General features: G+C 70.2%; 49 protein-coding genes, 1 rRNA gene and 1 riboswitch (1 of these 51 only partly in view). Of the genes, 24 read left to right on the top strand and 26 right to left on the bottom strand.

Annotated features, from left to right (window positions below):
* Positions 1-87, top strand: a 5S ribosomal RNA gene (gene rrf, locus B0I32_RS46040); the annotation flags it as partial.
* Between the two features lie 3321 nt (positions 88-3408).
* Here rrf and B0I32_RS46050 read toward each other — a convergent pair.
* Positions 3409-4173: a PhzF family phenazine biosynthesis protein gene (locus B0I32_RS46050; protein ID WP_106250554.1), complete on the bottom strand. Its 765-nt coding sequence runs from the start codon at positions 4171-4173 to the stop codon at positions 3409-3411.
* Between the two features lie 168 nt (positions 4174-4341).
* Here B0I32_RS46050 and B0I32_RS46055 point away from each other — a divergent pair, with 168 nt between their 5' ends.
* Positions 4342-4725, top strand: a complete 384-nt coding sequence (locus B0I32_RS46055; RefSeq protein ID WP_043633494.1) for a cell division protein SepF — start codon at positions 4342-4344, stop codon at positions 4723-4725.
* 343 nt (positions 4726-5068) lie between these two features.
* Here B0I32_RS46055 and B0I32_RS46060 read toward each other — a convergent pair whose 3' ends face one another.
* The 5 genes from B0I32_RS46060 to B0I32_RS46080 all read right to left on the bottom strand — a co-directional run bounded on the left by B0I32_RS46060 (position 5069) and on the right by B0I32_RS46080 (position 12498).
* On the bottom strand, positions 5069-6403 hold the full coding sequence (locus B0I32_RS46060) for a hypothetical protein (protein WP_245956533.1): 1335 nt from the start codon (positions 6401-6403) through the stop codon (positions 5069-5071).
* A gap of 120 nt (positions 6404-6523) precedes the next feature.
* Positions 6524-8251, bottom strand: a complete 1728-nt coding sequence (gene argS, locus B0I32_RS46065; RefSeq protein ID WP_106250558.1) for an arginine--tRNA ligase — start codon at positions 8249-8251, stop codon at positions 6524-6526.
* Complete coding sequence (locus tag B0I32_RS46070; RefSeq protein ID WP_106250560.1) at positions 8248-10659, bottom strand: HAD-IC family P-type ATPase; 2412 nt, start codon at positions 10657-10659, stop codon at positions 8248-8250. Before B0I32_RS46070 ends, argS begins: the two co-directional genes overlap by 4 nt.
* A gap of 42 nt (positions 10660-10701) precedes the next feature.
* The gene (plsX, locus tag B0I32_RS46075) at positions 10702-11721 is read right to left on the bottom strand and encodes a phosphate acyltransferase PlsX (RefSeq protein ID WP_281262669.1); all 1020 of its coding nucleotides are present in this window, start codon (positions 11719-11721) and stop codon (positions 10702-10704) included.
* Between the two features lie 219 nt (positions 11722-11940).
* Entirely contained in the window at positions 11941-12498 is a 558-nt protein-coding gene (locus B0I32_RS46080; protein WP_106250562.1) for a DUF1707 SHOCT-like domain-containing protein, read from the bottom strand.
* Positions 12499-12675: 177 nt separating this feature from the next.
* Between B0I32_RS46080 and B0I32_RS46085 the strand changes: the two genes are divergently transcribed.
* Complete coding sequence (locus tag B0I32_RS46085; protein WP_106250564.1) at positions 12676-13992, top strand: KamA family radical SAM protein; 1317 nt, start codon at positions 12676-12678, stop codon at positions 13990-13992.
* Between the two features lie 423 nt (positions 13993-14415).
* Positions 14416-15354: a hypothetical protein gene (locus B0I32_RS46090; protein ID WP_106250565.1), complete on the top strand. Its 939-nt coding sequence runs from the start codon at positions 14416-14418 to the stop codon at positions 15352-15354.
* A 539-nt stretch (positions 15355-15893) separates the two neighbouring features.
* Here B0I32_RS46090 and B0I32_RS58365 read toward each other — a convergent pair.
* Positions 15894-16049, bottom strand: coding sequence for a hypothetical protein (locus tag B0I32_RS58365; protein WP_181308554.1), 156 nt, complete (start codon positions 16047-16049; stop codon positions 15894-15896).
* A 165-nt stretch (positions 16050-16214) separates the two neighbouring features.
* Positions 16215-16823: a TetR/AcrR family transcriptional regulator gene (locus tag B0I32_RS46095; RefSeq protein ID WP_181308525.1), complete on the bottom strand. Its 609-nt coding sequence runs from the start codon at positions 16821-16823 to the stop codon at positions 16215-16217.
* A 46-nt stretch (positions 16824-16869) separates the two neighbouring features.
* Between B0I32_RS46095 and B0I32_RS46100 the strand changes: the two genes are divergently transcribed.
* Positions 16870-18105 carry a glycosyltransferase gene (locus B0I32_RS46100; RefSeq protein ID WP_106250569.1) on the top strand — a complete coding sequence of 412 codons (1236 nt, stop codon included), beginning with the start codon at positions 16870-16872 and terminating at the stop codon, positions 18103-18105.
* Positions 18106-18201: 96 nt separating this feature from the next.
* Here the strand turns inward: B0I32_RS46100 and B0I32_RS46105 are convergent, their stop codons facing one another.
* Together B0I32_RS46105 and B0I32_RS46110 are read right to left on the bottom strand one after the other, a co-directional pair.
* Positions 18202-19068, bottom strand: coding sequence for an ABC transporter ATP-binding protein (locus tag B0I32_RS46105; RefSeq protein WP_181308528.1), 867 nt, complete (start codon positions 19066-19068; stop codon positions 18202-18204).
* Positions 19061-19996 (bottom strand): ABC transporter permease, encoded by a 936-nt coding sequence (locus tag B0I32_RS46110; RefSeq protein WP_106250570.1) that lies wholly within the window; start codon positions 19994-19996, stop codon positions 19061-19063. The genes B0I32_RS46105 and B0I32_RS46110 overlap by 8 nt, the downstream gene beginning before the upstream one ends.
* 472 nt (positions 19997-20468) lie before the next feature.
* Here B0I32_RS46110 and B0I32_RS46115 point away from each other — a divergent pair, with 472 nt between their 5' ends.
* The 5 genes from B0I32_RS46115 (at position 20469) to B0I32_RS46135 (ending at position 26205) form a co-directional block, all read left to right on the top strand.
* The gene (locus B0I32_RS46115; protein WP_106250572.1) at positions 20469-22106 is read left to right on the top strand and encodes a peptide ABC transporter substrate-binding protein; all 1638 of its coding nucleotides are present in this window, start codon (positions 20469-20471) and stop codon (positions 22104-22106) included.
* A gap of 129 nt (positions 22107-22235) precedes the next feature.
* Positions 22236-23180 (top strand): ABC transporter permease, encoded by a 945-nt coding sequence (locus B0I32_RS46120; RefSeq protein WP_106250573.1) that lies wholly within the window; start codon positions 22236-22238, stop codon positions 23178-23180.
* Positions 23173-24153, top strand: coding sequence for an ABC transporter permease (locus B0I32_RS46125; protein WP_245956535.1), 981 nt, complete (start codon positions 23173-23175; stop codon positions 24151-24153). The genes B0I32_RS46120 and B0I32_RS46125 overlap by 8 nt, the downstream gene beginning before the upstream one ends.
* A 14-nt stretch (positions 24154-24167) precedes the next feature.
* A complete protein-coding gene (locus tag B0I32_RS46130) occupies positions 24168-25205 on the top strand; it encodes an ABC transporter ATP-binding protein (protein WP_181308530.1) in 1038 nt (345 codons plus the stop codon).
* Complete coding sequence (locus B0I32_RS46135; protein WP_106250578.1) at positions 25189-26205, top strand: ABC transporter ATP-binding protein; 1017 nt, start codon at positions 25189-25191, stop codon at positions 26203-26205. Before B0I32_RS46130 ends, B0I32_RS46135 begins: the two co-directional genes overlap by 17 nt.
* 171 nt (positions 26206-26376) lie before the next feature.
* On the opposite strand, the gene B0I32_RS46140 is transcribed toward B0I32_RS46135, so the two are convergent.
* From B0I32_RS46140 to B0I32_RS46160, 5 genes are all read right to left on the bottom strand, one after another.
* The gene (locus tag B0I32_RS46140; protein ID WP_245956537.1) at positions 26377-27561 is read right to left on the bottom strand and encodes a lipid-transfer protein; all 1185 of its coding nucleotides are present in this window, start codon (positions 27559-27561) and stop codon (positions 26377-26379) included.
* 67 nt (positions 27562-27628) lie between these two features.
* On the bottom strand, positions 27629-28033 hold the full coding sequence (locus tag B0I32_RS46145) for a Zn-ribbon domain-containing OB-fold protein (protein WP_106250580.1): 405 nt from the start codon (positions 28031-28033) through the stop codon (positions 27629-27631).
* 25 nt (positions 28034-28058) lie between these two features.
* Positions 28059-29405: a S8 family serine peptidase gene (locus B0I32_RS46150; RefSeq protein WP_219912353.1), complete on the bottom strand. Its 1347-nt coding sequence runs from the start codon at positions 29403-29405 to the stop codon at positions 28059-28061.
* Positions 29402-30262, bottom strand: a complete 861-nt coding sequence (locus B0I32_RS46155; RefSeq protein ID WP_146178558.1) for a hypothetical protein — start codon at positions 30260-30262, stop codon at positions 29402-29404. Before B0I32_RS46155 ends, B0I32_RS46150 begins: the two co-directional genes overlap by 4 nt.
* Positions 30263-30389: 127 nt before the next feature.
* A complete protein-coding gene (locus B0I32_RS46160; RefSeq protein ID WP_106250583.1) occupies positions 30390-31196 on the bottom strand; it encodes an SAM hydrolase/SAM-dependent halogenase family protein in 807 nt (268 codons plus the stop codon).
* A 138-nt stretch (positions 31197-31334) separates the two neighbouring features.
* Between B0I32_RS46160 and B0I32_RS46165 the strand changes: the two genes are divergently transcribed.
* Genes B0I32_RS46165 through B0I32_RS46175 form a run of 3 tightly spaced genes read left to right on the top strand, consistent with a single transcriptional unit; the run spans position 31335 to position 33091 of the window.
* Positions 31335-31634 (top strand): DUF3263 domain-containing protein, encoded by a 300-nt coding sequence (locus tag B0I32_RS46165; RefSeq protein WP_106250585.1) that lies wholly within the window; start codon positions 31335-31337, stop codon positions 31632-31634.
* Positions 31635-31655: 21 nt separating this feature from the next.
* Positions 31656-32444, top strand: coding sequence for a trehalose-phosphatase (gene otsB, locus B0I32_RS46170; RefSeq protein WP_245956540.1), 789 nt, complete (start codon positions 31656-31658; stop codon positions 32442-32444).
* Positions 32445-32479: 35 nt separating this feature from the next.
* Positions 32480-33091, top strand: coding sequence for a hypothetical protein (locus B0I32_RS46175; RefSeq protein WP_106250586.1), 612 nt, complete (start codon positions 32480-32482; stop codon positions 33089-33091).
* Here the strand turns inward: B0I32_RS46175 and B0I32_RS46180 are convergent.
* Entirely contained in the window at positions 33069-34310 is a 1242-nt protein-coding gene (locus B0I32_RS46180) for an MFS transporter (RefSeq protein WP_245956559.1), read from the bottom strand. The two genes, B0I32_RS46175 and B0I32_RS46180, sit on opposite strands and share 23 nt — an antisense overlap.
* Before the next feature lie 116 nt (positions 34311-34426).
* Positions 34427-35857 (bottom strand): alpha,alpha-trehalose-phosphate synthase (UDP-forming), encoded by a 1431-nt coding sequence (locus B0I32_RS46185; RefSeq protein ID WP_407674813.1) that lies wholly within the window; start codon positions 35855-35857, stop codon positions 34427-34429.
* Between the two features lie 206 nt (positions 35858-36063).
* On the opposite strand from B0I32_RS46185, the gene B0I32_RS46190 reads away from it, so the two are divergent.
* From B0I32_RS46190 to B0I32_RS46215, 6 genes are all read left to right on the top strand, one after another.
* Positions 36064-36519 carry an RNA polymerase sigma factor gene (locus B0I32_RS46190; protein WP_245956561.1) on the top strand — a complete coding sequence of 152 codons (456 nt, stop codon included), beginning with the start codon at positions 36064-36066 and terminating at the stop codon, positions 36517-36519.
* A gap of 79 nt (positions 36520-36598) precedes the next feature.
* A riboswitch (SAM riboswitch) is annotated at positions 36599-36740 on the top strand.
* Between the two features lie 13 nt (positions 36741-36753).
* Positions 36754-37986 carry a threonine synthase gene (thrC, locus tag B0I32_RS46195; RefSeq protein WP_106250592.1) on the top strand — a complete coding sequence of 411 codons (1233 nt, stop codon included), beginning with the start codon at positions 36754-36756 and terminating at the stop codon, positions 37984-37986.
* A gap of 24 nt (positions 37987-38010) precedes the next feature.
* Positions 38011-38286 (top strand): MoaD/ThiS family protein, encoded by a 276-nt coding sequence (locus B0I32_RS46200; protein ID WP_043633550.1) that lies wholly within the window; start codon positions 38011-38013, stop codon positions 38284-38286.
* A gap of 248 nt (positions 38287-38534) precedes the next feature.
* Positions 38535-38735: a cold-shock protein gene (locus B0I32_RS46205; protein ID WP_106250594.1), complete on the top strand. Its 201-nt coding sequence runs from the start codon at positions 38535-38537 to the stop codon at positions 38733-38735.
* 330 nt (positions 38736-39065) lie between these two features.
* A complete protein-coding gene (gene groL, locus B0I32_RS46210) occupies positions 39066-40694 on the top strand; it encodes a chaperonin GroEL (protein ID WP_106250596.1) in 1629 nt (542 codons plus the stop codon).
* Positions 40695-40843: 149 nt separating this feature from the next.
* Positions 40844-41080: a hypothetical protein gene (locus tag B0I32_RS46215; RefSeq protein ID WP_106250598.1), complete on the top strand. Its 237-nt coding sequence runs from the start codon at positions 40844-40846 to the stop codon at positions 41078-41080.
* A gap of 64 nt (positions 41081-41144) precedes the next feature.
* On the opposite strand, the gene B0I32_RS46220 is transcribed toward B0I32_RS46215, so the two are convergent.
* Both B0I32_RS46220 and B0I32_RS46225 read right to left on the bottom strand, forming a co-directional pair.
* Positions 41145-41675, bottom strand: coding sequence for a YbhB/YbcL family Raf kinase inhibitor-like protein (locus tag B0I32_RS46220; RefSeq protein WP_106250599.1), 531 nt, complete (start codon positions 41673-41675; stop codon positions 41145-41147).
* Between the two features lie 63 nt (positions 41676-41738).
* The gene (locus B0I32_RS46225) at positions 41739-43772 is read right to left on the bottom strand and encodes a HelD family protein (RefSeq protein WP_106250600.1); all 2034 of its coding nucleotides are present in this window, start codon (positions 43770-43772) and stop codon (positions 41739-41741) included.
* A gap of 122 nt (positions 43773-43894) precedes the next feature.
* On the opposite strand from B0I32_RS46225, the gene B0I32_RS46230 reads away from it, so the two are divergent.
* Positions 43895-44227 carry a hypothetical protein gene (locus tag B0I32_RS46230; RefSeq protein ID WP_146178559.1) on the top strand — a complete coding sequence of 111 codons (333 nt, stop codon included), beginning with the start codon at positions 43895-43897 and terminating at the stop codon, positions 44225-44227.
* Positions 44228-44489: 262 nt separating this feature from the next.
* Here the strand turns inward: B0I32_RS46230 and B0I32_RS46235 are convergent, their stop codons facing one another.
* The 3 genes from B0I32_RS46235 to B0I32_RS46245 all read right to left on the bottom strand — a co-directional run bounded on the left by B0I32_RS46235 (position 44490) and on the right by B0I32_RS46245 (position 48261).
* Positions 44490-46142: a DNA repair helicase XPB gene (locus B0I32_RS46235; RefSeq protein WP_106250604.1), complete on the bottom strand. Its 1653-nt coding sequence runs from the start codon at positions 46140-46142 to the stop codon at positions 44490-44492.
* A 136-nt stretch (positions 46143-46278) separates the two neighbouring features.
* Positions 46279-46632, bottom strand: coding sequence for a DUF4190 domain-containing protein (locus B0I32_RS46240; RefSeq protein ID WP_106250606.1), 354 nt, complete (start codon positions 46630-46632; stop codon positions 46279-46281).
* 150 nt (positions 46633-46782) lie between these two features.
* Positions 46783-48261 carry a class I adenylate-forming enzyme family protein gene (locus B0I32_RS46245; RefSeq protein WP_245956541.1) on the bottom strand — a complete coding sequence of 493 codons (1479 nt, stop codon included), beginning with the start codon at positions 48259-48261 and terminating at the stop codon, positions 46783-46785.
* Positions 48262-48612: 351 nt separating this feature from the next.
* On the opposite strand from B0I32_RS46245, the gene B0I32_RS46250 reads away from it, so the two are divergent.
* Entirely contained in the window at positions 48613-49977 is a 1365-nt protein-coding gene (locus B0I32_RS46250) for a hypothetical protein (protein WP_146178560.1), read from the top strand.
* A 106-nt stretch (positions 49978-50083) separates the two neighbouring features.
* On the opposite strand, the gene B0I32_RS46255 is transcribed toward B0I32_RS46250, so the two are convergent.
* A complete protein-coding gene (locus tag B0I32_RS46255) occupies positions 50084-52456 on the bottom strand; it encodes a helicase C-terminal domain-containing protein (RefSeq protein ID WP_106250612.1) in 2373 nt (790 codons plus the stop codon).
* Positions 52457-52501: 45 nt separating this feature from the next.
* Here B0I32_RS46255 and B0I32_RS46260 point away from each other — a divergent pair, with 45 nt between their 5' ends.
* Positions 52502-53479 carry a hypothetical protein gene (locus B0I32_RS46260; RefSeq protein ID WP_146178561.1) on the top strand — a complete coding sequence of 326 codons (978 nt, stop codon included), beginning with the start codon at positions 52502-52504 and terminating at the stop codon, positions 53477-53479.
* Here B0I32_RS46260 and B0I32_RS46265 read toward each other — a convergent pair.
* Both B0I32_RS46265 and B0I32_RS46270 read right to left on the bottom strand, forming a co-directional pair.
* Positions 53472-54095: a TetR/AcrR family transcriptional regulator gene (locus B0I32_RS46265; RefSeq protein ID WP_106250616.1), complete on the bottom strand. Its 624-nt coding sequence runs from the start codon at positions 54093-54095 to the stop codon at positions 53472-53474. The two genes, B0I32_RS46260 and B0I32_RS46265, sit on opposite strands and share 8 nt — an antisense overlap.
* Before the next feature lie 34 nt (positions 54096-54129).
* A complete protein-coding gene (locus tag B0I32_RS46270) occupies positions 54130-54561 on the bottom strand; it encodes a hypothetical protein (RefSeq protein WP_146178562.1) in 432 nt (143 codons plus the stop codon).
* A 103-nt stretch (positions 54562-54664) separates the two neighbouring features.
* Between B0I32_RS46270 and B0I32_RS46275 the strand changes: the two genes are divergently transcribed.
* Together B0I32_RS46275 and B0I32_RS46280 are read left to right on the top strand one after the other, a co-directional pair.
* Positions 54665-55282, top strand: coding sequence for an HAD family hydrolase (locus B0I32_RS46275; protein WP_106250842.1), 618 nt, complete (start codon positions 54665-54667; stop codon positions 55280-55282).
* 92 nt (positions 55283-55374) lie between these two features.
* Complete coding sequence (locus B0I32_RS46280) at positions 55375-55770, top strand: cold-shock protein (protein ID WP_106250619.1); 396 nt, start codon at positions 55375-55377, stop codon at positions 55768-55770.
* Between the two features lie 14 nt (positions 55771-55784).
* Here B0I32_RS46280 and B0I32_RS46285 read toward each other — a convergent pair whose 3' ends face one another.
* Positions 55785-56985, bottom strand: the 3' portion of a protein-coding gene (locus B0I32_RS46285) for an MFS transporter (RefSeq protein WP_181308534.1). The gene runs 440 nt beyond the window's last position; only the last 1201 of its 1641 coding nucleotides appear in the window; its start codon lies beyond the right edge, outside the window; the stop codon is at positions 55785-55787.

A 56985-nucleotide genomic window follows, 5' to 3' on the forward strand; every position in this document is an offset into this window, starting at 1 on the left:
GGTTACATTCCGAACCCGGAAGTTAAGCTTCTCTGCGCCGATGGTACTGCACTCGGGAGGGTGTGGGAGAGTAGGTCACCGCCGGACAATCTTTCTTGGAGAGGGTTCCGACGCTTCACAGCGTCGGGGCCCTCTTCTTGCATTTCCGGACCTTTTCTGGGTGTCCTGCCGCCGTGCAGCCTTTCGGGGCAGCTTGGCGGGCTGCCGGCCTGTGAGGGCTCGGGTGGGCCTCGCCGAGGGTGTACCTGAGGACGCTCTGCTGCCAGGGCGGACCTGCTGTGAGGGGTCGTGCGGCCGACGTCGGGTCGTTACCGGATGAGCAGAGGTGTCCGCCCAAGGGATCAAAGACCAAGAAGAACTTGAACAACGGCGACCTCATGAACACCCAACCGGTGACGTGGCGATTCTCCGTCACCGATGCGCAGCAAGCGCGGTGGGAACTACTACGACCAGTAAGCTTCGGCCCTGGCTGGTCGTCGCAATGGAGCGGGCATCCGCTGGCGGGTCGCGTCGGCGCACTGCGATGGAGCAAGCACCAGCTGACCAACGGTATCCACTGGCGGGTCCGGGCCGAAGCACTGCGATAGAGCAGGCGTTAGCTGACCAACGGCATCCACTGACGAGTCCGGGTCTGGGAACCCGCCGGTGGACAGGCATCAGCCAAGAGACGGCTTCCTCTGGCGGGTCCAGGTCGCCGCACCGCGATGGAGCAAACGTCAGCCGATAGACGGCTTCTGCTGCGTGATTGGGGCGAAGCGCCGCGGTGGGGTGCGCGGCTCCTGGCATATGGTGCGCGGTCTGTGTGCTGTACGACCTGAGTGCGCCAGTCATGCCCTCGGCGTTCCCGCAGCGGGCTGTAGACCATGCGGCACTTGGCATATGAACAGCAATAGTGGCTGCCGGCCCCTGGTGCTCATCGCCGGGCAGCGCGGGGACGTGCCGGAGTTTGTCACGCTCACGGCACAGCTCAGCGCGTCGCGTCTGGGGGCGGACCGGCTCGGGGCCCGGTCTGAGGCCGTCAGCTCGGCCGGCACTTACCTGGTCGGTGGCTTGTCGGCTCTGATGCTCGCTGCTGGGCTGTGCGGGGATGCGCCGTTGGTTCCCGTCGGTCGTGGCACAACTCAGCGTGTCCAGGTCTGGGATCGGGCTGGCCGCGGTCCCAGTCCAGGGGATCGTCAGCGCCGCTGACGCGTACCCGGCCCGCGGGCTGTCGGCTCTGGTGCTTGCCGCTGGGCTGTGCGGGGATGCGCCGGAGTTGCTGCCGGTCGTGGGACGGTCTAGCGTGTCGCGTCTGAGTATCGGGCCGGCTGCGAACCTAGTCTGAGAGCGTCAGCGTGTTGGCGCGAGGCCCGGTCGGCGGGTGTGGGCCTGGTGCTTGCCGCTGGGTGGTGCGGGGACGTGCCGGTGTTTGCCACGCTCAGTGCACAGCTCAGTGTGTCGCGTCTTGAGGTAGGGCTGGCTTGGGGCCCGGTCTAAGCCTGTCAGCTCGGCTGGCACGTACCTGGTTGGCGGCTGTCGGCTCTGGTGCTCGCTGCTGGGCTGTGCGGGGATGTGCTGTTGGTTGCCGTCGGTCGTGGCGCAGCTAAGCGTGCCGTGGTCTGGGTCGAGTCGGCTGCGGGTCTGGTCCGGGATCGTCAGCGCGTTGGGGCGAGGCCCGGTCGCCGGCTGCGCGCCTGATGCTCATCGATGGGCGGTGCGGGGACTTGGCCGTTGCTGCCGTCGGTCTTAGTACAGCTCAGGGCGCCGTGTCTTGAGGTCGTGCCGACTTGGCGCCCGGGCCGGGTCGTCAGCTCGGCTGGCATGTACCTGGTCGGCGGGTGTCGTCCTGGTGCTCGCTGTTGGGCTGTGCGGGGATCGCCGGAGTTTGCTGCCGCTTGTGGGACGGCTCGGTGTGTCGCGTCTGAGTATCGGGCCGGTGCGGGGCTGGTCTGGGATCGTGAGCGCGTTTGTGCGAGGCCCGGTCGGTGGCTGTCGGCTTCGGTGCTCGCTGGCGGGCGGTGCGGGGATGTGCCGTTGCTTGCCGTCGGTCGTGGCGCCGTTCAACATGTCGCGTCTGGGGTCGAGTCGGCCGCGGGTCTTGTCCGGGAGCGTCAGTGGTGCTGGGGCGGACCCGGTCGGGACTCCAACTCGACTTGGTCGGCGGGTTCGGCTGTCGATGTCCTGGGGCAGCGGCGTGGATGACATGGCCGGTGAGGGCCTCATCGGTGTTCTCGCCGGGGCTCGACAATGAGACTCCTTTCGGGCGGTCATGCTCGCTTGCCCGTATGGGAGAGTCGCACTACAGCACATCGCAGAACATGGCGTTTACGCGGCTTCCGCTGCATGAGTCCCGAACTGGCCGATTGTCTCGCTGGCTGGCAACCGTGGAAGCAGGGGCGGTCAGGATCAGTGGGGGCGGCCCGCCATCAGCGGCGACAGTGGTAGTAGCGAGGGTGGGTGGTAGCAGCGGGGTGGTCGGCCGTTAGCGTTCGACCCGGCTGATTAGCGCAACCGTTCCGCCATGGGCTGTGTTGTGGCCTCCGAGTTCAACGGCTCCATGACCTGGTCGCCCTGCAACGACCACCTCTCCGAGACGGCTATCTACGACTTCGGGATGGTCTGAACAAACAATGGTGCTTCTGCGGTCGCTCTCCACCGGGCGTTCTGCGATGGTTCACCAGCGGATATGGTTCGACTCGCTCGGTGGTGTCCTCGTTGCGGCCGGAGCTGTTTCTGGAGAATTTCGGGATCAGTCTCGGCGTAGGGGAATATGTCGGTGGGGCCTGCCAACATGGCTTCATGATCACGTCGGTTGACGAACGCTTCTGGCTTTGTGTTTGTGTGCGCGGGTTGACTGCGCCTGGGCGGTTGGAGTGTTACGCCTCGGTGGCCTTCGGTGTGGGAGGGCTGGTGTCGGCGTTCGACGTGGAGGCCGATGCCACGGGCGTCTGCTGCGAGTCGACGTTCATCGCCGGGGCCGGTGGCAGGCGTGGCGTTGTGGGGGAGGTCGACGGGCGTCGGGTGGTTCGTGTCCGTCTGTGCGCGTCGATTGGTGGCCGGGTTTTTGGAGGTCGTGCCGCTGCCGGGGTGGGGCGGGTCGCGTCGTCGGTGGCGGGTACGCGGGGTCGCCGGCGGCAGTCGGCCAGGTTCCGAGCATGGGGTGAGGGGTGGGCAGCCGGAGGCGTTACGTGGGAGGGGTGGCGGTGGCTGGCTGGGTGGCTGGGCGCTGGCCATGTGGGGGCGGGGCTCAGGGGGTGTCTGGGGCGCGGGGATGGGATCTGGTGTGGGGTGGGTGTGGGCAGGGGGCTGTGGGTCGGGGGGCCGGGTGCTGGGGTGGGTTGGGGTTTGGGTGGTTGTGGTGAGGTTTCGGGACTACTTCGTGGTTTTGGTGGCAGAGGGACAAGTGCGAACTTCCGGGAGAGGCGAGGGTCAGAGGTGCAGCGTGCCGGACATCACGGTGACGGCGTGGCCGGCGAGGTGGACGCGGTCGCCGTCATGGCGGACGTGTACGGTGCCGCCCCGCGCCGACAGCTGGGCGCCGGTCAGGGAGGTGCGGCCGAGGCGGGCCGACCAGTACGGCGCCAGGGCGCAGTGGGCCGAGCCCGTCACCGGGTCCTCGTTGACGCCCACGTTCGGGGCGAAGAAGCGGGAGACGAAGTCGGTGTCCTCGCCGGGAGCGGTGACGATGACGCCTCTCGCGTCCACGGCGGCCAGGGCTTCGATATCGGGGCCAAGGGTGCGTACGGTTTCCGCCGAGTCCACCTCGACCAGCAGGTCGAGCGCGCTTTTTCCGACCCGCACCGGAGTGGCCCCGAGCGCTTTCTCCAGGCCGTCGGGAACGGGGACAGGGGTCACCTGCTTGGCCGGGAAATCCATTGTGATCATGCCGTCGGTGCGCCGATTCACGGTAAGGATCCCGCTCGCCGTGCTGAATTCCAGCTGTCCCGTCGCCGCACCGGTCGAATAGAGGACGTGTGCGGTCGCCAGCGTGGCATGGCCACAGAGCGTGACTTCCACCGTCGGGGTGAACCAGCGCAGCGAATCTCCGAGCAGGAAAGCGGTCTCGGAGAGGCTCATCTCGTTGGCTACGCTCTGCATCCACCGCTCAGTAACCGGAGTGTCCAGCAGGCAGACCGCCGCGGGATTACCCTTGAAAGCTGTGTCGGTGAAGGCATCGACGGTGAAGAGGAGCATGTGGCTCAGGGTATACGGGGGGCGGATATCCAGCTGCAACCAGGCTGCAAGCCGTACAAAATGGAATTAGGGCTGGGCGTGTCGCGTGGCGAATGCGGAATCGTCGGTTACCGTCCAATGTGTAGGGACGTGCCGATTACGGTGAGTTCCTGAGGAAAGGACAAGCCGATGGGGGCAGTGCGCAAGGTGGTGAGCTACCTTGGCCTGAGCGGGGTCGATCACTACGACGAGGGCTATGACGACGACGAGCACTACGAGGACGAGTACGTCCCCGCGACCGAGCGGGCCGCCCGGCGGTGGCGCGCGAACGTCGACTCGTCGCGGATCGTGATGGTCCAGCCGCTCAAGTACAACGACGCGCCGTTGATCGGTCAGCATTTCCGTGACGGGCAAACGGTGATCATGGACGTTACGGGCATGTCGATGTCCGAGGCGACGAGGATGGTCGATTTCGCCGCAGGGCTGGCTTTCGGGTGTGAGGGGCGGATCGAGCGCATCGCCGAGCGCGTCTTCCTGCTCGCGCCGGCTCACGTGGAGATCGAGACCACCTGATCGCGCATATGTAGGGAGGCTGTGCTGACCGCCAGATGATCCTCGTCTTATCCCCCTCCGCTCGTCTTCTACCTGCGGCCGGCCTCCGATCGAAGCACGTGTTCAAGGGCTGCCCGGCATAGGGCGGTTCGGCATAGTGCCGGCTGTTCGTGGGCTGAGCGGTCAGGTGCGCCGGCAACGGCCCTAGCGGGTTTGTCCGGCGGTTTGGTTCCGGCGGATTCTGGCGCGGGCCGTCCCTGTTTCGGCGGAAGCTGTTTCGGCGGGTTCCGTCTTGGCGGGGTCTGTTGGGGCGGGTGCCGGCTTGCTGGGTGTGTGGCCGGGCCGAGGACTTCGCGGGCTTACGTCAGTGGGCGGCGCGGGGGCCGCGGCGGATGAGGAGGGTGAGTTCGGCGGCGTCTTCGGCGGCCTGCTTGGCTCGGGCGTCCGACTCGCGGGCGTACGCGTGCAGCGCCCAGACGGCCCCCTCTGCCAGCTCCTTCAGCTCGTTGACCTGGGAGGCCACGTAGCGGGCGTCCGCCTCGGCGAGTTTGCGGCGCTGCCAGAGCTGCCAGGCGGCCAGGCCGATCATGGCGACGGCGGCCGCGGCGAGCAGGCGGGCGGCGAGGACCGCGCCGACGAGGCAGGCCACGCCGGCGACGGTGAGCACCACGGCGGCCCACGGGCGGCCGCGGGGCACCATGCCGTCGGTGACGATCGACTCCTCCGCCGCCGCCAGGGAATCCTGGTCGGGGCCCTCGGGGCGCAGGAGGATGCGGTGGCCGAGCAGCGGCACGGTCAGCGTTTCCGGCGGGTCGAGGCGGCTGTCGGCTTCGAGTTCTTCGGCCACGGCGCGCAGGATGGGCGCGGCGACGTGCAGGGCGATGGCCGCGAGATGCGGGTCGGCGCCGGGGCGCAGGTCGTCGAGCAGGTAGGTGCTGAGTGAGGCCATCGGCCCGGCCGGTCCGCCCAGGCCGATCAGCGAGCGCAGGACGGCCAGCGGCTCGTTCTCGGCCCAGGCGGCGGCGGGGCTGTTGGAGCTGTTGTCGAGCGGGGCGGCGGAGTCGTGTTCGGCCTGCCGGGCCGAGGTGATTTCCGCGCAGCGGCCGCGCAGCCTGGCCAGGCGGGCGGCGGCCACGGCGGGCCTGGCGAGTTCGGGGATCTCGGCCATCTCGGGGAAGTCGACCAGCGACGGCGGCACGACGACGGCGGGTTCGCCGGGCACGAGCGCCTGCACCCACTCCTGCGGGTCGGCGCGGTCCTGGATGGCCAGCGCGTCGAGTTTGCGCAGCACGAAGATCTTGCCGGCGGGGCCGTACGCCCCCCGGGCGGCGGCCAGCCAGAGCGAGCGCTGGCCGTGGGTGACGGGGCGGTCGAGGGACAGTTCGCCGAAGGCGGTGCCGAGCCAGGAGGCGTGGATGCGGCTGCCCTGCCCGGACACCGCCAGCGCCAGGCAGAGGAAGAGGGCGGTCTGTTGCTCGTCGCGGCCGGCCGCCTTGCTCAGGTGCTCCAGCGGGTCGTCGCCGGACAGGATGGCGACCAGCGCCTGGACGGCAGGGGGCAGCCAGTAGCCGGATACGTCGCGGAAGCTCGGTGCGGCAGGAGGCGCGGTGCCCTTGGCGGCGAGGTGCGCCAGCAGCGCCTCGGCATAGCGATGCAACTCGGTCGCTGCTGGGGGGCTCGCAGTCAGGTCCGTGCTCAAGGCAGAGAACTCCCCCAATTCGGCCTCAGTTCATGACCGCGTAAAGCGTAACCGCATGGGCGCGCCAACCGGGTGGAGGCGCGCCCATGACGGAACGGGAGACTTTGAGTCAACTGCCTGTTACATACGCTCGGGGACAGGGACGCCCAGAAGGTCGAGCCCGGTCTCCAGGACGCGCAACGTCAGCGCGCACAGGGCCAGCCGCTGGTCTCTCGTCTCGGGGTCGACGCCTTCCTTGACGACCGGGCACTCCTCGTAGAACGTGCTCAGCAGGCTGGCCGTCTGGAAGAGGAACGCGCACAGCCGGTGCGGCTCGGAGGCGGCGGTGACCTGGGTGACGAGCTCGCCGAAGCCCAGCAGGTGGAGGCCGAGCGCGCGTTCGGCCGGGGCGGCCAGCACGATCGGGGCGTTCGCCTCGCCCGGCTCGATGCCCGCCTTGCGGAAGATGGAGCGGATGCGGGCCGTCGCGTACTGCATGTAGGGGCCGGTGTTGCCGGTCGTGGCCACCATGCGGTCGAGGTCGAAGACGTATTCGCTGTCGTGGCTGACGGACAGGTCGGCGTATTTCACCGCGGCCATGCCGACGGCGTGGGCGATCTCCCGCTTGAGGGCCTCGTCGTAGCCGCGGTCCTCGATCAGCCGGGCGGCGCGGTCGACGGCCTCCTGGAGCAGGTCCATCAGCTTGACCGACTCGCCGGAGCGGGTCTTGAACCGCCGGCCGTCCTTGCCCAGCATCATGCCGATGCGCACGTGCTCGGCGTCGACCGTGTCGGGCAGCCAGCCGGCCAGCCGGGCCGCCGCGAACACCATCTGGAAGTGCAGCGCCTGCTCGTTGCCGACGACGTAGAGGATGCGGTCGGCCTTGAGGTCGTGCACGCGGTAGCGGATGGCCGCCAGGTCGGTGGTGGCGTAGCCGTAGCCGCCGTCGCTCTTCCTGATGATGAGCGGCAGCGGCTTGTCGTCGGAGCCGGTGAAGCCGGGCGGGAAGACGCACAGCGCGCCCTCGCTCATCTCCGCCGTGCCCGACGCCTCGAGGTCGTCGCAGGTCTTCTGGAGCATCGGGTTGTACATGCTCTCGCCGGCGATGTCGGTGTCGGTCAGCGTGACGCCGAGCAGGTCGTAGACCTTGTTGAAGAAGCGCACGGTGGCGTCCATGAACACGTGCCAGAGCCGCAGCGTGTCGGGGTCGCCCGACTGCAGGGTGGAGACCCGCGTCCGCGCGCGCGTCTTGAAGTCCTCGTCGCTGTCGAACTTGCTCCGCGCCGCCTGGTAGAACTCGGTGCCCTGGCCGGCTTCGAGCTGGGCGACCGCGGCCTGCTCGCCGATGTCGAGCAGGTGCTCGATGAGCATGCCGAACGGGGTGCCCCAGTCGCCCAGGTGGTTCTGCCTGATGACGGTGTTGCCCAGGTGCTCGTGCAGGCGGGCCAGGGAGTCGCCGACGATCGTCGTGCGCAGGTGGCCGACGTGCATCTCCTTGGCCGCGTTGGGCGCGGAGTAGTCGATCACGACGGTCTGCGACGGCGTGATCGTGCCGACGCCGAGGCGTGGGTCGGCCAGCATCCCCCGGGCCTCGGACTCGATGAAGGAGTCGGCGAGGGTGATGTTGAGGAAGCCGGGGCCGCTGACCTCGATCGTGCCGGGGAAGTCGGACAGCTCCGCCCTGATCGCCTCGGCGACCTCCCGCGGGCTCCGTCGCAGACGCTTGGCCAGGCTCATCGCGACGTTCGCCTGGAAGTCGGCGAACTGGGAGGGCCGGATCAGCGGGTCTGCGTCGGCGTGCTCCGGGCCGAACGCGCGGGCCAGCGCCTGCTGGACGCGCTCGGTGAGCACAATCTGCGGGTCGGTCATGGTCTAAGGGTACCGGCGAGCTTGACCGACACGCTTATCAGAAAAGCGGCCACGACCGAGATGCCGACGGCGATCAGATCGTTGCTCGGGTCGCCGGGTTCGAGGGCGAAGAACTCCCTGATGAAGGGCAGGGACAGGCCGACGCAGAAGAGCACCGCCATGGCCGCGACCATGGCCGCCCGCCACCAGTTGAGCGGCCTGGCGGTCAGGACGAGGACCCACCAGGTGGTGAGGAAGAGCGTGATCACGGCGGCGGTCTGGTCCTCCAGGAGGGAGGAGGCGCCGTTGTGCGCGGCCCAGAACGACAGCAGCACGGCCAGCGCGCACAGCACTCCGGCCGGTACGGCGAAGCGCAGCACACGGGGCACGAACCCGGGCTCGGCGCGCTCAAGGGTGGGGGCGAGCGCGAGGAAGAACGCCGGGATGCCGATGACCAGGGCGTTGGTCAGGGTCGAGTGGCGCGGCGCGAACGGGAACGCGACCCCGGCCACCCCGACCAGCAGCGACAGCACGATCGCGTAGAAGGTCTTGGTGAGGAACAGGTTGGCGACCCGTTCGATGTTGGCCAGCACCCGCCGGCCCTCGCCCACGACGTGGGGCAGCGTGGCGAACTTGTCGTCGAGCAGCACCACCTGCGCGACCGCCTTGGTGGCCGGGCTGCCCGCGCCCATCGCGATGCCGAGGTCGGCGTCCTTGAGCGCGAGCACGTCGTTGACGCCGTCGCCGGTCATGGCGACCGTGTGGCCGCGCGACTGCAGCGCCGTCACGAACTCCCGCTTCTGGCGCGGGGTGACCCGGCCGAAGACGGTGTGGCTGTCGAGTATTTCGCCGAGTTTGTCCGGGTCGTCGTGCGGGAGTGTCCTGGCGTCGATGGCGCGTTCGCCGCCGGGGATGCCGAGTCCGGTCGCGATGGCCGAGACCGCCTGGGTGTTGTCACCCGAGATGATCTTGAGGTTGACGTTCTGCTGGGCGAAGTAGCGCAGGGTGTCGCGGGCGTCCGGCCTGATGCGCTGCTTGAACGTGACGAGCGCGACGGGGAGCAGGGGGCCGGCGGGGAGCGTGCTCGCGGTGTCCGTGAGGGCGGCCGGGTCGGTGGCGCGGCACAGCACCAGGACGCGGGTTCCCGTGGCGGCCAGCTCGGCGGCCCTGTCGTAGCAGTCGCCGCCCTGGAGCAGCACGTCGGGCGCGCCCAGCACCCAGGTGCCGTGCTCGCCGAAGTCGGCCCCGCTCCACTTGCGCGCCGAGGAGAACGGCACGGTCGCGCCGGCCGTCCAGCCGTCGGCGGAGGGGTGGGCGGCCCTGATGGCCTCGGCGGTGGCGTTCGGCCGGCTGTCGAGGTGGGCCAGGGCGGCGAGCGCGGCGTCGATCGGCTGGCCGTCGGGCTTGGCCAGGGCGGCGGCGAGCGCGGGATCGATCGGGTGGCCGTCGGGCCGAGGAAGGGCAGCGGGTGCGGACCCGTCGGGGTGGGCGGGGAGGACCTGGTCGAGGTCCATGCCGGCCGCGGTGAGGGTGCCGGTCTTGTCCAGGCAGAGCACGTCCACCCTGGCCAGGCCCTCGATCGCGGGCAGCTCCTGGACCAGGCACCTGCGCCGGCCCAGGCGTACGACGCCGACCGCGAACGCGATGGAGGTCGTCAGCACCAGCCCCTCGGGGATCATGGTGACGATGCCCGCGACCGCGCCGGTGATGGCGGTGCCGAGGTCGGCCGAGTTGCGCAGCTGGCTGTAGATCAGCAGCGCGCCGATGGGGATGACCAGCCAGGTGATGTACTTGATGAAGTTCGCGACGCCGGCGCGCAGCTCGGAGTGGGCGAGGTGGAACCGGCTGGCCTCCTCGGCCAGGCGCACGGCGTACGCGTCGGTGCCGACCTTGGTGGCGACGAACGCCCCCGAGCCCGCCACCGCGAAGCTGCCCGACAGGACCTGCTCGCCCGGCTGTTTGTGCACGGGATCGGCCTCGCCGGTGAGCAGCGACTCGTCCACCTCCAGCCCCTCCGCGTGGATGACCTCGCCGTCGACCAGCAGCCGATCGCCGGGACCGAGCAGGATGAGGTCGCCCAGCACCACGTCACGGGGGCTGACCTGGCGTTCCACACCGTCGCGGCGCACGCGTACGGGAGCCTCGTTGATCACCGCGAGCTTGTCGAGCGTGCGTTTGGCGCGCACCTCCTGGATGATGCCGATCAGCGCGTTGGCCACGATGACCAGCCCGAACGCGCCGTCCTGCCACTCGCCGAAGATCAGGATGAGTGCCCACAGGACGCCAATGACCAGGTTGAACAGGGTGAAGACGTTCGCCCGGAGAATCGCGCTCAGCGACCTGCTCGACCGGCGTGGCACGTGGTTGGCCTTCGCCCCCGCCACCTGGGCGGACGTCAGCCCGGGCGCGGTCAAGGTAAGCCCGTCCACATAACCCCCCGTTTCTGTGGATCGGACTCACACACTAAGCCTTCACCACAATCTGTGGGAGCGACTTAGGGATGCGGCCGTCTCTCCGATGGCCGGCACCACGCCTGTGTGCGCCAGGTCGGCGGCGAGGCGGCAGGCCGCGCTGATGCCCTGCGCCCTGGAGGCGCCGTGGGCGATGACGACGGTGCCGTTGAGGCCGAGCAGGACGGCTCCTCCGTGCTCCTCGGCGTCGAGGCGGCGGCGCAGGCCGCGGATGCGGGAGCGCTGCATGGCGGCGCCGAGCCGGGCCACCCTGCTGTCGCCGATGCTCTCCCGCAGCTCGGTGAACGCGTAGCGGACCGCGCCCTCCATGGTCTTGAGCGCCACGTTGCCGGTGAAGCCGTCGGTGGTGATCACGTCGACCTTGCCGGTGAGCAGGTCGTGGCCCTCGACGTTGCCGGCGAACTGGATGCCGGGGGAGCCCTGCAGCAGCTCGTGGGCGCGTTTGACGAGCTTGTTGCCCTTCTCCGCCTCGCTGCCGATCGTGAGCAGGCCCACCTTGGGGTCCTGGATGCCGTGGGCGAGCTCGGCGTACGTGGCGCCGAGGTGCGCGAACTGCACCAGCATCTCCGGCTTGACCTCGGCGTTGGCGCCGGCGTCCAGGAGCACGGTGGGGGCGGGCAGCGTGGGCAGCGCGACGGCGATGGCCGGTCTGAGCACGCCCTGCTGGCCCTTGAGCCGGAGCTTGCCGGTGGCCACGATGCCCGCGGTCGATCCGGCGGACACGACCGCGGCGGCGTCGCCGCGGCGGACGAGGTGGCAGGCGACGGCGATGCTGGAACGGGGGCGGCGCAGGCTGGCCAGCGCGCCCTCGTCCATCGCCAGGGCCTCCTCGGCCCGGACGATCGGGACCTCCTTGGTGGCGTCGTGGTCGGCGAGCGCCTCGTAGAGCACGCGCGGGGAGCCGACGAGGACGACGGCCAGGCCGCGTTCGCGTACGGCGTGCACGGCGCCCGCCACGATCTCGTGGGGTGCGTGGTCGCCGCCCATGGCGTCGAGCGCGATGGGCCTGCTGTCGGACACTGATCACCTCGTACGGCATCGAGCCCGCCGTCACGGCTTGGCCGGTACGCGGGCTCGGTATGTCCGCATCGCAGGCGAGGCAGGTGCCAGGTTAACCGGCGGGTAGGCCCTGTTGGTTCCCTGGAGGGCACGTTCCAGTCATGTCCGGGCCGGCGGCGGGCCGGTCCTGGGTCCGGTCCAGGCGGCGCGCCGGGTCCGGGGCTTCGCGCCGGCCGTCCGCTAGTGCAGGTTCCAGTCGTCCTTGCCGCGGGTGACGATCACCTTGGAGAACTTCGACGACCCGGTCACCCGGATCAGCGGCCCGTCGCCCTGGGACCCGCCCGTCACGTTGCGCTTGCCGAAGATCGAGTTGCCCTCGTCGATCACGTTGGCGTCGTCCGGCACGCGCACGATCACCTTGCTGAACCGCGCGTCCGTCTCGACGGTGATCTCGCGGCCCGGCAGCACGGCCTCGGACAGGTCGATGATGAGCGCGCCGAACCTGGCCGACAGCTTGACGTGCCTGGAGGCCACCCAGTGGCCCTTGCGCACCATCTTGCTGAACTTCGAGTCGATGACCTGCCGTTCGATGCCGGCGGGCGGGCTGGAGGCGGACACCTCGGGCAGGTCCCGGGTGAGGGGGACGAGCTCGCCGACGGTCTTGGCCGTGTAGGCCACGTCGAGGCGGTCGGCGTGCTCGACGCTGGTCAGTCTTCCTGTGGCGAGCGCCTCGCCGAGCACCGCGGCCACGCGGTCGCGGTCGGCGTCGGAAGCGCGAAGCTGCGGATCGTTGGTCACGGTATAGGAGTTTATGCCGGATCGCGATATGTCGCGAGTGTCCCGAACCTCAAGGAAAACTTGGAGCCCAGCGGAACCGGTGACGCCGCTGGGCGCGTCCGGGTATTAAGGACCGTAGACGCGCGACAGGGTCGTGAGGTTTACACCCGATCGAACAAAAAAGATGGGAAAGGCCTAGTGATCTTGAACCAGGCAGGCACCCGACGCTTCAAGGCGTACACGTCCAAGCACCTTGACGAGCTTCTGCGGCGTGCAGGGCTGGGTGACGACGAGCGGCTCAAGGTCCGCGCGGTCGCCACGGTGCTGCCCTTCCGGACGAACGCCTACGTCGTCGATGAACTCATAGATTGGTCTGCCGCGACCGACGACCCCATATACCGGCTGGTCTTCCCGCAGGCGGACATGCTGCCCGCGGAAGACGTGGCCAGGCTGGCCGACCTGCTGAAGGCCGAGGCCCCGAACTCCGAGATCCAGGCCGAGGCGAACCGCGTTCGCGCCCAGCTCAACCCGCATCCCGCGGGTCAGAAGGAACTCAACGTCCCGAGGATCGGCGACGAGCCCGTCCCCGGGTTGCAGCATAAATATCCGGAGACCGTGCTGATCTTCCCCAAACAGGGGCAGACCTGTCACGCCTACTGCACCTACTGCTTCAGGTGGGCGCAGTTCGTCGGCGACGCGGACCTGAAGTTCGCCTCCGACGACATCGGCCAGATGGTCGACTACGTCCGCCGCCATCCCGAGGTCACCAGCGTGCTGATCACCGGCGGCGACGCGATGATCATGGGTGAGCCCGTGATCAGGCGCTACATGGAGCCGCTGCTCGAACTGGAGCAGCTCGAATCCATCAGGATCGGCACCAAGGCGCTGGCCTACTGGCCGCAGCGGTTCACCACCGACCCCGACGCCGACGCCACGTTGCGCCTGTTCGAGGAAGTGGTGGAGGCGGGCAAGAACCTCGCGTTCATGGCCCACTTCTCCCACCCGCGCGAGCTGGAGTCGCCGCTGGTCGAGTCGGCCGTCAAGCGCATCCTCGGCAGCGGGGCCACGATCAGGACCCAGGCGCCGCTGATCAGGTCGATCAACGACGATCCGGCCGTGTGGTCGGGCATGTGGCGGCGGCAGCACCGGATGGGGATGATCCCGTACTACATGTTCATCGAGCGTGACACCGGGCCCCAGGACTACTTCGCGGTGCCGCTGGCCCGCGGGTACGAGATCTTCAGGGAGGCATACTCGTCCGTCTCGGGGCTGTGCCGCACGGTGCGCGGGCCCTCGATGTCGGCCACGCCGGGCAAGGTGTGCGTCGACGGCGTCACGGAGATCGCCGGGGAGCAGGTCTTCATGCTCCACTTCATCCAGGCCCGCGACCCGTCGCTGGTGGGCCGGCCGTTCTTCGCGCGCTACGACCCGTCCGCGGTCTGGCTGACGGATCTGCGCCCGGCCTTCGCCGACCGTTTTCCGTTCGAGCCGGCCGAAGCGCTCCTTCCCGCCTGACCGGTCGCGCGCGTCCACCGCGATCGGAAAGAAACGCACCCCCGGCCCGCGACTTTTTTACGCGACCCTTTGTTCGCGGGCCGGCGGGGGGCGTCCTCCGTGCGCACGCGCGTGTTCACGCGCGTGCGCACAATATCGAAACAAGGCCCTCCTATTTCCCGGTTTGTCTCTCCGCTCAACGCTCCCCCTTTACTCGGTAACCGGCCTGCAAACCCCTGCTACATGGGGATTCATGCGCCTGCGGCCGATCAACGCGAGTGATAGAACTGCTGGCGTAGCTCAGCCGTAGCGGCACGCTTCGTGTGGTGCCCATAGCGCGCACGCCACGGCATACGGGGGTTATCGATTCGCATTTCCACCGCATTCGAGAGCGATCGATCACGAGCCGGGAAGGCAATCATGAATCGAGTAGTCAAGACGGCTATGGCCGTCACAGCATTCGGTCTGGCCGCGGCGGCGATGGCCGTGCCCGCGCAGGCCGAAGTTCAATACAGCATCGCCAGGTACGCTCCCATCGACGGCCAGGGGGCGGGCACCGCCGCAGCCGGCAGCCCGCTGGGCGGCCTCCTGAGCGGCCTGGCCGGCAAGGGTCTGCTGGGCGGCCTGCTGGACGGCCTCAAGGCCAAGTCCGCCGCCAAGCCGCCCACCCAGATGACGGAGGCGGAGCTCGACGCCGCCGCCGAGAACCAGGCCGAGCAGGGCATCTCGGCGAACGGCTTCGAGGACATCACCCAGGACGGTGGCCCGCTGCCCGAGCTGTCGCCCATCGTCGGCGGCTTCCCGCTCACCACCGGCAGCAGCCTCACCGGCTCGCTGCCCGTCCTGTCGGGCGCGGCCCGCATGGCGCAGCCGGCGACGCCCTCGGTCAAGGCGGGCAAGCAGGGTCGCGGCGAGGCCGCGGCCACCGGCACGTCCGCGCAGAGCGCGATCACCGGCCTGCTCGGGTCGCCCGCAGGGGGCGCGGTGACCCAGTTGCACGCCACCAGCCTGCTGCCGGCCTCCGACAGCGGCACCGTCATGGCCGGCACCACCAAGGGCTTCCAGTCCCTGTCGGCCGACCTCGTCCTCGGCGGTCTCGGCCAGGCCGCGCAGCGCGCCCTGCCGAACGCCACCGGCGGCGGGCTGGCCCCGATGATCGGGCACGTCGCGCCCGCCGAGATGGCGCCGGTCGTCGAGGCGCTGCCCGCGACCTCCCAGGCCGCCGCCATGGACGACCTCGCCCCGCTCGTCGAGGAGGGCGCGGGCTTCGTCCAGGCCCGCGGGACCAGGGCCGCCGGTTCCTACAGCGACGTCATCACCGCCCTCGGCTGGACCACCGACGCGCTGACGAGCTCGGTGCGGGACCGCTGGGTTCGCGACTAAGACCGCGACGGAGGCGCTGATGAGCGAGGCCGGCCCGAGCCCGGCAGTACGGTTCGCGGGCGTCCTAGGTGCCGACGCCCGGGCACCGGACCCGCCGGCGACGTGGCGGCCCGCTCGCGTGCCCCAGCTGTTCCCTGACGGCGGGTCCCGCATCGGGATGCTGCCACACTGACGCGGCAGGTCGCCGGGGCTCCCATGAGGTGCCGGGCGCCCGGGACACTGACGCGCGACGGTTGCGAGGCTCCCGCGAGAGCGGGCCGCCTCATCACGGGCCTGGGCGGACGCGCCCACGGCCAGGGCGCGGGCGCCGCTACTGCAGGGCAGCGGCGCCGCCCCACGCCGCCAACCCCTTGTGGTTGGCGGCGCTTTTCGTTGTACGGGGACGTGCCCTTCCTTCGTCTCGCCGTCCTGGGCGCGGGTTCAGGGTGGCTGTGGTGGCCGTGGAAGGCGCGAGGGGCGGTGGTTCGGCCTCGGGGCGTGGGGGGTCTTCCCGGGGCGTCGTGGCGGCTCTGAAGGCGTGGCGAGTCAGGGGAGACGGGTCAGGGGAGGCGGACGCCTGTGCGGCGGGCTATCTGGGCCTGCAGGCGGGCCATCTGCCAGTGCAGCTCGAGAAGCTGCTCGGCGAGCTGCATCCTCGGGATCTCGGACACCTCCTCGGTGGCCAGGTGGTCAATCGCGGCCGAAAGCTCTGCCATCGCGAGCCCCCACTCCATCACCGTTCCTCGGATCGAATTGACGTTCGAATCCTATCGGAACGGCAGGCTCGGTGTCAGTCTTTTGCCCCTCGGGTCGCGGGAGTTTCGTACACAAGATCGAACTGGAGGAGAGCGGGGCTCGCGTGGTGGCGGCGCGCCACTGGATCACTCCGCGCGAAGGCGCGAGAGATGGTGATCGAGCAGCGCCGCGACGTCGTCCGGGGTGTAGTGGCCGACCAGGGTGGGGTTGACGATGCCCAGGGCGAAGGCGTAGAGGAGGCTCGCCTCCTTGGCGGCCTCCAGGTGGGCGGCGAGTTGGCCGGCGCTCTGGGCGGCGCTGATCTGGTCGGTGAGGAGCGCCAGCAGGGCCGCGTAGCCCGCCCGCATCGCGGCCGCCTGGTCCTCGGACACGACCGAGCTCGCCTGGAACGCCAGCCCGATCCGGTTGAGGTAGCGGCGCTCCTCGTCCAGCGGCAGCAGCTCCAGGATGGCCGCGCGCAGCACGTCGAGCGGGGTGGTCCGGTCCGCGGCGACGGCCGCCACCCGTTCGCCGATCCAGATCGCGATGCGCTCCAGTGCCAGCAGCAGCATCTGGTCCTTCGTCGTGACGTAGTACTGCACCGCCCCCATCGACATGCCGGCCTCGGCGGCGACCTCCCTCAGGCTGACGCTCTCCATGCCCCTGGCGTGGATGACGCGGTGCACGGCCTCGGCGATGTGCCGACGCCGGGCGTCGTGGTCGACGATCTTCGGCATGTTCCGTCGCTTTCTCATGCGGGTGCATGGTAAAAACCGGCATGTTCTTTTATCATGCGACTGTATGACAACAAAAGTTCTGATCATCGGGATCGGTACGCGTGGGGACGTGGCGCCGTACGCGGGCCTCGGGGTGCGGTTACGCGAGGCCGGGCACGAGGTGACGATCGCCGCGCACGAACCCTACGCGGAGCTGGTGCCCGATGCGGGCCTGGCGTGCGTCACGCTTCCGGGGGACCCGCTCACCGCTCTGACCGGCCGCATCTCCATCAGCGCCTTCAGGGACTACAGCGAGCAGCTCGTCGAAGGCCTGGCCGGGCTGCGCGAGCGGGAGGCCGACGTGCTCCTGCTCGGCGTGGCGGGCGCGCCCGCCTGTCACGTCGCCGAGGCGATGGGGGTGCCGAGCATGGGCGTGCATCTGCAGCCGGTCGATCCCACCGGGGACTTCCCGCCGGTCATGAGCCTGCTCCGGCGCTCGCTCGGCCGGTGGGGGAACCGCAGGGCGGCGCGGCTGGCGTTCGAGGTGCCCGCCGCGGGCCCGCTGCTGGCCGGGCTGGGCGTGAGGATGCGGGCCCGGCTGGGCCTGCCCCCGATGACCCCGCGCGCCCTCTACCGGCGCAGGGAGAGCACGCGCTGGCCGGTCTTCCACGGGGTCAGCCCGCTGGTGCTGCCGCGCCCGGCCGACTGGCGGCCGGGGCTGGAGATCACCGGTTACTGGTGGCCGCCACGGCCGCGGGGCTGGCAGCCGGACCCGGTGCTGCGCGACTTCCTGGCGTCGGGGCCCGCACCGGTCTTCGTCGGTTTCGGCAGCCTGGCCGGTACGCGGGCCGAGCAGTACACCGCGCTGGCCGTGGACGCGTTGCGGCGGGCCGGGCTGCGCGGCGTGTTGCAGACCGGTGTCCGGGGGCTCCTCTCCGACGACGTGCTGGGGGTCGGCGACGTGCCGCACGACTGGCTGTTCCCCCGGATGGCCGCCGTCGCCCACCACTGCGGCGGTGGCACCACCGGAAGTGGGGTGCGGGCGGGGGTGCCCGCGGTGGCCGTGCCGGTCATGAACGACCAGCCGTTCTGGGCGTCCAGGCTGACGGCACTCGGTGTGGCCTCGGCCGCGATCCCGTTCCGCCGCCTGACGCCCGCGCGGCTGGCCGCCGCGCTCACCGCGGCGGTCACCGACCCGGGCTACGGGGAGCGGGCCCGGGCTCTCTCGGCCGGGGTCTCGGCGGAGGACGGTGCGGCGCCCGTGGTCGAGGCGGTGGACCGGCTCCAGGCCCGCGACGGGCCCGGCCGCCGGCACGGATGACGGGCCGGCGGTGGTGGGTGACGTCCGACGTGAGCCGCCCTGCTGACAGGCCGGCGGTGGCGGATGAAGTCCGACGTGAGCCGCCCCGCTGGTCGATCAGCCCTTGTTGTAGGCGGCGATGACCTCTTTCGGGTCGCCGTCCATTTTGATCTTGCCCTTGTGCAGCCAGATGACCCGGTTGCAGGTCTCCTCGATGACGCGCAGGTCGTGGGCGACCAGGAAGACGGTGCCGGCCGACTCGCGGATCTGGCGGATGCGCCCCTCGCTCTTCTTGCGGAACTCGCGGTCGCCGGTGGCCAGGGCCTCGTCGATGAGCAGGACGTCGTGGGTCTTGGCCGAGGAGATGGCGAAGCGCAGGCGGGCGCCCATGCCGGAGGAGTAGGTCGACATGGGTAGCTGGACGAACTCGTCGATGCCGGAGAAGTCGACGATCTCCTGGTATTTCTCCCTGACCTCGGCGGGCGTCATGCCCATGGCGTAACAGCCGAGGACGATGTTGCGCTCGCCGGTCAGCTCGCGCATGAGGGCCGCGTTGACGCCGAGCAGCGAGGGCTGGCCGTCGGTGTAGACGGCGCCCTCGTGCGGCGGCAGCAGGCCCGCGATGGCGCGCAGCAGCGTGGACTTGCCCGAGCCGTTGCGGCCCACGATGCCGATGGCGTCGCCATGGTAGGCCACGAAGGTCACGCCCTTGACCGCGTGGACCTCTTTCATCTGCGGCCGCCCCTGGCGCTTCAGGATGCGCGTGAGGGCGTTGACCGCGTTGCCCTTCTCGTTGTCCGAGGCGGCGCCGTAGACGCGGTAGACGATGTGGAGGTCGTCGACGATGACGGTGGGAGTGCCCGTGGGTACGTCGAGGGGCCGCTTGCCCGGGGGCTCCGGGTTGGGATGCACTCTGACATCCTTGCCGGGGACGGCGGGCTTGTCGCCCTTCACCTGTGACAGCTCCTTGGTCAGTTCAGCCACGCCCGTACCTCTCCTCGGACCGCCAGAAGAACCAGAAGCCGAAGCCGAGTGCGAACACCGCCCAGAATACGCAAGACATCCACACCATCGGAGGCGGGTGGTGGCCGTACTCCGGGTTGTGGGTGGCGATGAGGATCTCGCGCATCCACTCGATGAAGGAGGCCGCCGGGTTGAGATACATCACGTTGGCCACCCACTGGGGCAGCTGCGCGGCGTCGACGACCTTGTCCTGGATCGAGAAGAAGACGCCCGAGGCGTAGAGCCACGTGCGGGTGATGAACGGCAGCAACTGGTTGAGGTCGCGCATCGTGGCGCCGAGCCGGGCGACCACCAGTCCGGCGCCGACGTTGAACATCGTCTGCAGCAGGAGCACCACGGGGATCATGAGCCAATACCACGTGGGCCACTCCTGGGTGGCCACCACGAGCGCGAGCAGCACGCCCATGGAGATGGCGAGTTGCTGCAGCTCCTGGATCGTGTAGGCCAGCGGCAGCGACGCCCTGGGGAAGTGAAGTGCCCTGATCATCGACAGGTTGCCGGAGATCGACTTCGCGCCCGCGGTGACCGTGCGCTGCGTGAAGGTGAAGATGAACATCCCGGTCAGCAGGAAGGCCGGGTAGTTGTCGATGTTCTTGTTGCCGCCCAGGATGAGGCCGAACATCAGGAAGTAGATGCCGGCGTTGAGCAGGGGCGTCAGCACCTGCCACAGCTGGCCCAGCGCGGAGTTGGAGTATTTCGTGACGTTGCGTGAGGTCGCGTACGTCAGGATGAAATGACGCCGCTGCCACAGCTGGCGCAGGTAGACAGGAAACCTCGGCCGTGCGATGGCACGGCGAAGCCCGTATCTCTTGGCGAGCTTGGCCAGCGGCTCCTGCCCGCTTCGGCCGCCCGCCTGGGCGTCCGCTACAGCGGATTCCGGCTGGCTCATGGCAAGGACTCTATTGGATCCCGGTCGGTGGAGTGCCTGTCACGCGGGTCGGCGACAGTCTGTTGGACGGGGCTTGGCGACGCCGGGTTCCAAGGCGTCGTCAAGACCTGCTCAACCGTAGCCCAGGGAGGCGGGGTGTGGTGGCAAGGGCGCGACCACCGTCGTGTAGGGGGTATTTTTCATCGACTGTTCACGTCCGGGCTCTACCCTCTATCGTTGTTTGGGCTGTTTGTACGTTTCTGGGCTGAATGCCCGTGACGGTGGATAGGCACACGTGTGACCGAACTGCAATGCGCCAGAGACTCCCTGGTGGCAAGTAGTAAGGGATAGTCGCGATCGACTGGCAGGGCGTCGGCTGGTTTGACCATGTCAGCCAAATCCGGGGGGATACCAGGAACCCCCCGTCAGGCTGCTCCGGATCACCGCAGCTCAGCGCTTGGCGCCCACCTGTAGAGGGAGGAATTCTTTCACCATGCGTGTTACTAAGGGCGCACGGATCGTCGCCGGTACCGCGCTGCTCGCCCTCGCGGTTGCCGCGTGTGGCGGCGGTGCCTCGGACAGCGGCGGCACTGCCGCGGGCGGCGGGGAGACGCCGGTCCGCATGGAGATCGGTGAGCCCCAGGAGCTCCTGAACCCCCAGAACACGACCGAGACCGAGGGCTCTGAGGTCCTCGCCGCGGTGTTCTCGCCGCTCGTACGTTACGACGAGAACAAGCAGCCGGTCGAAGAGGCCGCCGAGTCGATCACCACGACGGACAGCAAGGTCTGGACGATCAAGCTGAAGTCCGGCTACACGTGGCACGATGGCACGCCGGTCACCGCAGCGGACTACGCGCGCGCGTGGAACTTCGCCGCCCTCCAGGACAACGCCATGAGCTCGTCCTACTTCTTCGGTCGCGTCGACGGGTACGAGGACGTGCACCCGGGTGAGGGCAAGACGCCGTCGGCCAAGGAGATGAAGGGTCTCAAGGTCGTCGACGACTCCACGCTCGAGGTCACCCTCGCGGCACCGTTCTCCCAGTTCAAGACGATGCTGGGCTACACCGCCTTCTACCCCATGCCGAAGTCGGCCATCGGCCCCGATGGCAAGGTGACCCAGGCCTTCGGCGAGCAGCCGATCGGCCAGGGCCTGTTCAAGCTGGACAAGCCCTACAAGAAGGGCACCGACCCGACCATCGAGCTGTCGGTCTACGACAAGTTCCCCGGAAAGAAGCCCACGGGCTGGACCAAGCTCCAGTTCAAGGTCTACACCAGCTCCGAGACCGCCTGGAACGACCTGCAGGCCGAGAACCTGGACATCCACGACTCGCTGCCGGCCACGGCCATCTCGACGGCCAAGCAGGTGCTCGGTGACCGGTACTTCGACGAGCCCGACGCCTCCATCGGCTACATCGGCACCCCGCTGAAGTACAACAAGGACTTCCAGAACGTCGACGTGCGCAAGGCCATCTCGATGGCCATCGACCGCAAGACGATCACGGACACGGTCTTCTCCGGCACCCGTTCGCCGGCCGACGACTTCATCAACCCGGCCATCCCCGGCTACCGCCAGGGCGCGTGCGAGGCGTGCACGTACAACCCGGCCGAGGCCAAGAAGCTGTACGAGGCCGCCGGCGGTCCGAAGACCATCGAGCTCGGCTACAACAACGACGGCGGCCACAAGGAGTGGATCGAGGCCGTCGCCAACAACCTGCGCGCCAACCTGGGCATCGAGGTCACTCCGAAGCCGTTCGAGAAGTTCCAGGGCATCCTGGACGCTCTGGACTCCAAGGAGTACAAGGGCCTGTTCCGGATGGGCTGGGCGATCGACTACCCGGCGGCCGAGAACTACCTGACCCCGATCTTCGGCACCGGCGCCATCGGCACCGGCTCCAACTACGGCGGCTACTCCAACAAGGACTTCGACGAGCTGGTGGCCAAGGGCGACCAGGCCACCGACTCGGCCGAGGGCCTGAAGTTCTACCAGCAGGCCGACGACATCCTGCTCAAGGACCTTCCGTACATCCCGGTCTACTTCTACCGGAGCAACTTCGGGCACTCGACGAAGGTCAAGAACGTCAAGCTCAACCTGCTCAACCAGATCAACTGGGCTGACATCGAGAAGGCCTGACGTCATTCGCCAGGTGGACGGCGGCTCCCGCCGTCCACCCGTCGGATGGCTGAACTTGGAGGCAGCCACTCGAGCCGGGTAAACCACGGACTCTGGGGGCTGCCTCCAAGTGTGTACCGGAGGGCTTGAATGGGCCGATATGTCATTAGGCGACTGATCCAGGCGATACCCGTCCTGCTCGGCGCCACGCTACTCATCTTCTGCATCGTCTTCGCACTGCCCGGAGACCCCATCGCGGCACTGTTCGGGGACAAGCGCCCGGACCCCGCGATCGCCGAGGTGCTGCGCGAGCAGTACCACCTCAACGATCCGCTGCTGCTGCAGTACTGGTACTACATCAGCGGCGTCCTCTTCCGCGGTGACTTCGGCGTGAACTTCGCCGACATCCCGGTGTCCCAGATCATGGCCGGCAAGTTCCAGATCACGCTGAACCTCGCGCTGACCGCCCTGACCATGGAGGCCGTCATCGGCGTCGGCCTGGGCCTGTGGGCGGCGCTGCGCCGCGGCAAGGCCACCGACACCATGATCCTGGCCTCGACGCTGCTGCTGATCTCGGTGCCCACGCTGGTGACCGGTTTCGTGCTGCAGCTCCTGCTGGGTGTGAAACTCAAACAGTGGACCGGAGCGGACATCTTCCCCGTGGCGGGCACGTTCGCGGGCTGGCGCAGCTACCTGCTGCCCGGCTTCGTGCTCGCGGGGACGTCCATCGCGTACCTGACCAGGCTCACCAGGACGAGCCTGGCGGAGACGCTGAGGGCGGACTACATCCGCACGGCCACGGCCAAGGGCCTGTCCAGACGCCGGGTCGTCGGCAGGCACGGCCTGCGCAACGCGCTGATCCCGCTGGTCACCTATCTGGGCGCCGACCTCGGCAACCTGATGGGCGGCGCGGTGATCACCGAGACGATCTTCAATCTCCAGGGGATCGGAAACCAGCTCTTCACGTCGGTGTACCTGCGCGAACAACCCGTCGTCGTCGGTATCGTCACCGTACTGGTGCTGGTCTACATCCTGGCCAACCTGGTCGTCGACTTGTTGTACGCCGTGCTAGACCCGAGGATCCGCTATGAGTAACCCAACCCCGCCGGTCGGGCCGGGACTCCCGGAGACGCAGACCATGGTCTCGGACACGGTGACCGCGCCCGCGCCGCACCGCCAGGGCAAGCACAAGCAGGCCAAGGGCGGCAAGCCCGCGAGCCTGTGGACCGACGCCTGGTACGACCTCAGACGCCGGCCGATGTTCATCCTGTCGGTGGTCATCATCCTGATCCTGCTGGTCATGTCGTTCTGGCCGCAGCTGTTCACCTCGGTCGACCCGTTCAACGCCAGGACGTGCGACCTGTCCACGGCGCGGCAGGGGCCCAGCGCGGGCCACCTGTTCGGCCGCGACAACCTGGGCTGCGACGTCTACGCCAGGACGATCTACGGGGCCCGCAACTCCATCGTGATCGGCGTGCTGACCACGATCATCACCACGCTCGTGGGCGGGCTGTTCGGCATCGTCGCCGGCTACAAGAGCGGCCTGGTCGACTCGGTCTCCTCGCGGCTCACCGAGGTCTTCTTCGCCATCCCCCCGATCCTGGGCGCCCTGCTGATCGCGGCCACGTTCCGCGGCCGGGCCAACAGCATCCTGCTGGTCATCATCGCGCTGGCGGTGCTCGGCTGGCCGATGACGTACCGCATCATGCGAGCGGCCGTGATCACGGCGAAGAGCCAGGACTTCGTGGTCGCGGCCAGGGCACTGGGCGCGGGAGCGGGCCGGATCATGTTCCGCCACCTGCTGCCCAACTCGGTGGCCCCGGTCATCGTCGTGGCCACGATCAACCTGGGCGGGTTCATCGCGGCCGAGGCCGCGCTGTCCTTCCTGGGTGTCGGCGTGCTGTCGCCGGACATCTCCTGGGGCCTGATGATCGCCGACGCGCGCGACAGGTTCCTGGAGGCGCCGCTGCCGCTGATCTTCCCGGCCGTGTTCCTGTGCGTCACCGTGCTGGCGTTCATCATGATGGGCGACGCCGTGCGCGACGCGCTCGATCCGAAGCTCAGGTAGGAGGGAGGATCAAAGTGACGAAGACGACTCCGGACGCGTTGCCCGCCGAGGGAGGGCCGGGCGACGGGCCGCTGCTCGCCGTCGACAACCTGCACGTGGAGTTCCAGACCCGCGCGGGCGTCGTGCGCGCGGTCAACGGCGTGAGCTACACGGTCGGCGCGGGTGAGACCCTCGCCGTGCTGGGCGAGTCGGGCTCGGGCAAGTCCGTGACGGCCCAGGCCATCATGGGCATCCTCGACATGCCGCCGGCGGTCATCCCCAAGGGGGAGATCCGCTTCAGGGGCACCGACCTGCTCAAGCTGTCGGAGGACGCCCGCACGCAGGTGCGCGGGCAGCGGATCGCGATGATCTTCCAGGACGCGCTCTCCGCCCTCAACCCGGTCTTCACCGTGGGCTGGCAGATCAGCGAGATGTTCCGGGTGCACCGGGGCATGTCCAAGGCCGACGGCATGAAGAAGGCCGTCGAGCTGATGGACCGGGTCCGCATCCCGGCCGCCAGGCAGCGCGTGCACGACTATCCGCACCAGTTCTCCGGGGGCATGCGCCAGCGCATCATGATCGCCATGTCGATCGCGCTGGACCCCGAGGTGCTGATCGCGGACGAGCCGACCACGGCGCTGGACGTGACCGTCCAGGCGCAGATCATGGAACTGCTGGCCGACCTGCAACGCGAGAGCCAGATGGGCCTGATCCTCATCACCCACGACCTCGGTGTCGTGGCCGACGTGGCCGACAAGATCGCGGTCATGTACGCGGGGCGCATCGTGGAGAACGCCCCCGTGTACGACATCTACAAGGCGCCCGCGCATCCGTACACGAAGGGCCTGCTGGACTCGATCCCCAGGGTCGACCTCAAGGGCCAGGAACTGTACGCGATCAAGGGTCTGCCGCCCAACCTGCTGGACCTGCCGTCGGGCTGCTCGTTCAACCCGCGGTGCCCGTACCGGCAGGACAACTGCGTGACCGACGCCCCCCCGCTCTACGAGATCAGCGGCGTGCGCAGCAGCGCCTGCCACTACTGGAGGGAGGTCCTCGATGGCGAGCGGCAGTGATCGCATTCTCGAGGTGCGCGACCTGGTCAAGCACTTCCCGCTGACGCAGGGCATCGTCTTCAAGAAGCAGATCGGCGCGATCAAGGCCGTCGACGGCGTCTCGTTCGACCTGAACAGGGGCGAGACGCTGGGCATCGTGGGCGAGTCGGGCTGCGGCAAGTCCACCCTCGCCAAGGTGCTGATGGCGCTGGAGCGGCCCACCTCGGGCTCGGTCAAGATCGACGGCCGGGACATCGCCAAGGCCAGGGGTGGCGAGCTCAAGCGCATGCGGCGCAACATCCAGATGGTGATGCAGGACCCGTACACCTCGCTGAACCCCCGGATGACCGTCGGCGACATCATCGGCGAGCCGTACGAGATCCACACGGAGGTCGCCCCCAAGGGCGACCGGCGCACGAAGGTGCAGGAGTTGCTGGAGGTGGTCGGACTCAACCCCGACCACATCAACCGCTACCCGCACCAGTTCTCCGGCGGGCAGCGGCAGCGCATCGGCATCGCCCGCGGGCTGGCGCTGCAGCCGGAGATCATCGTCTGCGACGAGCCGGTCTCCGCGCTCGACGTGTCGATCCAGGCGCAGGTCATCAACCTGCTCGAACGGCTGCAGAACGAGTTCAACCTGGCCTACATCTTCATCGCCCACGACCTGTCGGTGGTGCGCCACATCTCCGACCGGGTCGGCGTGATGTACCTGGGCAAGTTCGTGGAGCTGGGCAAGGACACGGAGATCTACGACCGGCCGGCGCATCCGTACACGCAGGCGCTGCTGTCGGCGGTGCCGGTGCCCGACCCCGAGGGCCGGGAGCAGCGGGAGCGGATCATCCTCCAGGGCGACCCGCCGTCGCCCGCCAACCCGCCGAGTGGGTGCCGGTTCCGCACGCGGTGCTGGAAGGCGCAGGAGATCTGCGCGGAGGAGGAGCCGCTGCTGCAGATCCGGCCGGGCACGGCGCACGAAAGCGCCTGCCATTTCGCCGAAACCCACGATGTGGTGCACGTAGGCTGATCTCTTTTCTGGAGGGTCCATCTGTTACGGCGGCGCCGGGTTGCCCCAGACGCCGCACGTGGCTGATGGCCCTCCAGGGAGACGCTGTCTGAACCCGTCAGTGGCGGGCCGCCGTCACGGCGCCCTGTGGGCCCCGTGACGTGGTTCAGAAGCCGGACCACGTTCCGGGGCTCAGCGGGTGGCGATGATCGCTGAGCCGTGGCCGAACAGGCCCTGGTTGGCCGCCAGGCCGACGCGGGCGTTCTCCACCTGGCGCGGCCCCGCCCGGCCGCTCAGCTGGGCGGTCAGCTCGCAGAGCTGGGCGATGGCCTGAGCCGGGATCGCCTCGCCGAACGAGGCCAGGCCGCCCGACGGGTTGACCGGGATGCGGCCGCCCAGGGCGGTCTGGCCGTCGCGGAGCAGCTTGTCCGCCTCGCCGGGCGGGCAGAGGCCGACGTCCTCCATCCAGTCCAGCTCCAGCGCCGTGGACAGGTCGTAGACCTCGGCCAGCGACACGTCCTGCGGGCCCAGGCCCGCCTCCTCGTAGGCCGCGTGCGCGATCGCGGCCCTGAAGGGCCGGTGGCCGGGCGGGGGCTCGGTGACGCGGGAGTCCGTGGCGAAGTCGGGCAGCTCCAGCACCGTGTTCGGGAAGGTCGGCGTTACCGTGGAGACGGCGGCCAGGCGTACCAGGGTGCCGCCGTGGCGGCGGGCGTACCCCTCCGAGGCCAGGACCACCGCCGCGCCGCCGTCCGAGGTGGCGCAGATGTCCATCAGGTGCAGCGGGTCGGCCACCATGGGGGAGGCCAGCACCTGCTCGGCGGTGACCCGCTCGCGGTAGCGGGCCATCGGGTTGAGCGAGCCCGCCAGCGCGTTCTTGACCTTGACGGCGGCGAAGTCCGCCGGCGTCGAGCCGTGCACGGCCATCCGGCGGCGGGCGTAGAGGGCGAAGTAGGCGGGGTTCGTGGCGCCCAGGAGGCGGAAGCGCAGCCAGTCGGGGTCGTCGGGGCGGTCGCCGCCGACCGGTTTGAAGAAGCCCTTCGGGGTCGCGTCCGCGCCGATCACGAGGGCGACGTCGCACAGCCCGGCCAGGATCCTGGCGCGGGCGATGTCCAGCGCCTGGGCGCCCGACGCGCAGGCCGCGTAGCAGGAGGCGACCCTGGCACCCGACCAGCCCAGCGCCTTGGCGTAGGAGGCACCGGAGACGAAGCCCGGGTAGCCGTTCCTGATGGTGTCCGCGCCGACCACGAACTGCACGTCCGTCCAGGCCAGGCCGGCGTCCTTGAGCGCCTCGCGGGCGGCGGCCACGCCGTAGTCGAGGAACGGGCGGCCCCACTTGCCCCACGGGTGCATCCCGGTGCCCATCACGACCACGCTCACGACGCTCGCCTCCAGCGGTGCGGCTCTGTCACGGGCCTCATGACGCTCGCCTCCAGCGGTGTGCCCCTCATGACGCTCGCCCCCACATCCACACGAGCGGGCCGTCGGCCAGGGGGCCAGAGGTCAGCTCCAGTTCCATGCCGACCGTGAGCTCGTCCACCGTCAGGCCCTTGACCTGCCCGAGCACCACGATCCCGACCTCGTCGAGCTCGACCGCGGCCAGTGTGACCGGCTCGTACGGCTGCGCGGCCACGTACGGCGCCGGCGGCGGGTAGCAGGCGTTGGTGTACGACCAGACGCGCCCGCGCCGAGGCAGCCGGAACACCTCCATGTCCGTGCTCGTGCACCGGGGATCGGGGCACGAGTCGTGCCGTGGCGGGAAGCAGACCGTTCCGCAGGCCGGGCACCGGGTGCCCAGCAGGCGGACGCCCTCTTCCTCGATGGCGAACCAGCCGTCGATGGCGTACGTCATAGCCGGAGTATCACACAAGCGCTTGCTAGGTTACATCCCTTCGCCGTCCCCGGCGGCGCAGCACCACCCGTGCCGACATCACCGCCATCAGCATCAGCATGCCGCCCACCACCGGCATCCGGGTGGCCGGCACGGGCCCGTCGCCGAAGTACGGCCCTGGGCCGGCCATGGCCGTGACCGGCATCGCCAGCCGGTCCGCCGTCCGCAGGGCGAGCAGCGCGTCGACCACGCCGTGCCCGTAGGCGGGGCTGTAGCCGCCCGACGGCCGCCGCCCGGTGCCCAGCTCGATGGCCCGGCGCACGTGGTAGGGAGACATGTCGGGATGCGCCGAGCTGATCAGCGCCGCGATGCCCGCGACCATGGCGGCGGCCGAACTCGTGCCGTCACCGACCACGTATGAGGTGCCCGCGTCGGCCGTGACGATCTGCGTGCCGGGCGCCACCACCGAGACGTAGTCCTGCTTGTTGGAGAACCGGGCCACCTTCATCCGCCGGTCGACCGCGCCCACCGCGATCACCCCCGGATAGGCGGCGGGGAAGTTCTTCCTGTTGGCGGTGGCCCCGTCGTTGCCCGAGGAGGCCACCAGCACCGCTCCCTTGCTGATCGCGTGCTGGACGGCCTCCTCCTCCGCCGCGTACCCCTCCCACGCGCCGCTGCCGCCGCCGAGCGACATGCTGATGACGTCGGCGCCGTGGTCGGCCGCGTACCGGATGCCCCTGGCCAGCGCGTCGCGCCAGCCGGAGAGCTGCCTGCCGCGCCGGGGGTCGCCGTTCTCCAGCGTCACCCGCACCGACAGCACCGTGGCGGCCGGGGCCACGCCCATGATCCCGCTGCCGTCGCCGTGACCGCGGCCCGCGATCAGGCTGGCCATGGCGGTGCCGTGCGGGCCCCACGGCCGGTCGCCCGTGCCGGTCAGGTCGGGGCCCTCGATGACGGCGCCGCGCAGGTCGGGGTGGTGCGCGTTCACGCCGGTGTCCAGGACGGCCACCACGACGCCCTCGCCCTTGCTCAGCCGCCACGCCTCGGGCAGCCGCAACGTGCCCAACTGCCACTGCCCGGCCCGCGCCGCCTCCCCCAGATCCCCGACGTCATCCACCACATCCGCCACCCCGGCAACGCTCGCCGCCCCGGTCGCGTCGGTGGTGCCGGCCCCGCCGATGGTGCCGGTTGTGAGAGTGGTGCCGCTTGTGTGGGTTGTGCTGGTCGCGTGGACGGTGCCTGCTCTGCCGGTGGTGCCGGTTGTGTGGGCGGTGCTGGTCGTGTCGGCGGTGCTCGCTCTGTCGGTGGTGCTGGTCGCGTGGGCGGCGGTGCCGGGGACGGCGATGACGGCCGCCAGGCCGGTCAGCAGCGTCGGGACGATGAGCCGCCTCATCGGGTCAGCGCCTGGTGCAGGACCGTCGCCAGTTGCCGGGCCGCGTGGCGCAGCCGGGCCACGGCGCCGTCGCCCGGCCGGTACGTCCGCCCGTCGGCGTATCCGGCGGCCGTGGCCACCACATAGCGCTCGTCGGAGTCGACCACGACGCCGGTGAAGTACTGCCGATCGCCGAACCGCTCGGCCGCTCCGCCGGGGAAGGCCACCGGCCGCACCGTCGCGGGCCGCCCCGCGTCGGCGAGAACGACTCCGAGATCGGCGACGGACCCGGCCACCACACCGGCCGAGGTCCCGGCCCAAGACCCGGCCGCGAGATCGGCCGAGGGTCCGGCCGCGAGACCGAATCCCAGGTCGGCGGAGGACCCGACGGCTTGCCCGGCGCTCGGGTCGGCGGCTGACCTGCCGTCCTGTCGGGCGTCCGGGTCGGCGGCTGGCCTGCCATCCTGCCCGGTTCCCGGGTCGGCGGTCGATCCAGCGGCCTGTCCGGCGTCCGGGTCGGCGGCCGGTCCGCCAACCTGCCGAGCCCCCGGGTCGGTGGCGGTGGTCGTGCGGTTGGCGAGGACGGCGATGCCGACGGTGACGACGAAGGTGCGGGTGCTGTCCGCGTACGTGGCGCGTAAGGCCGTGCGGCAACTCGAACGTACGGCGGCGGGCTGGAAGGCGCGCCGGCAGGGCGCCTCGGGGGCGACTCCGGCCAGCACGTACGTGACCCGCGCCCCCGAAGGGCTGGAGCCGGGCACCGAGTCGGGGAAGACCCGGGCGACCGGCCACGCGTGCCAGCGCTCTGAGACGGTCGGCACCGGTGAGGGCCAGACCGCGGCCATGATGGACAACAGCACAAGGGACAAATGGAACATGTCAACCTCGAACGGGAGGGGAGGGACCTCCGATCTGTTCCGCATTCTGACACGAGAGCGTTCAGACATTCCGACGCTTCGGTAAACAGACCGATACGCGGAGTAATTCCGATCTATGGCTTTCCGCCTACGGTGTGGGCGAAAGTCGGACATGTGCCCCAGGTGGGAGCCCCAGCCGCTGGGCCGCGTCGCCGCAGTTGATCGCGATGGCGATCAGCCCGGCCGAGTCCGCGAACGCGACCAGTTCCCCCGGCGGCACCGCCGCGTACGTCTCACGGAAGGGAAGCGCGAGCTGCCGCCGCCCCAGCCACACCCCCAGCGTGTCACCCACCCGCACACCCAGCGCCTGAAGGTCGCCGGCCGCGATCGACAGCTGCGTGTTGCCGTACCGGTCCACCGAGACCACCTCGCCCTCCACCGAGCCATCGCGCAGCTGCGACGTCGGCTCGGGCAGCGAGACCAGCCTGCCCAGCGGCACCTCGGGCCCCAGGTCCGCGGTGCGCAGCCCGCCGAACAGCCGCCCCGCGACCGGCGCGAACACGTCGCGCCCGTGGAAGGTGGGCGAGACCGGATGCAGGAAGTGCGCGGAGTTGCTGATCTCGTACGCCGCCACCGCCCCGCCGCTGGCGTGCACCGCCCACGACAGCAGCCCGTTGTCGGGGCCGATGAACACCCGGCCGCCCGCCTCCACGGCCACCGCCCGCCTGGCCCCGCCCGCGCCCGGATCGACCGCGCCGATGTGGATGCCCTGCGGCAGATAGGGGATCGTCTGGGCCAGGACCGCCGCTCCGCGCCGTACGTCGCCGGAGGGGATCAGGTGGCACACGTCGATCACGCGGGCCTCGGGAGCGATGCCGGCGATCACCCCATGACAGGCCGCCACGTAACCGTCTTCGAGCCCGTAATCGGTGAGGAGCGTGATGACAGAGGTCACATTTGGTGACTGTACGTCCCGCAATCCGCCGTGAACAGCCGCCAATCCGCCGTGAACGGCCGCACTCGGCACATTACGATGGCCTCGGGCCGCGTGCGAGCGACGTGACCGACGCTCGCCCCTTTCGAGGAGGACACCATGGGAGCACCGCTCAGCGGTGACAATGCTGCCCAGGAACCGTCCCGACAACCCCTCTCACAACGCGACATCGAGCTCCTCGCCTTCGAGCGCCAATGGTGGCGCTACGCGGGCGCGAAGGAGCAGGCCATCAAGGAGAGCTTCGGTTTCTCCGCCACGCGCTACTACCAGCTGCTCAGCGAGCTGATCGACCGGCCGGAGGCACTGGAGCAGGACCCCATGCTGGTCAAGAGGCTGCGCCGGCTACGCTCCACCCGCCAGCGCGAGCGCGCCGCCAGAAGGTTTGGCATGCGCCCCTGACCGGCTGGGTACGGCAGGCGCGTGAAGAACATCCCTGGAATCGAAGCGATCTTGCGTGATCCGGCGGGCGCCGTGATCGGGCTCGACTTCGACGGCACACTGTCGCCGATCGTGCCCGATCCGGCCGAGGCCGTGATCCACCCGGAAGCGCCCGAAGTACTCGCCGACCTGGGCGCTCACGTCCTCGCGGTGGTCGTCGTGACCGGCAGGCCCGCGGCCACCGCGCTGGAGCTCGGCCCCGGCCTGGCCGACGTGGAGGGGCTGGTCGTGCTCGGGCACTACGGCTTCGAACGCTGGGAGGACGGCCGCGTCTCCGCGCCCCCGCCCCCGCCAGGGGTGCCCAGGGCCGAGGCGGAGCTGCAACTGCTGCTCGGCACGCTCGATCTGCCGGGCGTCGTCATCGAGGACAAGGGCCGGGCCGTGGCCGTGCACACCAGGCGCAGCCCCGACCCCGAGGGCGCGCTGGCCGTGCTGCGCGAGCCGCTGGCCAAGCTGGCCGCGAAGCACGACCTGGTGATCGAGCCGGGACGCATGGTGCTGGAGCTGCGGCCGCCCGGCATGGACAAGGGACACGCGCTGAGCCTGTTCCTGGCCGAGAAGGCGGCGAGATCGGTGATGTTCGTCGGTGACGACCTGGGCGATCTGGCCGCGTTCGACGCCGTACGCGCCTCGGGGCTGCCCGGGGTGACCGTGTGCAGCGGCTCCGCCGAGGTGACGGCGCTGGCCGAACGGGCCGACATCGTGGTGGACGGGCCGCAGGGTGTGGTGGCGCTGCTGCGTGAGCTGGGGTCGGCGTTCAGTCGTTCGTGATCGGGCTGCAAGTCGCGCTCCCTAGGGTCGGTCCCATGTCCAAGCGTCATCTCGCCGTCGCGACCCTGACCGCGATCGCCCTCCTGGCCGCACCTTTCCCCGCGTACGCCACCAGCGGCACGCACGCCGCGAACGCCACCAGCGGCGCGTCCACTCAGCCCCTCAAGCTCAGGGGCGGGCTGACGCTCCATCTGCCGATCAAGTGGGCGGTGCACCGGGTCAGCCCCGACTGGATCCACGTGGTCACCGGCAGCTGCGCCAAGCCCTCCGGCGGTTACGGCACCCCCGGCTGCCGCGGCTTCTGGGTGCTCGGCCCCAAGGCCATCAAGCACGGCAATGAGCTCTTCCACGCCTACGACGGGACCAGGCCGTTCTACCCCGCGACCGACGTGCAGCAGTGTCCGAGCAACGGCAAGTGGGGGCAGATCCTCGGCTCGGCCAAGGTCAAGGGCCTGCGCCAGTTCGGTCCCGGGCACAAGGCGGCCTACCGCGAGTGGCGGGCGAGCTGCGTCTCGTACGCGAACGGCAAGGTGAAGTCGCGCTACACACAGCGCGAGTGGTACCTGCCGAAGACCAGGATCCTCGTCGTCGACCAGTGGAGCACGCCGGGCCTGTCCGCCGCGCTCAGGAACGCCGACTGGAACTGAGCACCCCGGCCACGGCCAGGCCGATGAGCACCGGCACCAGGAGGAACGCCTTCCAGGTGCCGAAGCCGTCGGCGAGCGCGCCGAGCGCGAGCGGGCCGGCCGCGATGGCGGCTCCCGCCCAGATCGGCGAGGCCGCGGCCGCCAGGTCGGCCCGGCCGCCCGCGCCGGCGATCAGCCCCGACAGCGCCAGCGGGAAGTGCAGCGAGGCGCCGAGCCCGCAGACCACCAGCCCGGCGTAGGAGAGTGCCGGGTGGGTGCTCAGCCAGAACAGCAGCCAGCCCGCGAACGCCACCGCCAGCGCCCCCACGAACAGCGGCACCGTGGGCAGGCGCAGCGCCAGTTGCGCCCCGGCGAACCGGCCGGCCGCCAGCCCGCCCACGAACGCGGTCAGCCCCGTGGCCGCCGCGGCCGCGCTGAGTCCCGTACGGCCGGCGAACAGGTCGGCGGCCCACAGGTTGAACGTGAACTCCATCGCCACGCAGCAGAACAGCACGAGCCCCGCCAGATGGAACCCCCACCCCGGCCTGCCCACCGCCTCCGCGCCCCCGCCCGCACTGGCCGCCCGCTCCGGGCTCCCGCCCGGACCGGCCTCCGTCTTCGCGCCCACAGCGGCCCCGGCGGCCCCGGCGGCCTGGTGCGAGCCGGGCGGCGGCGGGGGCCAGACGCGGCCCATGAACAGCGCCAGCAGCACGCTCACGACCGGCGTGACCAGCAGCGCCGCCCGCCAGCCGAACGCGGTCTGGGCGACCACGCTGAGGCAGAACGTCATCCCCATGCCCACCACCACGCCGACGGCGTTGGCCTCGCTGATCGCGGCCGGTCCCGCCGGGCCGTGGTGGTCGCTGAGCGCGGCCATGGCGGTGTAGAGCATGATCGCGCTGAACCCGCCGGAGACGCCGTACCCGAGCATGGTCAGCGGCAGGGCGTCGGCGGGGACGATCATGAGCAGGCCGGCGTTCATCCCGGCCAGGCCGATCCAGGTCGTCGCGCGCCGGCCGAACCTGCGGGTGAGCGCCGGCAGTAGCAGCCCGGCCGCGATCGTGCCCGCGGCCATGGCGGTGCCGTGCAGGCCCGCCACGGTGGCCGGGACGCGCAGGTCGGCGCGGAGCAGCGGCAGGGCGGCGCTCAGGCCGTACATGTAGGTGGCGAACGCGCTGAGCTGGAGGTAGATGAGCCAGGTCGGGCGATCTCGGATCAGCCGGATGGGCGGTAAGACCATGCTCACCCGGCAGCCTCCCGATCGGTGAGGGGATCGCCCTCCCATAGTAGGTCAGCGCCCGGAACCGGCCCGGGTCAGGGCGGCGGCGCCGGGTCAGGTCAGGGCGTCGAGCCGGGTCAGGTCAGGGCGTCGAGCTGGGCGGCGAACCACTTCTGCGGCGGCAGGGCGGTCGCGGCGGCGTGCAGCTTGTCGCGGCGCATGCGCCGCTCGTCCTCCGGCATGACCAGCGCGTCGTGCAGAGCCGCGGCCGTGCCGCTGATGTCGTACGGGTTGACCAGGAGCGCGTGCTGGCCCAGCTCGGCCGCCGCCCCCGCCTCCCGCGACAGCACCAGCGCGCACCGCTCGGACAGGACCGGCCCCTCCTTGGCGACCAGGTTCATGCCGTCGCGGATGGGGTTGACGAGCAGCACGTCGGCCATCCGGTACGCGGCCAGCGAACGCGGGTAGTCGTCGTTGACGTTGAGGATCAGCGGGTCCCAGTCGTCGGTGGCGTACTCGTCCTCGATCTCCTGGGCGCGGCGCTGCACCGACGCGGTGTATTCGCGGTATTCGGGCAGGTCGTGCCGGCTGGGATAGGCGAAGGCGAGGTGGACGACGCGGCCGTGCCACTCGGGATGGGCGGCCAGGAACTCGCGGTAGGCGATCAGGCCGCGGACGATGTTCTTCGACAGCTCGGTGCGGTCGATGCGGACGATCAGCCTGCGGTCGCCCACCTGCTCCCTGAGCGCGGTCATGTGGGACTCGACGTCGGGCTCGCAGGCCCGCTCCCACAGCGCCGAGCCGTCCACGCCGAGGCTCTGCACCCCGATGCGGGTGGTGCGGCCCTCGTGGGTGACGCTGCGCCCGACGCGGTCGGCCTCCGCGCCCAGCAGGCGCTCGCAGCAGTCCATGAACGCCTGCGCCCATCGGTCGGTGAGGAACCCGGCGTGATCGGCCCCCAGGATGCCCTCCAGGACCTCGCGCGCCACCTCGTCGGGCAGCAGGGAGAAGTATTCGGGCGGCGCCCACGGCGTGTGGCTGAAGTGGGCGATGCGCAGGTCGGGCCGTTCGGCGCGGAGCATGGCGGGGGTCAGCGTCAGGTGGTAGTCCTGCACCATCACGCGGGCGCCGTGGCCGGCCTCCTCGGCCAGCGCCAGCGCGAACGCGCCGTTGTAGTCGCGGTAGGACTCCCACTCGCGCTCGAACCTGGTGCCGAAGTTGGGCGTGTTGGGGATGTCGTAGAGCAGATGGTTGACGAACCACAGGGTGGAGTTGGCCACGGCGTTGTAGGCGCGGTGGAAGACGGCGGGCGCGATGTCGAGCATCCGCAGCGGGCCGGTGTCGTAGCCGGCCTGGTCGATGCGGCCGCCGGCGGCCAGGCGCACGGCGCTGCGGTCGCCGTCGGACAGCGCGGCGCAGATCCACAGCACGCCGTCGTCCTTGGCCACGCCCGACAGGCCCGAGACCAGGCCGCCGCCGCCGCGCCTCATGGTCAGCTCACCGTCGTCGGAGACGGTGAAGGAGACCGGGCCTCTGTTGGAGGCGAGCAGGACGCTGTTCATGGACATCCTCGGTCACGAGTCGCGGGATTGACGCGCGGACCGCGGCATCTCGCGTGCGGAGGGGCGAGGAAGTCAACTAGGCTCCCATCGATCACAAACATAGGATCCCATCTATGGCGCTTGATGAGCTAACCGAGGAACTCGCCCGCTCCGCGGCCGGAGGAGACCATCGCGCACTTGGCGAGCTCCTGGCGCGGATCGAGCCTGATGTGATGCGCCACTGCGCCCGGATCCTCCCCTATCACCAGGATGCGGAAGAGGCCTCGCAAGATACGTTGCTGGCCGTGGCGCGCAACATCGGGCGTTTCGAGGGGCGGGCCAGGTTCAGCACCTGGCTGCACATCGTGACCGCCAACTGCGCGCGGACGACATACCGGACGCTCAAGCGCAGGGCGGCCGAGCAGAGCTCGGACGAGCTGCCCATGCAGAAGCCGGACGTGCGGCGGGTCAGCGTGATCGCGGGCTCGCGGCTCGACCTGCTCGACGCGATGGAGGCGCTGGAGGCCGACAAGCCCGACCTGGCGCAGGCGCTGGTGCTGCGCGACATCGTCCAGCTCGACTACAACGAGGTGGCCGAGCAGCTCGGCATTCCGCTCGGCACCGCGAAGTCCCGCATCCACCAGGCACGCAAGTACGTCCAGGGCGTCCTGGGCGAGGACTATCGCTGAGACCGCCCGTCCCACATGATGAGACGGGTGGAAGTTTCGGCCACTTGAGCGGGTAGAGTCCAGTTCAACAACTTCATATTGCTCATCCAGAGGGGTGGAGGGACCGGCCCTGCGAAGCCCCGGCAACCCTCCCGGCTTTCGACTCGCGACCTGGCGAGGCCGACCGGGACTAGGTGCCAATTCCGGTTCGCGGTCAAGGTGGCCGTGGGCGAAGATGAGGGAAGGCCTCGCTTCATGTCGCTCGACTTTGGTCCTGCTGTCGGTCTGTCCTGCCGCGAGTGCGGCGCGCGTTACCCCCTGGGTCCCAGTTTCGCCTGTCTGGAGTGTTTCGGGCCGCTTGAGGCGGCCTACGACTTCGGCACGGTGACCCGGGCGCAGATCGAGTCCGGTCCGGCCAACATCTGGCGTTACCGGGCACTCCTCCCCGTTCCGACGGACGTGACCGAAAAGCCGAATATGAACCCCGGCTGGACCAAATTGGTCAAGGCCGGAAACCTCGGCAAGGCGCTCGGGCTCAAATCCCTGCACGTGAAGGACGACTCGGGAAACCCCACCCACTCCTTCAAGGACCGCGTGGTCGCGATGGCCGTCGAGGCGGCCCGCAACTTCGGCTTCCACACCCTTTCCTGCTCCTCCACGGGCAACCTCGCGGGCGCGGTGACCGCCGCCGCGGCGCGGGCCGGGCTCGACGCCTGCGTGTTCATCCCGGCCGACCTCGAAGCCGCGAAGATCGCCATGGCCCGCGTGTTCGGCGGGCGGCTGATCGCGATCGACGGCACCTACGACGAGGTCAACCGGTTCTGTTCCGAGCTGATCGGCGACCCCATGGGCGACAAGTGGGGCTTCGTCAACGTCAACCTGCGGCCCTACTACGCCGAGGGCTCCAAGACGCTCGCGTACGAGATCGCCGAGCAGCTCGGCTGGCGGCTGCCCGAGCAGATCGTCATCCCCATCGCCTCGGGCTCGCAGCTCACCAAGATCGACAAGGGCTTCAAGGAGCTCATCCGGCTGGGGCTGGTCGAGGACACGCCCTACAAGATCTTCGGGGCGCAGGCCGAAGGCTGCTCGCCGGTGTCGGCCGCGTACAAGGCCGGTCACGACGTCGTCCAGCCGGTCAAGCCCGACACCATCGCCAAGTCGCTGGCCATCGGCAACCCGGCCGACGGTCCCTACGTGCTGGACATCGCACGACGCACCGGAGGGGGCGTCGAAGACGTCACGGACGCCGAGATCGTGGCCGCCATCAAGCTGCTCGCCTCCACCGAGGGCATCTTCGCCGAGACCGCGGGCGGGGTGACCGTGGGCGTGCTGAAGAAGCTGGCCGAGAGCGGCAGGCTCGATCCCGAGGCCGAGACCGTGGTGCTGAACACCGGCGACGGGCTCAAGACGCTCGACGCCATCAGCGACGACGCCGCGCCCACGGCCGTCATCCGGCCCTCCCTCGACGCGTTCCGCGCGACTGTCTGACAACCAGGAAAGGCGACATTTACCATGAGCGTTTCTGTGCGGATTCCCACCATTCTGCGCACCTACACCGGGGGCAACGCCGAAGTGAGTGGCGAAGGCGCGACTCTTCGTGACGTACTCGCCAAGCTGGACTCCGACTACCCCGGCATCGGCGCGAGAATTCTGGATGAATCGGGCAAGATTCGACGTTTCGTCAACGTTTATGTTGGGGAAGAGGACGTCCGTTTCGCCGAGGGTCTCGACACTCCCGCCCCAGAGGGCACCCAGATCTCCATCATCCCCGCGGTCGCCGGCGGCTGAGCGCCGCGCGAACCCCGACCGTTGAAGGCGCCCCTTGTGGGCGCCTTCTGCTTTTCCTGGGCTAATTCAACGTTGTACGAGGTTCGCTGCGAAGAAATACCTGGTTTGCAGATTGACTCTGTTGCCAAACCCCGTGCCACAGGTATGGTCGAGGGCGATCGTCTGCCTGATTTTCAAGTTATGTCAGACGATTACAGGCCTCGCGGAGGAATGGGCGAGATCTGAGAGACCAGTAAGAGGAGTCGGAAGTGGCGCAGGGCACCGTCAAGTGGTTCAACGCGGACAAGGGCTACGGCTTCATCGCGGTAGACGGTGGTAAGGATGTATTCGTCCATTACTCAGCGATCATGATGGACGGGTACCGCTCTCTCGAACAGGGTCAGCGTGTCGAGTTCGAGATCACGCAGGGCCAGAAGGGGCCGCAGGCGGAGTCCGTCCGCACGGTCTGAGGTCACATCACTGGTATGCACCGGGCGGGCTCGCACGGCAGCGCAGTCCGTGCGAACCGTCACCCCCCTCAATCGTCGACTCGCGTACGGCGGGCTGCTTCGGGCGGCTCGCCGTACTGACTTCTGACCTGGGGATGAACACCGGGCGCGGGTGCGTTCGCTTGCACTCGGCAGGGTAGAGTGCTAAACAGTTCGTTGGCACTCTGTGCAGCAGAGTGCCAACATCGGATCGAGACGATGGGGTCTGCCGAACGGAGATGCGGGCCCATGCCGTCGCGGGCGTCGGCTCGGTCCACGACAAGCCACCCTGCATCTGGGAGGTCTAGCCTTATGGCAGCCAAGATGATCGCGTTTGACGAGGACGCCCGGCGCGGTCTCGAGCGCGGTATGAACCAGCTCGCCGACGCCGTCAAGGTGACCTTGGGTCCCAAGGGCCGCAACGTCGTGCTGGAGAAGAAGTGGGGCGCTCCCACGATCACCAACGACGGTGTGTCCATCGCCAAGGAGATCGAGCTCGAGGACCCTTGGGAGAAGATCGGCGCCGAGCTGGTCAAGGAAGTCGCCAAGAAGACCGACGACGTCGCGGGTGACGGCACCACCACCGCCACCGTGCTCGCCCAGGCGCTGGTGCGCGAGGGTCTGCGCAATGTCGCCGCCGGCGCCAACCCGATGGCCCTGAAGAAGGGCATCGAGGCGGCCGTCGAGCGCGTCAGCGAGGAGCTCTCCAAGCTGGCCAAGGATGTGGAGACCAAGGAGCAGATCGCCTCCACCGCCTCCATCTCCGCCGCCGACCCCGAGATCGGCTCGCTCATCGCCGAGGCGATGGACAAGGTCGGCAAGGAAGGCGTCATCACCGTCGAGGAGAGCAACACCTTCGGCCTCGAGCTCGAGCTCACCGAGGGCATGCGCTTCGACAAGGGCATGACGTCGATGTACTTCGTGACCGACTCCGACCGCATGGAGGCCGTGCTCGAAGACCCGTACATCCTGATCGTCAACAGCAAGGTCTCGGCCAACAAGGACCTGCTGCCGCTGCTCGACAAGGTCGTGCAGTCCGGCAAGCCGCTGCTGATCATCGCCGAGGACGTCGAGGGCGAGGCCCTGGCCACCCTGGTCGTCAACAAGATCCGCGGCCTGTTCCGCTCGGTCGCGGTCAAGGCCCCGGGCTTCGGCGACCGCCGCAAGGCCATGCTCAACGACATCGCGATCCTGACCGGTGGTCAGGTCATCGCCGAGGAGGTCGGCCTCAAGCTCGAGACCGCCACCCTCGACCTGCTGGGCCGCGCCCGCAAGGTGGTCGTGACCAAGGACGAGACCACGATCGTCGACGGCGCCGGTGACGCCGAGCAGATCGCGGGCCGGGTCAACGAGATCCGGGCCGAGATCGACCGCACCGACTCCGACTACGACCGCGAGAAGCTGCAGGAGCGCCTGGCCAAGCTGGCCGGCGGCGTGGCCGTGATCAAGGCCGGCGCCGCGACCGAGGTCGAGCTCAAGGAGCGCAAGCACCGCATCGAGGACGCCGTGCGCAACGCCAAGGCGGCCGTCGAGGAGGGCATCGTCCCCGGCGGTGGTGTGGCTCTGCTGCAGGCCGGCGCCAAGGCCTTCGACAAGCTGGAGCTGGCGGGCGACGAGGCCACCGGTGCGGCGATCGTGAAGAAGGCGCTCGAGGAGCCCCTCAAGCAGATCGCGGTCAACGCCGGCCTCGAGGGCGGCGTCGTGGTCGAGCGCGTGCGCAACCTCACCCCGGGTGAGGGCCTCAACGCGGCGACCGGCGAGTACGTCAACATGTTCGAGGTGGGCATCCTCGACCCGGCCAAGGTGACGCGCTCCGCGCTGCAGAACGCCGCTTCCATCGCGGCGCTCTTCCTCACCACCGAGGCCGTCATCGCCGAGAAGCCCGAGAAGACCCCCGCTGCGCCGGCCGGCATGCCCGGCGGCGGCGACATGGACTTCTAGGTCTTTTCTCGTCGTAAGAACGAAGAGCGGTCCGGGCTTTTCCGGGCCGCTCTTGTTTTGTTTGACTGCCATTACGTTTCACAATTGCTCGACTACTCCAAGTGAGGAAGGGTGGTGCCACCACACCGCCTGCACAAAGGAGTAAGAGGATGTTTTCCCGCAGCAAGCGCATTTTCGGCATCGCCGCCCTGGCCCTCGTCGCCGCCACCACCGCGCCGGCCGCCCCGGCCTTCGCCGAGCAGCGCTCCCTGTCGCTGACCGACATCCCCCTGCTGCGTGAGCTGAAGGGGCCGCTGTGCCTGCCCAATTCGCGGACCGGGCTCACGGTGCTGGACGCGCTGCTGCCGCAGCTCATGGCCTGCGCCCAGACCCCGCTGACCGACTGACCGCGGTCGCCGACACGAAGCGCCCCGCCGTCGCGGCGGGGCGCTTCGGCGTCTCCTGACGCGGTCAGACGCCGTAGAGGGCGACGATGTGGCCGCGGGCCAGGGTGTTGGCGGTGATGTTGAAGCCCACCACGGCCGGGCTGGCGTCACCGTCGACGCCCAGCCGGTCGACCCCGAGCGCGTGGACCGTGAAGACGTAGCGGTGCGGGTCGCCGGGAGGCGGGGCCGCGCCGCCGTACGCCTTCGTGCCGTAGTCGTTGCGCGCGTGCGCCGCCCCCTCGGGCAGGCCCTTGAAGTCGGGCGCGCTGCCCGCGCCCGCGGGCAGCTCCGTCACCGAGGCGGGCAGGTCGAACAGCACCCAGTGCCAGAAGCCGCTGCCCGTGGGGGCGTCGGGGTCGTAGCAGGTGACGGCGTAGCTCAGGGTGCCCTCGGGGGCGCCGGACCAGCGCAGGTGGGGCGACTGGTTCCCGCCGGTCATGCCCCAGTCGTTGAAGACGTGGAGGTCGGCGAGCCTCGCGCCGTCCTGGAGGTCGTCACTCTCGACCGTGAGCGCGGGAACCGACGGCAGGTGTTCGTGTGGAAGCGGTGCGGGCACGGCATCCTCCTAGGTTGAGAGCTGCTTGCCCAGCCATCCTAGAAGCGGCCGTGCCCGCCGCTCTCACGCCGTCAGCTGCGCCGGGAGCGCCTTGTCGTGCAGGACCGTCAGCGAGGTCACCGCACGGGTCAGCACGACGTACAGCCGGGCCAGGCCCCTGGGCTCGGCGGCGACGATGTCGGCCGGCTCGACCACGATGACGTGGTCGTACTCCAGACCCTTGGCCAGGGTGGCGGGCACGATCAGCAGGCGGTGCTCCTGCGCGGCGTCGGGGTCGAGCACGGCGTGGGGGAGCTCCGCCAGGGCCCGCGACACCTCGTCGACCAGCGCGTCGGGGACGATCACGCCGATCGAGCCCTCCTTGGCCAGCGCCTCCCCTGCGGCCCGCGCCACGGAACCGCCCTTGCTGACGGTGAGCGAGCCGAGGCCGGGGCGCAGCGAGCGCGGCGCGGCCAGGGCGGGGGCGATGGACGGGAGCAGCCTGGCGGCGTAGTCGAGCACCTCGCGCGGCACGCGGAAGCCGAGCGTCAGCTCCGTCACCTCGCCCTCGCGCTGCCCCAGGTGGCGCAGCACCGACTCCCACGAGGTGGTCGACCACGGCGTGGTGCCCTGGGCGAGGTCGCCCAGCACGGTGGCCGAGCCGTTGCGGCAGCGCCGGCCGAGCGCCCGCAGCTGCATCTCGGACAGGTCCTGGGCCTCGTCCACCACGAGGTGACCGAGCGACGGCGTGCGCTCCATGAGGTCGCCCAGCTCGTCGAGGAGCGCGGCGTCCGCGGCGGACCACTTCGCCGACTTCCAGCTCCGGTACGGCTTGCGCCAGATCAGCAGCTCCTGCTCCTCCGGCGACAGATCCGACTTGGCCGCCTTGACGGCCCGGCCGAGGAAGTCGGGATCGGACAGCAGCCGGAACAGCACCTGCTCGGGCGTCAGCTTGGGCCAGACGGCGTCCACGAGCTGCTTGACCGGCTTCGACCTGGCCACCGCGTCCTGCACCCGGTCGTCGGGCGACTCGCCGCGCTGCTCCATCCTGACCAGCACCATGTGCGCCAGCCGCTGCGCCAGGGCCGCCCGGCCGGGGTTGTAGCGGGTGGTGCCGCGCAGGGAGGCCACGATCTCGCGGACCTCGTAGTCGGCCACCCGGTGGCGGTAGGCGCCCTTGGTGAACACCAGGCCGTCCTCCGGCTTCACGATGTGCAGCCAGAGCGCGCTTTCCAGCACCGGCGCCATCCTGGCGTCGCCCTTCACCGCGGCCACCAGCGGGTCCTCGGGCGCCGCGTGCTCGCCGAGCAGGCCCGCCACCGTGGTCTGGTCGACCTTGACCTCGCCGAGCGCGGGCAGCACCGAGGAGATGTAGGACAGGAAGGCCCGGTTGGGGCCGACGATCATGACGCCGGACCTGGCCAGCCGCTCGCGATGGGTGAACAGCAGATAGGCGGCGCGGTGCAGGCCGACGGCGGTCTTCCCGGTGCCGGGCGCGCCCTGCACGCACACGGTCTGGGCCAGCGTGGCGCGGACGATCTCGTCCTGGTCGGGCTGGATGGTGGCGACGATGTCGCGCATGGGGCCGGTGCGCGGCCGTTCGATCTCCTCGGTGAGGATCTTCGACGGGCCGATCTCGCCGCCCTCGCCGAGCGGCTCGTCCTCGAACGCGGTGAGCGCGCCGCCGTGGTAGCCGAAGCGGCGCCGGCGTACGACGCCCATCGGGTCGGCCGGGCTGGCCTGGTAGAACGCGCGGGACACCGGGGCGCGCCAGTCGATGACCAGCGGCTTGCTGCCGCCGTCGTGGACGTGGCGGCGGCCGACGTAGATCGTGCCGGGCAGGTCGTCGCCCCCGGCGCGGTCGAGGCGGCCGAAGAACAGCGGCGTGTCCGGATGGTCGGCCAGGGCCGCGACGCGCTGGTCGAGCAGCGACTGGAGGATCTGCTGCGACACCCAGTCGCCGGCCGCGTCGGCGGACAGGGACTGCGCGTGGGCGCGCATGGCCTTCAGCGCGGCCCTGGACTCGGCCAGGTGCGCCTGCTCCGAGGCGAGCACGTCGGTGGGTGCGCCATCGGGTGCGTCGGGGGGTATGTCGGGTGCCAGCTGGTGTGCGGGCATGCGGAAATGCCTCCTTGTCGGTTTTCGGAGGTGGTCAAGGCAGCGAATCGACCAGTTTAACGGCGACTCCGGCATGACTCCAAAGCATTTACCGGCGGCGGTCTGGGTACGCACAGGAGGTGGTGCGGGTCCAGCTTCGTTTCTCCCCGGTCATCCCCACGATCGCGAGCTTCCTGCTCGCCGCGCTGTGGGCGCTGTCGGTGTTCGCCGGGTGGGGGGCGCAGGCGTTCTGCGCGGGCGGGGAGGCCGCCTCACTGTGCTCGCAGCGCCTGTCCACGGTCTCCGCCGTCTCCGGGCTGTTCGCCGTGCTGGCCGCCTGCTGCACGGTGGCCGCCTGGCTGTTCCCGTGGCCCCGGCACGATCCCCAGGCGTTCGCCCGGCTGATGGGCGCCGGCGTGCTGGCGTGGGTCGTCGCGGAGGGCGTGCTCTTCCTCGGGGGCCTCCTGGTGCGCTGAAGGGTGCGCTGAGGGGGCATGTTTGTGCGTGCTGAGCTTGCGCGAATTACCACAGATCCGTACGTTCGTAACCAACCTGGGAACACCGAAAAAATCGGGCATTTCAGGTGGGTTTGTCGGATCATGGGGGTATGTCGCAGGCGGCGTGATAGTACGCAGGTGAGGGGGGTGGTTCGAATGTCGTCGGCCCGCGGAGTCTCGTGGACATGACACCACGCGGAAGTGCCCGGCCGCTCGGGCGAGCGGCCGGGCATCACTGTCTCTAGACCCCGCCGAGCACGTCGTCGGCGTCGATGATCTGGTACGCGTACCCCTGCTCGGCCAGGAACCGCTGCCGGTGCGCGGCGAACTCCTGGTCCACCGTGTCCCTGCTGACCACCGTGTAGAACCGCGCGCCCCCGCCGTCGGCCTTGGGCCGCAGCACCCGCCCGAGCCGCTGCGCCTCCTCCTGGCGTGAACCGAACGTGCCCGACACCTGGATCGCGATGGCGGCCTCCGGCAGGTCGATGGAGAAGTTGGCCACCTTCGACACCACCAGCACCTGGATCTCCTTGTCGCGGAAGGCCTGATAGAGGCGTTCGCGCTCCTTGACCCGGGTCTCGCCCTTGATGACCGGCGCGTTGAGGTGCTCGCCGAGCTCGTCGAGCTGGTCGATGTACTGGCCGATGACCAGCACCTGCTCGCCCAGGTGCCGCCGGACCAGCGCCTCGGTCACGTGCGTCTTGGACGGCGTGGTGGCGCAGAAGCGGTAGCGCTCGTCGGACTCGGCCATCGCGTACGCCAGCCGTTCCTCGTCCGTCAGCGTCACGCGCACCTCGACACAGTCGGCCGGCGCGATCCAGCCCTGATTCTCCATCTCCTTCCAGGGCGCGTCGTAGCGCTTGGGACCGATCAGCGAGAACACGTCGCCCTCGCGCCCGTCCTCGCGCACCAGCGTCGCGGTCAGCCCGACCCGCCGGCGCGCCTGGAGGTCGGCGGTCATCCGGAAGATCGGCGCGGGCAGCAGGTGCACCTCGTCGTAGACGATCAGGCCCCAGTCGCGGGCGTCGAACAGCTCCAGATGGCTGTAGACGCCTTTGCGCCGGGTGGTCATCACCTGGTAGGTCGCGATGGTGACCGGGCGGATCTCCTTCTTGGTGCCGGAGTATTCGCCGATCTCGTCCTCGGTCAGGGACGTGCGCTTGAGCAGCTCGGTCTTCCACTGGTGGGCCGAGACCGTGTTGGTGACCATGATGAGCGTGGTGGCCTCGGCGTGGGCCATGGCGGCCGCGCCGACGATGGTCTTGCCCGCCCCGCAGGGCAGCACGACCACGCCCGAGCCGCCGTTCCAGAACGCCTCGGCCGCCTCGCGCTGGTAGGGGCGCAGCTCCCAGCCGTCCTGCAGCAGCTTGATCGGATGCTGCTCGCCGTCGACGTAGCCGGCCAGGTCCTCGGCGGGCCAGCCGAGCTTGAGCAGCGCCTGCTTGACGTTGCCGCGGTCGCTCGGGTGCACGGCGACGGAGTCGGCGCCGATCCGCTCGCCCAGCATCGGCTGGATCTTCTTCGAGCGCAGCACCTCTTCGAGCACGGCCCGGTCGGTGGAGGTGAGGGTCAGGCCGTGGACCGGGTCCTTCTCCAGCCGGAGCCGGCCGTAGCGGGCCATGGTCTCGGCGATGTCCACGAGCAGCGCGTGGGGCACCGGATAGCGGCTGAAGCCGATGAGCGCGTCGATGACCTGCTCGGCGTCGTGGCCCGCGGCGCGCGCGTTCCACAGCGCCAGCGGGGTGACGCGGTAGGTGTGCACGTGTTCTGGAGCGCGTTCGAGCTCGGCGAACGGGGCGATCGCCTTCCGGCAGGCGTCGGCCCTTTCGTGGTCGACCTCGAGCAGCAGCGTCTTGTCCGACTGGACGATCAGCGGTCCATCGCTCACTGGCATTTCTCCGTGGGGTTCAGACGGGGCTCGGCGCGACAGGACCATCGTCTCGTGATCCCGGCTTCCCCGCTTCCCCTCTCCAACAACGGTGGAGCCAGGATTAGTCCACGATGACGGCCCGGGGCCGGTCGGGCCCGGCTCAGTCGTCGAACGCGCCGCTGACCCCGAGGATGACGAAGCCGCCGATGGTGAGCACGAAGCCCGCGCCGAACAGGATCCAGCTCCACATCACCATGCTGCGGGCCGAGCGCGGGTCGGTGTTGGCCCGGCCGAGGGCCAGGCCGGCCAGGATCGCGCCGGGGATGCCGAGGATGTTGCAGCACGAGACGACCGCGAGCAGGTTGAGCACGAGGGAGACGATGGCGTTGGCGTTGGGGCCGTTGTTGCTCGGGGGAGGCGTGCCGTAGCCGTAGCCGTACTGCGGGGGCGGCTGGTCGCCGTAGGGGGCGCCGTAGGGCTGGTACGGATAGCCCGACGGGTTTTCCTGACTCATGTTCACCTCCAGACAGGTCAACACTTATCACGGAATTGGCCGGGGCCTGACCCGATGTGCGAGACCACGGGGCCTCCGGGCACGTTGTGCGGGATCGCCATGGCCTCCGGGCGTCGCTCGCGCGACATCACCGTGGCGTTCGAGGGCCGCTCAGCCGAGCCTTTCCCGCAGCGCCTTCCGGTCCAGCTTGAGCACGCTCGTCACCGGGACGGAGTCGACGAAGCGCACCTCGCGGGGATACTTCACCCGCCCCACCCGTTCGCGCGCCCACGCGATCAGCTCCTCGGCCGTCACCTCAGCGCCCTCCCTGAGCTGTACGAACGCCACGACCTCCTCCCCGAGGCGCGGGTCGCGGCGGCCCACGACGCCCGACAGCACGACGTCCGGATGCCGGTTGAGCGCGTCCTCCACGTCGCGCGGGAAGACGTTGAAGCCGCCCCTGATGATCAGATCCTTCTTCCTGTCCACGATGTAGAGGTAGCCGTCGTCGTCCACGCAGCCGATGTCCCCGGTGCGCAGCTCCGCGCCGACCAGCGCCGTGCCCTCGGGGTCGGGCTCGTGCTCGCCCCAGTAGCCGAGCATCAGCGACTCGCCCGAGACGCAGATCTCGCCGACGTCCCCCGTCTCCATCGCCTCGCCGTCGCCGTCGCGGATGGTGATCGAGTAGCCGGCCAGCGGCAGGCCGACGCTGCCGGCCCGGCGCCGGCCGGGCGGGTTGAAGGTGGTGACCGCGCTCGTCTCGGTCAGGCCGTAGCCCTCCAGGATCTGCGTGCCCGGCATCCTGCGCTCGAACTCCGCCAGCGCCTCCCGCCCGAGCGGCGCCGCGCCGCAGGTGAGGAAGGCCAGGTCGGGCAGCGGGTGCTCGTCGAGCGGCTCGGCGAGCAGCAGGTGGATCATGGTGGGGACGACGCTGCCGTACTGGACGCGGTGCTCGGCGGCCAGCGCGAGGAACGCCTTCGGGTCGAACCAGCGCATGAGCACGGCCTGCTGCGGCTCGGTGGCGTGCATCGAGGCGACGGTGACGATCAGCCCGTACGCGTGCGACAGCGGCACGGGGATCAGCGCGCGGTTCAGGCCCTCCTGGCGGGACAGCTCGAAGGCGTCCTTGGCGACCTGCCACAGGCCGCGGTGGCTGAGCATGACGCCCTTGGCCCGGCCCGTGGTGCCGCCGGTGTACATCAGGGCGGCCAGGTCACCGGGAGACCTGGTCACGGGGCCGCGTCCGGTCGCCTGTTCCAGCTCCACCGTGTCCACATATATGGGGATGTCCACGTTGGCGGCTCGTACCGTGTCGGCCAGTTCGGGCGAGGTGACGATCGCGCGGGCGCCGCTGTCGAGCAGGATGTGCCGCAGTTCCTCCGGACCCACGAGGAACACCACCGGCGTCACCACCGCGCCCGCCGCCCACACCGCCTGGTAGATGAGCGGCACCTCGGGGGAGTTGGCCATCATCACGGCGACGCGGTCGCCGGGCCGGATCCCCGCCTCGGCCAATCCGCCGCACATCCGGCGCGCCCGCTCGGCGAGCGTGTGACTGCGATGCCAGACGCCCTCGTAGAACACCGAGTCGTGGTCGTCGAAACGGTTCCAGGACTCCTCGGCCAGACGGCCCAGCGTTTGCTCGGTCACATGCCCAACCTGATGCGAGTGATGAGGCGCAGTCAAGCCTCCTCCGCCTTGACTAGTCATTGTGGACGGTCTTCATGTAGCCCGTAAATGAGTATTAATCCGCGTTCGGTGTCATTTGTGTTTTCAGTTTGGCCGGGATCGTGTAATGGTGGAAGATCTGAGGACCGTGAGGTCTTGAGTGATGAGGAAAGGTTCGTCCCGCGTATCGGTTTCGACCTGACCGTGTGACCGTTTCCGCAGGTCGGGCTGGTCGTGGTGACGCTGTGCGACCTGTTGTACGTGAATGAAGAAACTTGTTGGGCAGGAAAGCTTCCTGTAGAAAACTTCCCCGTTAATCCCGAGGTGACTTTCGTGACCGAAACGCCTGAGCCGGGCGAGATCGACCTCGACAACATAACGCTCACCGGAAGTCTGAGAACAGTCGGTGACCATGTGCGTACCGTGGCCGGTCCGGCCACGGGAGACCTCAGCCGGAGGCGGGCCGACGCGCTGCTCTCCCCCTACCTGGAGCCGGGCTGCTTCCCCGAGGCCGTGCGCCGGCTGACCACCCGCCATCTGCTCGTCCTCGTCGGCGAGGAGGAGACGGGCCGGCGATTAGGCGGGCTCGCGCTCCTGTCGCGCATGTCGCTGGCCGAGAGCACGATCACCGTGCTGTCCCCGGCGGCGCGGGCCGGCGAGCTGCTGTGCGGCATCGACTACGAGCCGGGCCGGGCCTACCTGCTGCACGACTGGATCACGCCCAGCACCGACCGCACCGAGCTGGTCAACCTGGCTCGCAAGCTGGCCGAACTCGGCTCCTACCTGGTCGTCACCAGGGGCGGCGAGCTCTCCCAGGCGGTCGAGGTGGAGCAGCGGTGGGCCGTGCCGGACCGCGGTGAGCTGTTCGACCTGTGCCTGAGCTCGTTCGACCGGCGCGCGGGGCTCGGCGGCGACGAGGTGAGCGGGGCCAGGGACCTGGCGCTGACCCTGGCCACCCCCGCCGAGGTCGTGCGCCTGGCCACCCGCCTGACCCGGGGCGATGAGCCCGCCGGTGACGAAGTGGCGGCCTGGTTCGACACCAAGCCGCCCGTGCGCGACGTGCTGGCCGTGGCGGCGCTGGCGTTCACGCACCGGCTGACCGGGACCGTCTACGAACGGCAGCTCGCCCGGCTGGAGAAGCTGTGCGAGGAGCAGGGCCACCGGCCCGCGTCCGGGCCGCTGATCGGCGTCGAGGGCGGGCTCACCGGCTTCCGCGCCGCCCACCAGCGCGGGCGGGTGCTGGGCGAGCTGGTCACGCGCTACGGGTTCTGGCTGTGGCAGCCGTTGCGCGCCTGGGTGCTGTCGCTGCCCGGGCAGGGGGCCGCGGTCCAGGTACGCGCCGCGGAGGGGGTGGCGCTGCTGGCCCGGCACTCGCCGAAGGAGGTGCGCCAGGAGTTCCTGGAGGTCTGGGGGCAGGGGAGCGCGGCCGAGCGGGTGGCGGCGGCCAACGTGCTGTCGTACATGTGCGCCGACGACACCCTCGCTCCCGGGGCGCTCGGGGTCGCGCTGCACTGGGCGGCGGATCCCGCGGACATCAGGGCCACGACGGCGGCCCTGGCGCTGGGCGGCGGGCTGTCGGTCCGCTATCCGGCCGACTCCGACCGGCAGCTGCGGCGGCTGGAGTCGGCCGGTGGGCCCGCCGCGGCGGTGGCGCGCCAGTCACTGGCCCAGTCGTTCACGGCCGTGCCGCACGGCTGACCCGGACGCTCGGCAGGTCCCGTCTCACCGCCGGCCCTCTCCCGTCTCGCCGCCGACCCTCTCGGGTCTCGCCGCCGGCTCTCTCGGGCCTCCCCGCCGTCGCTGGTCAGAGGCCGGAGACGCCGGTGATGCGGTGCAGGGCGAAGCGGTGGACGGCGGCCCTGGTCTCGTCGTACGCGGTCAGGTAGCCGCCCTCCATCCTGGCCGGCTCCAGGATGCGCGAGGTGGCGTTGCCCTGGGAGTCGAGATAGCCGATCCACACCCGTACACCCTGTTTGATCGCCTCCTGGAGGGCCGAGATCGTGGCGGTGGCGGGCCCGCGCGGCACCTGGCCGGCGGGCGCGTCCACGGGCTCACGCCGGGCCAGGTGCGCCGCGTCGCCGGCCCGCAGCGCGCGTACGGCCGCCGCCGCGACCTCGGGGTCGAGGCCGTTGGGCGAGGCGACCGCGCGGACCGGGGCGAGGCCCTCGGTGCGGCGGCTCTCCAGCTGGGAGATGATCACGTCGCCGTCCAGCGACTCGGCCACCGGGGCGTACCCCATGGCCCGCAGCGAGTCGACCAGCGCCGCCCGCGGCGAGCGCGAGGCGATCACGGTCGGCGCGAGCCGGCGCAGGCGCAGCGCGGACGAGCGGCGGTCGGCGGTGATCTGGTCGAGCAGCGCCGGATCGTCGCAGCGGATGTACGCGCTCGTGGTGCCCACCCTGATCCGCCCGTGCCGCCTGGCCACGTCGGTCACCAGGTAGGACAGCGCCTGCGGCACCGGCGTGGCCGAGTGCCTGGCCAGCATGGAGACCAGCTCCTCGCCGCCGTGCCCCGCGTCGAGCGCGCGCCGGATCGAGCCCTCGCTGAACCGGTAGACCGTGGCCCCGCCCTTCGACTCGATGTCGGCGGTGAGTGTCATCCAGCGGTTGAGCTCGCTGGTCAGCGGGCCTGGCGCGACGGCGGTCAGGTCGGCCTGGAGCAGCACGTGATCGACCGGCTCAGGCAGCAGCGGGGCGAGCACGGAGGCCGCGTCGCCGCCCTCGACGAGCGCCCGCCCGTGCGTGGACAGCGCGCCCAGCCCGGTCACGCCCACCTGCTCGGCCTCCCGCAGCGCGAAGTCGGTCAGCTGCTCGCGCAGCGGCCCCCTGCGGCGTGGCTGCTCCCACGCCAGCCGTTCGAGCACGGCGTCCCGCGCGGGCGCCAGGCCCGGAGCCGACGCGAGCACGCCCAGTGTGGCCGCCCTGATGCCGGGCGCGGACGCGCGGCGCAGGTCGGCGTGCAGGGCGTTCAGCGGCCTGTCACGCTCGTCCCGGTCACCGACCAGGCCGGGCACGCGGTCCATGGACAGCCAGGTGAGCGCCAGCGCCGTCCACCGGTCGGCCGTGCCCCTGACCCGCCACAGGTCGTAGCCGGAGGTCGGCAGCCACTCGCCGTCCACCCCGCCGCCCGCGGCGACCAGCCCGGCCGCGTGCGCGACCTCGATCACCAGCGCGGTCACCCACTCGGGCAGGTCCAGCTCACCCGCCGTGCGCTTCAGGTCGCGCACGCCCAGCCCTCCGGTACGCAGCACGCCAGGCGGCTCGACGCTCCACCGCTCGCACAGCTCCTCCACGGACCTGACGAACGAGAACGCCTGCCCGGCCGCCGTACGGTCGGCCAGCTCGGGATCGCGCGCGGCCCCCTCCAGCGGCGGCGGCACGGCCAGCAGGTCGCGGTGCACCCGGCCGCCGCGCAGGTGGAGCCCCACCTCGCGGGGCAGCGCCACGGTCTCCTCGCCGGTGGCCGCCAGCAGGCCGCGCGCCAGCAGCTCCTCGATGGGCGAACGGGCCGAGGCCACGCTCACCTCGCGCCTGGCGTTGGGCACGCGGCCGGTGGGCGGGCCCCAGACGAGCTGGTCGAGCGCGCCCCTGGCCTCCGGCGAGACCTGCTCGATCAGCGCGGCCGGCCGGGCCAGCGCCGCCGCCAGCCGCTCCTTGCCGGAGCCCGTGGTGCCGGGCGCGACGTCGTCGGCCATCTCGTCGAGCTGCTCCGGTGCGTGGTGCCGGAACGCGTCCACGGCGCGCGGGCCCAGCCCGGCCGGGTCGTCGAGCAGCTTGCGTACGCCGGGGCCGAGGTCGAGCGCGTCGTCGGGGCCGTAGACGAGCGCCAGGTCGTACAGCCGGTCGAGGGCGGCCGACAGCGCCGGCTCGGGGTCGGCGCTGCCCGCCTCACCGGTCGCCAGGGCGTTCGCCGGATCGGCGCCCGCCAGCGCCGCCCGGATGAGCTCGCGCAGCTCGTCCTTCGTCACCGGGCCGTCGCGTACCGCCAGCGTCTCCACGACCGCCAGCGTGAACCGGTCGAGCCGGTCGAGCACGCGGCCGATCGCCGACGGGCTGCCCGCTCGTGAGGCGAGACCTTCCAGATGCGCGGGCACCGGAGTGATCAGCTCTGGCCGCGCGGAGACGAGCGCCCGCAGCTGTGCGTCGGTGCGTCCCCTGATCCACTCCGTGAACTCCATCGTTGCCATGGTATGTCCCCCCTGATTGGGGCAGCATGGCTAGGCGTGATAGAGCGCGCGGACCAATTGGTGCTGAACTACGTCTCGAAAGCCGCCGACGCGGCCCACGGCGTGCTCAGGGCTGACCAGCGGCTCGACTTCGCCAGACGGCTGCGGGCCAGGATCGAGGTCGAGCGGGGCGGCAGCCAGAACGCCCGCCAGGTGGCCAAGGTGCTGGCCAGGTTCGGCGATCCGGTCGCGCTCGTCGAGCGCGAGGCGCGCCGGCTGGCCGAGGCGGGCGTCGCCACCGCGCGGGACCCGGCCGGCGTGGGCGCGCGGGCGTCCGGGGGTGGCGCGGGGACGAGCCTGGGAACGGCGGGCTCTGGGACGGCGGGCCCTGGGACGACGGGCCCTAGGACGGCGGGGACCGGGGCCGTCACGAGGCCGGTCAGTGGGCCGGTCAGTGGGCCTTCCGATGGTGCTGGTGCGGGTGGGGGAGCCACGCGGCCCCTACCGGCCGTGGACGGCGAGGAGGCGCCGCCCGGGGTGCGGGCCTACCGCGGGATCGCCCAGGACAGCCTCGACCGGCGTCAGGGCATGGGGCTGCCGTTCGCCGGGCTGCGCAGGGCGGCCATGTCCAGCGCCAACCCGATGGCCACCGGCGGCAGGGACGCCAGGACCATCGTCAAGGAGTACCCGCGCGACACGGCCGCGCTCGTGATCCTGGTGCTGGCGGCGCTGCTGGTGCCGTTCCACCTGCCGGCGGTGGCGATCTTCCAGATCCCCCTGGTGGTGTGGGCCGTGGGCGCGGTGATGGTGCTGTTCAGCGACGCCTGGAACGTACGCGACCGGTTCGTCGGCGCCGGCGCGCCGCTGCTCGGCTACGCCGTGGGCGGTGTGCTCATCGGCGGCCTGCGCGTGGGGATCGAGGCCGGGATGGAGGCGTTCGTCACGCAGTTCTTCGACGTCAGCGGCACCATGTTCATGATCGGTACGGGCGCCGGCGTGCTGTGGCTGGCCTACCGCCTGCTCGACGTCAACTGACCGGCGCGGGTCTGGGGCTGGGGAGCAGCCCGACGGCCAGCCGCACCCAGGCGGCCACGAACTGGTCCTTCTCCGCGTGCCCCGGCAGCTCGCCCACGGTCTCCTGGAAGAGCCGGTAGTGCACCACCGAGCCCCCGAGCACGGTCGAGATGCCCGCCCAGTCGAGCTGGGCGTCGTGGTATTCGGGCTGGGCCTTGAACCAGGTGACGATGGCGTCGAACATGGGCTGGAGCAGCCCCTCGCGGACGACCGTGACCAGCTCGGGGAACTGGCTCAGGTCGCGGAAGAAGACCCGGGTCAGCTCCGACTCCTCGCGCACCTTCGCCAGCCCGGCGCGGCACACGTGGGACAGGCGTTCCTCCAGGTCGACCGAGGCCTCCATGGTGCTCAGCTCGGCCAGGCTCTCGGCCACCTGGATCCGGGTCCGGCTGGCGTGCTCGTTGATGGCCGCGGCCAGCACCTCGTACTTGGACTTGAAATGCCGGTAGAGCCCTCCGGCGCCGGGCGAGAGCCCGGAGGCGGCTTCGATCTCGGCCACCGACGTGGCGGCGTAGCCCCGCTCGGCGAACAGCCGCAGGGACTCATCGATGATCCGCTCACGTGTCGATCTGGTCATGTCTGTGCTGATACCTCCGTAAGGAGAGTAGTCGTTATGGAGCAGCGCGCCGGATCAGGCTCGCCAGGGCGGAACCGATGATCAACCAGACCACCGCGGCCAGGCCGTAGTTGACGATGGTGGTCAAGTGCGGATCGGCGAACCTGAAGAGGTTGGCCAGCCCGAGGGAGAGCGTCGCGGCGAGCGTCTCGACGAACCGGTACCAGACGTTGGCCGGGTTGGCGCTGAACACCGTGAAGACCGCGTGGAGCACCAGAGCCAGCGCGGCGACCCTGCTGGCCAGCCGTACCAGGTAGACGAGCGCGCCCACGACGCGCTGCCACACCGTCAGCACGGGCCCGCCGGGGCGGGCCGGGCGGTGCGGCCTGGGCTCCGGCCGGGGTTGTGCCTGGGCTTGCGACCGGGGTGGGGCCGAGGAGGCGACGAGCCGGTCTCCGCTGTGCGGCGGCTGGGGGGTGTCGGTCACGGCCACTCCTCTCCGATAAGTAATTCCTTTCTTCCCATTCCCATGCTCTCAGAACAAGGCCCGTTACGCGGGGTAGGGGGAGGTTTGGGATCCTGCTCTGGTGATGACTTCGGTGGGATTCGACCTTGACATGACATTGGCGGACACGCGATCGGGCATAGCGGCCGTATTCGACGAGCTGGCCGTGCGTTTGGGCGTGCCATTCGACAGCGCGGCGATCGTACGGCGACTGGGGCCGCCGCTGGAGATGGAGCTGGCCAACTGGCTGCCCGCTGAGGAGGTCGAGGCAGCCGCCGACCTCTATCGAGAGATATATCCGGAAATGGGGGTGCCGAGTCACACGGCGATGGCGGGCGCGTACGAGGCGGTCGAAGCGGTGCGCGCGGCCGGCGGCCGGGTCATCGTGGTGACCGGCAAGAACCCCCGCGACGCCGCCGGCACCCTCAAGGTGCTGGGGCTGGACGTGGACGAAGTGGTCGGCTCGCTTTTCGCGGCGGCCAAGGGATCGGCACTCGCGCGCTTCGGCGCGGCGGCTTATGTTGGTGACCATGTCGCCGACATCGAGGCCGCACGCGCCGGCGGCGCCGTGAGCGTGACTGTCGCGACCGGCCCTTACACGGTGGGAGAGCTGCGTGATCACGGAGCTGATGTGACGTTGGGCGACCTGACCGAATTCGCCGCCTGGTTCAGCACATGGCGCGAGCATCATGAACTCCGGTAAATGCACCGCATTTACCCGGTCGCCCTGGCGCGTCGCGGGGCATAACCTACATCCATCCGTCCTCCTTTCGACTGTTTGAACGAGGTCCTCCTGTGCCGAGTGGCAAGGTCAAGTGGTACGACGCCGACAAGGGATTCGGCTTCCTCACCCGCGACGACGGCGGTGAGGTCTTCGTGCATTCATCCGCGCTGCCCACAGGTGCGGGCCCGCTCAAGCCCGGCCAGAAGGTCGAGTTCGGCGTGGCCGAGGGCCGTCGGGGCCAGCAGGCGCTCTCCGTCAGGATCCTGGAGCAGCCGCCGACGCTGGCCAAGACCAAGCCCAAGGGCAAGCGGAAGAAGCCGGACGAGATGGTGGTCATCGTCGAAGACCTGATCAAGTTGCTCGACGGTGTGTCCACCTCCTACCAGCGCGGCAAGCACCCGGACGCGGCGCACGCCAAGAAGATCGCGCAGGTGCTCAGGGCGGTCGCGGACGACCTCGACGCCTGACCCGCCGTTCCCGCTCAGCCGTGCGGGTTGGTGAGCGGCTTGGTGGGATCCACCGTGCCGCGCTGCTCACCGGGCCCGGGCCGGTGGTCGGTCCGGTGGTCGGGCCGGTGGTCGGGCCGGGGATCTGGCCGCGGGTCGGGCCGCTCGTCGGGCTGTGCGTCAGGCCGGGGATCGGGCTGGGTGTCGGGCTGGGGGCCGGGGGAGGCTTCGGCTCGTTGGCGGCGTAGTTTGCGTTCGGTCTCGCGTACGCGGCCTCTGCGCGAGACCAGCAGCCAGCCGAGCGCCGCGGTGAGCGCGACGGCCAGCGCGACCAGCCCGGCCGTGCTGCTCCGCGTGAGCGAGAGCACCAGGCCCACCAGCCCGCCGAACACCCAGGCCAGCTGGAGCACCGCCTCGACCACGCCGAACGTGGACGAGCGCACCTCCTCGCCGATCTCCCGCTGCACGATCGCGTCGAGCGCCAGCTTGCCCAGCTCCTGGGCGAACGCCGTGACGAGGGCGATCGCCAGCGCGGTCCACACCCCGAAGAAGACGGCCGTGACGACGGCCGTCACCGCGGTCACCGCCAGCGTGACCAGCACGATGAGCTGCGGTGAGTTGTTGCGGGTCCAGTTCGCGACCGCGGCGCCCACCAGGCCGCCCAGCCCGGCCGCGCCCGCCAGCAGCGCGATCGTCTTGGGGATGTCGAAGAACGGGTCGCGCGCCCACGGCTCGGCGGCCGCCAGCCACGGCACCGCCTCGTCCTGCACCAGGAACAGCAGGAAGAACAGCAGGAAGCCGGAGAAGACGCGCAGCGCCAGGTTCGCCCAGACGGCCTCGGCCACCGCCGGGCCCACCTTGAGCAGGGTGCGCCAGCGCGGCGGCGCGCCCTCCTCCTCCAGGTCGGGCGAGTCGATGTGGCGCGGCAGGCGTACGGCGGCGACGCCCAGCAGCAGGAAGGCCACCATCGCCACCCGCAGCACCACCGCGCTGCCGACGACGGCGGTCAGCCCCGCGCCGACCGGCACCCCGACCCCAGCCGCGACCAGCGTGAACAGCGCCACCCGCGCGTTCGCCGAGACGAGCCCGATGTCGGCGGGCAGCACGCTCGGCATGATCGCCGCCCGCGACACGTTGTACGACTTCGACAGCACCAGCACGCCCAGCGCCCCGATGAACAGCGTCGGCAGGTCACCGGGCCCCACAGCGGCCGCCATGGCGAAGCACAGCAGCCCC

The organism is Nonomuraea fuscirosea, from assembly GCF_003001935.1.
GTDB classification, from domain to species: Bacteria; Actinomycetota; Actinomycetes; order Streptosporangiales; family Streptosporangiaceae; genus Nonomuraea; species Nonomuraea fuscirosea.

Coding starts and splice junctions, on each gene's coding strand:
- B0I32_RS46050 (WP_106250554.1), bottom strand. CDS start 4,173: ATGCTCCTCTTCACCGTCGATGCCTTCACCGACACAGCTTTCAAGGGT.
- B0I32_RS46055 (WP_043633494.1), top strand. CDS start 4,342: ATGGGGGCAGTGCGCAAGGTGGTGAGCTACCTTGGCCTGAGCGGGGTC.
- argS (WP_106250558.1), bottom strand. CDS start 8,251: ATGACCGACCCGCAGATTGTGCTCACCGAGCGCGTCCAGCAGGCGCTG.
- B0I32_RS46090 (WP_106250565.1), top strand. CDS start 14,416: ATGGCCGTCACAGCATTCGGTCTGGCCGCGGCGGCGATGGCCGTGCCC.
- B0I32_RS58365 (WP_181308554.1), bottom strand. CDS start 16,049: ATGGCAGAGCTTTCGGCCGCGATTGACCACCTGGCCACCGAGGAGGTG.
- B0I32_RS46095 (WP_181308525.1), bottom strand. CDS start 16,823: ATGAGAAAGCGACGGAACATGCCGAAGATCGTCGACCACGACGCCCGG.
- B0I32_RS46100 (WP_106250569.1), top strand. CDS start 16,870: ATGACAACAAAAGTTCTGATCATCGGGATCGGTACGCGTGGGGACGTG.
- B0I32_RS46110 (WP_106250570.1), bottom strand. CDS start 19,996: ATGAGCCAGCCGGAATCCGCTGTAGCGGACGCCCAGGCGGGCGGCCGA.
- B0I32_RS46115 (WP_106250572.1), top strand. CDS start 20,469: ATGCGTGTTACTAAGGGCGCACGGATCGTCGCCGGTACCGCGCTGCTC.
- B0I32_RS46120 (WP_106250573.1), top strand. CDS start 22,236: ATGGGCCGATATGTCATTAGGCGACTGATCCAGGCGATACCCGTCCTG.
- B0I32_RS46125 (WP_245956535.1), top strand. CDS start 23,173: ATGAGTAACCCAACCCCGCCGGTCGGGCCGGGACTCCCGGAGACGCAG.
- B0I32_RS46135 (WP_106250578.1), top strand. CDS start 25,189: ATGGCGAGCGGCAGTGATCGCATTCTCGAGGTGCGCGACCTGGTCAAG.
- B0I32_RS46145 (WP_106250580.1), bottom strand. CDS start 28,033: ATGACGTACGCCATCGACGGCTGGTTCGCCATCGAGGAAGAGGGCGTC.
- B0I32_RS46150 (WP_219912353.1), bottom strand. CDS start 29,405: ATGAGGCGGCTCATCGTCCCGACGCTGCTGACCGGCCTGGCGGCCGTC.
- B0I32_RS46155 (WP_146178558.1), bottom strand. CDS start 30,262: ATGTTCCATTTGTCCCTTGTGCTGTTGTCCATCATGGCCGCGGTCTGG.
- B0I32_RS46165 (WP_106250585.1), top strand. CDS start 31,335: ATGGGAGCACCGCTCAGCGGTGACAATGCTGCCCAGGAACCGTCCCGA.
- B0I32_RS46175 (WP_106250586.1), top strand. CDS start 32,480: ATGTCCAAGCGTCATCTCGCCGTCGCGACCCTGACCGCGATCGCCCTC.
- B0I32_RS46180 (WP_245956559.1), bottom strand. CDS start 34,310: ATGGTCTTACCGCCCATCCGGCTGATCCGAGATCGCCCGACCTGGCTC.
- B0I32_RS46185 (WP_407674813.1), bottom strand. CDS start 35,857: ATGTCCATGAACAGCGTCCTGCTCGCCTCCAACAGAGGCCCGGTCTCC.
- B0I32_RS46190 (WP_245956561.1), top strand. CDS start 36,064: ATGCGCCACTGCGCCCGGATCCTCCCCTATCACCAGGATGCGGAAGAG.
- thrC (WP_106250592.1), top strand. CDS start 36,754: ATGTCGCTCGACTTTGGTCCTGCTGTCGGTCTGTCCTGCCGCGAGTGC.
- B0I32_RS46200 (WP_043633550.1), top strand. CDS start 38,011: ATGAGCGTTTCTGTGCGGATTCCCACCATTCTGCGCACCTACACCGGG.
- groL (WP_106250596.1), top strand. CDS start 39,066: ATGGCAGCCAAGATGATCGCGTTTGACGAGGACGCCCGGCGCGGTCTC.
- B0I32_RS46215 (WP_106250598.1), top strand. CDS start 40,844: ATGTTTTCCCGCAGCAAGCGCATTTTCGGCATCGCCGCCCTGGCCCTC.
- B0I32_RS46225 (WP_106250600.1), bottom strand. CDS start 43,772: ATGCCCGCACACCAGCTGGCACCCGACATACCCCCCGACGCACCCGAT.
- B0I32_RS46235 (WP_106250604.1), bottom strand. CDS start 46,142: ATGCCAGTGAGCGATGGACCGCTGATCGTCCAGTCGGACAAGACGCTG.
- B0I32_RS46240 (WP_106250606.1), bottom strand. CDS start 46,632: ATGAGTCAGGAAAACCCGTCGGGCTATCCGTACCAGCCCTACGGCGCC.
- B0I32_RS46255 (WP_106250612.1), bottom strand. CDS start 52,456: ATGGAGTTCACGGAGTGGATCAGGGGACGCACCGACGCACAGCTGCGG.
- B0I32_RS46265 (WP_106250616.1), bottom strand. CDS start 54,095: ATGACCAGATCGACACGTGAGCGGATCATCGATGAGTCCCTGCGGCTG.
- B0I32_RS46275 (WP_106250842.1), top strand. CDS start 54,665: ATGACTTCGGTGGGATTCGACCTTGACATGACATTGGCGGACACGCGA.